Below are 57,671 nucleotides of genomic sequence, written 5' to 3'. Positions count from 1 at the left end.
TGTGAACTTCAGCGGAGCAGGGGAGAACATTGCCTATGGACAGAACTCACCGGAAAAGGTGATGGAGGGCTGGATGAACAGCTCCGGCCACAGGGCCAATATCCTGAACAGCAGCTATACCTCCATCGGCGTAGGACATTACCAGAACGCATCAGGCGTTAATTACTGGACCCAGTTATTTATCCGCTAACATACATATGGATTGGACTGCAGTTACAAAGTAAAATCAGGGCGGCCGCACGGATTATCAATCGGTGCGGCCGCCTTTTGTCATAGGCGTGTTTGTTCCGGTGCCACACAACTTATGAAAAAAATTACTATATAAGTCATAAATATTAAAATAAGGGATGCTATCCGTATGAATCTGGAACTATTTACATACAAAACAGAATGAAGTATCATAAGGTCATCAGAGACAGACAACTATAAACGTTGAAAAAGGAGAAGGAAAATGAAAGCATTTAATTTATGTATCGTGGGAGGCGGGAGTACCTTTACCCTTGGATTCCTCAAGTCATTTGTCAGGCTCAGGGAAGAATTCCCTTTGAAGAAGCTGGTGCTGTTCGATATTGATGCAGAACGCCAGGAACCCATTGGAAAATATGGGGAGATCCTTTTCAGGGAGCGGTTCCCGGAACTGGATTTTTCATATACCACAGACTGCAGGGAAGCGTATGAGGGGATGGACTTTGTGTTCATGCAGATGCGCGCAGGCGGGCTTCCCATGCGCGCCAAGGACGAGCATATACCGCTGAGCATGGGAATCATCGGACAGGAGACATGCGGGGCAGGCGGAATGGCCTACGGACTCAGGTCCTGCGTGGACATGATTAAGGCAGTGCACGATATCCGCAGATATGCGCCTGACGCCTGGATCCTGAATTATTCCAACCCGGCTGCCATTGTGGCGGAAGCGCTCCGAAGGGAATTTCCCGGGGACAGGAGACTTTTAAATATCTGCGACCAGCCGGAGAACGTGGTGCGTTCCTGCAGCCGTCTCCTTAACTGCAGCTGGGAAGATCTGGACCCGGTATACTTCGGACTGAACCATTACGGATGGTTTACCCACATGTATGACAGCCGCACAGGCGAGGACCTGCTTCCTAAAATCAGGGAAATGGTTGCCCGGAACGGTTTCCTTCCCCAGGATGCCGAGCAGAGGGACAAATCCTGGCTGGACACCTATGGGATGGTGCAGACCCTTATGGCGGATTTCCCGGATTTCCTGCCCAATACATACGACCAGTATTACCTGTACCCTGAATATAAGGCCAGCCACCTGGATCCTGATTTCACCCGTGCGGACGAGGTCATGGCAGGAAGGGAGAAGCGCGTATTCGGCGAGTGTGAGGAGGTAATCAGGGAAGGTAAGCTGGGGGACAGGTTTGATGCTATTTCCGATGCCCATGCCGAGATGATGATTAAGGTTGCCGAGGCCATTGCTTACAATAAGAATGACAGACACATTCTGATTGTTGAGAACAACGGAGCCATTGCCAATATGCAGGACGATGCCATGGTGGAGGTGGTGTGCGAACTGGGAGCCAACGGCCCGCGTCCCATGAGGGTGGGAAATATCCCCCAGTTCAACCTGGGACTCCTGGTGAACCAGGTATCCTGTGAGAAGCTGATTGTGGATGCTTATTTTGAGAACTCCTACCAGAAGGCACTGGAGGCATTCACCCTTAACCGTCTGATTAACGATGCCAAGAAGGCGAGGAAGGTGCTGGATGCGCTGATTGAAGCAAACCGGGGGATGTGGCCTGAGTTAAGATGATCCGTAGGATAATTTGGAGGGAAAGGATAGTAAGATTATGGGGAAGAATAAAGTAATGGATTTTTTCTCGGCGCTGGGACGCAGCCTGCTGATGCCCATTGCGGCCCTGGCCGCATGCGGTATTGTACTGGGACTGACTTCCGCGCTTATGAAAGCACAGGTACAGGCGGCGGCCCCGTTTTTACAGCAGGAGCTTCTGTATTTCATCATCTCAACGTTAAATAAGGTTGCGGGTGTTGTATTTACACTGATTCCGGTCCTGTTTGCCATCTCCATCTCCTTCGGGATGGCGAGGGAGGAAAAGGAGATAGCCGCATTTGCAGGTTTTATCGGATACTATACGTTTTTAGTGGCCTCTTCCTGTATGATCCAATCAGGATTCATGAACTTTGGGGCGCTGAAGATATCTACCATCCTGGGGGTGGAAACGCTGGATATGGGCGCGGTGGCGGGTATTGTTACCGGCGTGGTGACTGCCGCGCTGCACAACCGGTACCATAAAATCACGTTCCCAGTGGCTATCTCCTTTTATGGGGGCAAACGTTTTGTGGCGATTGTGGTCATTCTGGCAATGGCTGCCGTGGGCCTGGCGGCGCCCTTTGTCTGGTCACCCGTATCCATGGCCATTGACGGCATGGGCGGGCTGATATCCGCTACCGGGCTGGCAGGGGTATTCGGATACGGCTTCCTGGAGCGCCTGCTGATCCCCACCGGGCTTCACCATGTGCTTAACGGCATTTTCCGTACCACCTCCATCGGCGGTGTCTATGAGGGGGTGGAGGGCTGCCTGAACATTTTTCTGCAGTTTATTGATAAGGTGGATATCTCGCAGCTTAAGCCTTTTACCGTGTTCCTGGGACAGGGCAAGATGCCCATGATGATGTTCGGTCTTCCGGCAGCGGCGCTGGCCATTTACAGGACATCCCCGCCGGAGAAAAAGGCAAAGGTGAAGGCGCTGATGATTGCGGGCGTTGCCGCCAGTATTGTATCCGGCATCACCGAGCCGCTGGAATTTTCCTTTATGTTCATCGCACCTCCCCTGTATCTGTTCCACGCATTGATGGGCGGGCTTTCCTTCATGCTGATGTCCGCGTTTAACGTCATCATTGGAAATACGGGAGGCGGCCTCATTGATTTCCTCATATGGGGCGTGTTCCAGCCAGGCTCGCACTGGTATTGGGTATTGATTACCGGACCGTTTTTCTCAGCGGCATACTATTATGTGTTTAAATGGTATCTTAGCAGAAAACAGCTGTCCATTGACGTGTCCGATGAAGAGCCGGAACAGGAGACCAAGGGGGGCAGCCTTGATGAGAAACAGCATATCCTTGCGTCCAGGATCATTGAAGGACTTGGGGGACGTGAGAACATCGTGGTGGTGAATAACTGTCTGACAAGGCTTCGGGTTGATTTAAAGGATATGGCGCTGGTAAATGATGAGTTATTGAAGAAGACCGGGGCCATGGGATTTGTCCGTCCCAGCGACGTGCACATCCAGGTGATCTATGGACCGAAGGTCGAAGGGATTGCATCCCATGTAAGGGAAGTATTGAAATATTAGGCTGTGTAAAAAGCATTGGCCTGGCCATACGGCAGGTCTTCTATCAAGGTATGAACTTGTTAGAAGACCTGTTTTTATTATGTGGATCAGGAGGTTTTCTGTGTTAGTGATGGCAAAACAGATGTATTTCTGCTAAAATTCAAATATATGGAAAATCATAAGATGGAGGAATGCCATGGAATATCATGATAAATATTTCACAAGGGAAGAAATCATCCGGAAATTCCAAGTGTTTGACGGTGAAAAAACACTTGGGGAGGTGGATGTAAGGGATGTGTTCCACACACAGGTGCCTGCCAAGGGGATTGCCGGCTGCGTCATTGAGCAGAGCGTATTGTCCATGAAACAGAATTCCACACAGGAAGCCGATCTGTCAATCCTACAGGCGGACGGCAGTTATAAGGATACGGAATTAAAGGTCACCGGGGTAGAACCTTCCAATAAACAGGGGGAGAAATACGCGGCAAAGGAGCCCATGTCACTGACAGCCGTCAGCATCGGGGTGATAGAACATGAGAAATTTTTGGAATCCCATTTTTATAATAAGATTGCCCATATGCTGTTCGTGTTCTATGTCTATGACAGGAAAAGCGGACAGAAGGTGGTTCCCTATGCTGAATATGACAGGTTTCCGGTTTTGGGATATAAGTTCCTTGATATTGCAGATGATAAGGATGAATTGGCAAAGTTTGAAAATGACTGGACCCAGGTCCATGATTATCTGCTCAGTATAGAAAACCGGGAGGACCGGTATGATTTATATCCGCTGCTGCATCAGAAAATAAAGAAAGACCTGTTTTACATTGACATTGCCCCAAGATTTAAGCAGCAGCCAAGGCAGACGCCCAGATTCCGGTTTAAGAAATCCTATGTAAATACATTGTTCCAGGGCTTCTACAATCATAAATTAGAAAAGCTCAGTGAGGAATTTAATTCATACAGCGAATTAGACCATAGGCTGCACGCGCTGACTAAACAGTATCGCGGCCGGACCGTGGAAGAACTGATACATATATTTGACATAGAAGTGAAGGACATTCATAAGCTATGTAAACATATAACGGAAACAATTGTCGTGCGTATGCTTGGCGGAACATCCAAAAGAATCAGCAGCATAGAATTATTTGAAAAAATCGGACTGATAGCAAAGACCATTACTGTCACGAAAAAGGGTATGGAAACAGAACAGATGAAACTGTTTACCATGGACCTGGATGAAATAACAAATCCCTCCCTTGAGTATGAAGACACAAGCTATTATGAGTATTTCAGCAATCATCAGATGCTGTGCATCATGTTTGAGGAACCATGCACGGCTGCGCCTCTGAATGATAATGTATTCCTGGGATTCAAGAGACTGGTCTTTGATGATGGGATGATAAACGGGACAATCAGGAATGTATATAAGGACATTTCAGATAAGATCAATAACAACGGTGTGGTGGAAAGCTATGTATACCGGAAGGATGGTAGGCAGCGGATTAATGATACCGGGGTTCCCATGACAGCATTGAATTTTCCCAAACAGGCCCAGTCGTCTGTTTTTGTAAGAGGTACGGGTACGGACAGCAATTCGAAACCGTGGGTATTTAAAGGCCGTGCAGCGGATGGGACAGATACCATACATGCCTATTCCCAGCAGATATGGATAAAAGGAAGATATATAACCGATATGTTAAGGAAAATTGATTTCATATAAGTGCCGGGGACACGTATCGATTTGAATCAATCCGGTCTAATCAATCCAATCTAATCAATCCGGGAATCCTGCCTGGTCTGTGCGGCCAGTTCAATCAGCAGCTGGATGATGGTCAGGATGCCCAGACGGGGATTGATATCAACATGGCGGTATTCTTCATTCTGGTCGTTTGTACAGAGGGCGATTGTGCTGTATGGAATCAGGGGGCTGTCCTCCTCACAGGTAAGCAGGACCGTGGTGGTTCCCCGGTCCCTGGCCCTTTGGAACACGGAGAGGTAGCGTCTGGCATCCCCGTGGGCCGTGATGATGAAGAGCACGGCATCGCTGCTGAGTTCATAGGCAAGCCCGTTCAGCAGGCGCTGCCACTCAATGAGGATACAGGGGTAGTCCAGGGAGGTGAGGACGGTCTGAAGATATTTGGCGGCCAGTGAGCTTAAGTTGGAGCCGTATATATAGATGGGCCGTCCGCTGGTGAGGAGGCCTGCGATCTCTTCCAGCTTTGCAACGTCAATCTGCTCCAGATTATCCCTGAACAGGGCCAGGGTATGATACATCAGGTCATCTGAAGACGGGGTCATATGAAGCTGCTTTAACTCGCCCCGGACCTGGTATTTAAATTCATTATAACCCTTCAGGCCCAGCTTCTGGCAGAAACGGACAATGGTCGCATTGGAGGTATAGAGGCTGGCGCTGAGGTCATTGAGGCTGGTATATATGGAAGCAGGCAGATTGGATTCAAAATATTGGAGGATTTCCTCCTCTGTCCCGGTAAGGTCCAGCTGGTGGGCTTTTTCAAATATGGGAATCATGGTTTCCTCCTTGAGGCTGTTCTCCGGACCGTTTATAACCCAGATAACAGCGTATGATGCTGTTGATTACATAAAATACGGGAAGCCTTGAGGTGAACTCCGCTCCGCGGTTCTCCCGCTGGTCGGTGAAAAAGCGGAAACTGACCGTGGCCAGGCCAGCCACCTCGTTGCTGGTGTATGGGGTAATGGAGAGGACCGGTATATCATTCATGCGGGCAATTTTGCCCAGGCGTACGGTTGGCCCGAAATTCCCCGTGGTGCTGATAAGTATCAGCAGGGATTCGGTATGGACATTCCTTAATATGTGTTCCCCCATTTTGGCGGATTCAATCTTATATACGTTCTGGCGTCCGATGGAGAACAGAAGTTTCTCAAAATAGTCGCTCAGTATGCTGGTGATTCCGCCGGGCGCCCAGAGATAGATGGGACAGCTGCTGTCAAAATAGCGGAAGGTGCGTCCAAGCTGGTCTTCGGATATCAGCTTGGAGGTCCCTTCAATATCAGAACACAGGCTGTCCATCATCATCCAGGTAGTAAAATCCTGGGCCTTATGGGTGTCAGGCCGGGATGGCTCCTTCTTAGCCGCGGCCCTCAGTGCGTACTTCAGTTCTGCGAAGCCGGAATATCCCAGCTTTTTACAGAACCGCAGGATGGTTGCGGAGGAGTAGCACACCTGGGAGGCCAGGGCCTGGATGCTCATGTCCGGCACGTCCTCGCCGTGCTCATAGACGAATTTCAAAATATTCAGCTCATTGTTGCTCAGGCTTTTGATGACGGCATCGTCCAGGTGCAGTGTGACCATAGGAACCTCCTTGTAAACGTTTGTGTCCATTTTATCACGAATCAGCCATAAGCCGCCAGTATTTTGTAAAGGTATTTTGATTTTCATTTAATTTATATGAAACACTTCCACAATCCGCTTTTTTATACTATAATACAATAGTTGAAGATAAATATCATGTACAGGAGACAATACATATGGAAAGAAAAGTAGGTACAGTTTCAAGGGGAATCCGCTGCCCGATCATAAGGGAGGGCGACAATCTGGCAGAAATTGTGGTGAACAGTGTTCTGGAAGCAGCAGAGAGCGAGGGCTTTGAAATCCGTGACAGGGATGTCATCTCCGTGACGGAATCCGTGGTTGCAAGGGCCCAGGGAAATTATGCCCCGATTCAGGCCATATCAGAGGATGTCAGGGCAAAGCTGGGAGGAGGGACCATCGGTGTCATATTCCCAATCCTGTCCAGAAACCGTTTCTCCATCTGCTTAAAGGGAATCGCAGGAGGCGCAAAGAAGGTCGTCCTTATGCTCAGCTATCCCACGGACGAGGTGGGCAACTCACTGGTATCCCTGGACCAGGTAGATGAGGCCGGAATCAATCCATACAGCGACGTGCTTACCCTGGAGCGTTACAGGGAGCTTTTTGGGGAGAACAGGCATGAATTTACCGGAGTGGACTATGTGGATTATTACTGTCAGATCATCAGGGACGCGGGCGCGGAGGCGGAAGTTATTTTTGCCAATAATCCCAAGGAGATCCTTAACCATACCAGCCGGGTCCTGACCTGTGACATACATTCCCGCGCAAGGACCAAGCGTATCCTTAAGGCGGCCGGAGCAGAGGTGGTGTGCGGAATGGACGATATCCTGAACGCGCCGGTCAATGGAAGCGGATGCAATGAGAAGTACGGGCTTCTCGGATCCAACAAGTCTACGGAGGACAGCATCAAGCTCTTCCCAAGGGAATGCACGGACCTGGTCCTGGATATTCAGAAGCAGATGCTTGACAGGACAGGAAAGCATGTTGAAGTCATGGTATACGGCGACGGGGCATTCAAGGATCCGGTAGGAAAGATCTGGGAACTGGCCGACCCATGTGTTGCCGTTGCCAATACAGAAGGGCTGGAGGGAACCCCCAACGAAGTCAAGTTAAAATACCTGGCTGACAATGACTTCAGGGATTTGTCAGGCGAAGCATTGAAGGACGCCATCTCACAGAGAATCAAGGAGAAGAAGTCCAACCTGGTTGGAGACATGTCTTCCCAGGGAACCACCCCAAGACGCCTTACGGACCTCATTGGTTCGCTCTGCGACCTTACCAGCGGCTCCGGGGACAAGGGGACTCCGATCATCCTGGTACAGGGGTATTTTGATAACTATACCAATTAGAAGCGGAGTAAATAGCCGTTTGGACTGTTACGTATGGGCAGCTTCAGCAATCCTGCACCCGCAGGATTGGTGGAGCTGTTTCGGTGTAAGGTATCAGTATGTGTGTAAAATTAAAAAAGAAAGAGGATATCATGGGTAAAAAGAAGTTTGGGATTATGGGAAATGGCTATCTGGCCGGAATTATAGTGGACGGTTATCTGAGCGGCATTTTAGATGAATACGAGTTGGTGGGGGTGATGGGACGCACCCCGGATAAGACTGCCGCCATAGCTGGACGAGGCGGATGTAAGGCATGCGGCACGGTTGAGGAACTGCTGGCCCTGAAACCCGATGTCGTGGCAGAGGCCGCATCCGTACAATGTATAAGGGACAACGCAGAAAAGATATTGTCCTCGGGTGTGGATCTGATTGTGCTTTCCATCGGCGCATTTGCAGATAAGGCATTGTATGATAAGATAAAAGAGACAGCCACGGAGCATGATACAAAAGTACATATTGCTTCCGGGGCAGTGGGCGGGTTTGATGTGCTGCGCACCGTATCCCTGATGGGTCAGGCCAAGTCCGGCATCTGCACCAGGAAGGGACCGGCATCCCTTAAGAATACCCCTCTGTATGATGATGCATTGATGACGGAGGAGGGAGAAAAGCAGGTTTTCAAAGGCAATGCCAAGGAGGCAATCTCCATACTGCCAACCAAGGTGAATGTAGCGGTGGCCGCGTCCCTGGCAACGACCGGACCGGAGGACACCAGCGTGGACATTTTCAGCGTGCCCGGAATGATAGGGGATGACCATAAGATAACTGCAGAGATAGACGGGGTAAAGGCGGTTGTGGACATCTACTCCAGTACCAGCGCCATTGCGGGATGGAGTGTGGTGGCGGTGCTCAGGAACCTTGTGTCGCCAATCGTGTTCTGACAATCTGCAGGCATTGTTTCAGGAAAATAAATAAGAACAGGAGAAGGAATCCATATGTTTAAGAAAATCGTTGCGATTGAGCCGGTGAACCTGGTTCCAAAGGCAGAAGAGGAGCTGCGCCGGTATGCCGGGGAAGTTAAGATTTATGAAGATATCCCTGGGGATGACCAGGAAATCATACAAAGGATTGGGGACGCGGACGGTGTCCTTGTAAGCTATACGTCAAGAATCAGCGCCCATGTGATTGAAAGCTGTCCTTCCATCCGCTACATCGGCATGTGCTGCAGCCTTTACTCGGAGGAAAGCGCCAACGTGGACATTGCATGCGCCAGGGCCAACGGCATCACCGTGCTGGGAATCCGGGATTACGGGGACCGGGGAGTGGTGGAATATGTGGTCAGTGAACTGGTGCGTTTCCTTCACGGCTTTGACCGTCCCATGTTCCGGGAAATGCCCATTGAGATTACGGACCTGAAAGTGGGTATTATCGGTATGGGCGTTTCCGGCGGAATGATTGCGGACGCCATGAAGTTCATGGGCGCCGACCTTTCCTATTACAGCCGTTCCAGGAAAATGGACAGGGAAGCCCAGGGCATGGCATACCGTCCCTTAAAAGAACTTCTGGAATACAGCGAGGTGGTGTTCACATGCCTGAACAAGAACGCCATCCTGCTCCACGAGGAGGAGTTCGGCCACCTTGGCACGGGCAAGATCCTTTTCAACACGTCCATAGGGCCGGCCTTTGACATCCCGGCGCTTAAAGCATGGCTGGACCGGGAAGGCAATTACTTTGTCTGCGACACGGAGGGCGCTTTGGGAGATCCTTCCGGAGAGCTTATAAAGCATCCTCATGTATTCTGCGCCCACATATCGGCAGGAAGGACCAGGCAGGCCTTTGACCTTCTGAGCGCCAAGGTGCTGGATAACATCCGCACGTTCCTGGCTGAATAAATTCAAAACGGCCCTTTTAACGTATCGCAGTTCTCCAGATTATCACATATCTTTTCCAGGCTGGTACAGAACTGTTCCATCTCTTCATCGGACAGGCCCTTCCATATCTGCCTGTCCGCAAAGTCAAGGATCTGATGGACTTTATCTGCTTCCTCCACACCTGCCTCTGTGAGACAGATGAGGAAGGAGCGGCGGCAGCCAGGGTCCCGTTCCCGGACCAGGTACCCGGATTCCTCCAGGCGGTCCAGGGAACGGGACATGGTGGTCACATCCATATGGCAGATATCTGCCAGTTCTTTCTGGGTAACATGGTCCTTGACCAGCAGGGAATCCAGTATCCGGGCATGGCCCTGGCCAAAGGTAAGGCCGATGGAGTTAAAGAACGGCTGGAGAAGGCGTTTACGCGCCTTCTCCGCCCTTACAAGCAGGCGGCGGACCTGATAACGTTCAATCATAGTACAGACTTCCTTTCCATAATGGTTCATTCCAACTCAAACTGTCCGGTATAAAGCTGATAATACCGTCCCTTCTGTTCCAGCAGTTCATCGTGGTTCCCACGCTCAATAATCTCCCCTTTTTCCAATACCATGATAGCCTTGGAGTTGCGCACCGTGGACAGGCGGTGGGCGATGACGAACACGGTACGTCCGTCCATCAGGGCGTCCATTCCTTTTTCAATGAGTTTTTCCGTCCTGGTGTCAATGGAGCTGGTTGCCTCATCCAGAATCAGCACAGGCGGACGGGAGATGGCGGCCCTTGCAATGGCAAGAAGCTGACGCTGGCCCTGGGACAGGTTGGAACCGTCACTGTGGAGCATGGTGTCGTATCCCTGGGGAAGACGGCGGATGAAGGAGTGGGCATTGGCAACCTTGGCCGCGTTCACCACATCCTCATCTGCTGCATCCAGGCGCCCATACCGTATATTGTCGGCAATGGTCCCGGTAAAGAGATGGGTATCCTGTATGACCATGGACAGGGAGCGGCGCAGGTCATCCTTTTTAATGTTCCTGATATCAATGCCGTCATAAGTGATGCTGCCGCTGTTGATTTCATAAAAACGGTTGACCAGGTTGATGATGGTGGTCTTGCCTGCCCCTGTGGAACCCACAAAAGCGATTTTCTGCCCGGGTTTGGCATATAGGCTGATGCCGTTCAGTATGGTTTTTTCAGACGTATACCCGAACACCACCTGATTGAAACGCACATCGCCTTTCAGTGGGATAAGACGGAAGGATGAGGCATTTGGGTCTGCATCCGCTGATACCGCCACCCCGGCCGGCACCTTCCACGCAAAGTCCTTTGTGAATCCGCTGCACTCCTTCATTTCCCCGTTTTCGTCCACCGCCACATTGCAGAGCGTCACGCTGCCTTCGTCCAGTTCCTGTCCTTCGTTCATCATATCGAAGATGCGCTCCGCACCGGAGAGGGCTGCCAGCAGGAAGTTAATCTGCTGCGTGAACTGGTTCATGGGCATGGCGCTCTGGCGCACATACACCAGATAGGATGCAAGGGTTCCAAGGTCCGTAAGCCCTGCCAGTGCAAAAAGACCGCCCACACATGCCGACAGGGCGTAATTGATATAGGACAGGGAAACGATGGTGGGGACCGTCATGCCGGAATAGGTGAGGGCTTTGGTGGCGGCTGCCCGGAAGGCCTCGTTGCGGCGGCAGAACTCCTCATAATCCTGGGCTTCGTGGTTAAATACCTTCTCAACCTTCTGCCCGGCAACCATTTCCTCCACAAATCCATTGATGCTTCCAAGGTATTTCTGCTGCTGTACAAAATATTTCCTGCTCCGTCTGCCGTTGAAACGGATGAACAGTATCATAAGGGCCAGGAAGACCATGACAATCAGCGACAGCTGCCAGCTCAGTATAAGGAGCATGGTCAGGGTGCCGGTGATGGTGATGAAGCTCTGTATCATCATGGCAAAGCTGCTGTTAAGCGCCTCGCTAATCGTATCCACGTCGTTGGTGAACCGGCTCATCAGTTCCCCGTGGGTATGGGCGTCAAAGTAGGTCAGGGGAAGGCGCTGGGTGTGGACAAACAGGTCGGAACGTATCTCGCTTACCACCTGCTGGGAAATGTGGACCATCATCTGGTTGTACGCATAGCAGGACAGCGCCCCGCACAGGTACAGGATTCCCATGAGTATGAGCATTTTCACAAGACCCGGTATATCGCCGGGGATGATATAGTTGTTGATGACTGGTTTTAAAAGGTAGGTTCCCAAAATGCTTGCCGAAGCGCTGACCGTGACCAGGAGCGCAATCATCAGCATATACCATTTATGGCGTCCAAGGTAGCTTAACATCTGCATCAATGTGCGTCTGGTATTTTTCGGTCTGTTATAATTTGCTATTCTTGCCATTACAGATTCGCCCCTTCCTGCTGGGAATAATAGATTTCCTGGTAAATCCTGTTCGTTGCCAAAAGCGTTTCGTGGCTGCCGGACGCATTGATCTTCCCATCTTCCAGGATGATGATCTGGTCCGCGTGAAGCACGGAGGAAATGCGCTGGGCAATGATGATTTTGGTGGTTCCCGGCATGTACTGCGCCAGGCCATCCCTTATCCTGGCCTCCGTGGCCGTGTCCACCGCGCTGGTGGAATCATCCAGTATCATTACCTTTGGCGATTTGAGGATGGCCCTGGCAATGCACAGACGCTGCTTCTGGCCGCCGGACACATTGACGCCGCCCTGGCCAAGCTCCGTATCATATCCCCGTTCCAGCCGGTCAATGAATTCATCCACACAGGCAATGTGGCATGCCGTTTCGATTTCCTCATCTGTCGCGTCCTCCTTGCCCCAGCGCAGGTTATCCTTCACGGTCCCGGAGAACAGGGTATTCTTCTGCAGCACCATTGCAATGGAATCCCTCAGATGCTTTAAGGGGTATTCCTGGACCGGATGGCCGTCAATATAGACCGTGCCGGAGGTTGCCTCATAAAGTCTTGGAATCAGCTGGACCAGCGTGCTTTTAGCCGCCCCGGTCTGTCCGATGATACCCACGGTCTGCCCGGGTTTGATATGGAAGGAAATATCAGACAGCACATACTCGGCCGCATCCTTATTATATTTAAAATACACATGTTCAAACCGTATATCACCCTGCTCCACATTCAGGTCCAGGGCCATGTCTTCCTTAATGTCGATTTCCTCGTCCATGACCTCCGAGATACGCTTCCAGGAAGCCAGCGCCCTGGTGGTCATCAGGAACACATTGGAAAACATCATCAGGGAATTAAGCACCTGAAGCACGTAACTGAGGAATCCTGTCAGTTCGCCCACCTTGACGCCGCCCACGGTCACCAGCCTGCCCCCGAACCAAAGGATGCAGAGGATGGTGGAATACATGACAAACTGCATGGCAGGCATATTGAGGGCTGCCAGGCCAAAGGCGTGTTGTGCGGTGTCCCGCAGGTTGGTATTGACCTGTTCAAATTTCTGTATCTCATAATCCCCGCGGACATAGGACTTCACCACGCGGATGGCCGTGAGGTTTTCCTGGATGATCCGGTTGACCAGGTCAATGGCGCCCTGCATCACTCCGTACAGGGGCCGTACATGGCTGATGATCAGGAACAGCAGGATGCCAAGCACCGGGGCAGCCACGAAGAAGACCAGGGCCAGCTTCGGATTAATATAGAAGGAAGCCACCATGGCCGTCAGCATCATCACCGGGGAACGGAACCCGGGGCGCATGCCTGTTGCAAGGGAGTTCTGTATGGTGGTCACATCGCTGGTAAGCCTTGTGACAAGGGATGAACTCCTGAAATGGTCTGTGTTGGCAAAGGAAAACTGCTGGAGCTTTGCAAACTCCGCCTTGCGGATCTCAGCGCCCACGCCCTGGCCGCACCGGGCCGAGAACATGGCCGAACCCTGCCCCAGAACCAGGGATATCAGGGCAAAAAACACCATCTGCAGCCCCTTCATCAGAATATAGTGCCGGTCGCCGCTGGCAACCCCCACGTCCACAATGGACGCCATCACAAGGGGGATGATAAGCTCAAACACAGTCTCCAGCTCGATGCATAGGACTGCCAGGGCGGCATCCCTTTTGTATGGCCGCAGATACTTTAGAAAATCCTTCATTCCGGATTCCTCCTTGTTGCATTTAATCTTTATGGAACTGAATTGCATGAGCAATAGTTGCATATGCAATTATTGTATGCTCATGTGTTGAAAATGTCAACGTGGTTGTGGTATACTTCTTAATAATGTTGTTTCAACAAATATTAGCAAGGATTCTCGCATCCTCTAAGGTGGTGAAATGAATTGCCAAAAACAAACTTAACGGCAGTGGTGGGCGGAGAGTAATCGGTATCCCCTACTGCCATGAGGTCAACCACGTATCTACGTAGGATGCAGCCGCACTTCGACAATATACCGAGCGTGGATTGAAATGATTCAGACAAGAGGAGAAGCATATGAGGAAAATTTATTCCGGCGCCCTGCTGTTCACAGCCGCCATGATATTCACCATGGGAACGCCGGTTACGGCAATGGCCTACGGACCGGGAAGCAGCGTGTATCACAGGGGCGGCCCTGGAGTGGACTATGATTACGGCACAGGATCCCCCGGCAGCTATGGCTATGGCTGGGGCCCGGGAGGGTATGATTACGGCGTGGGCCCGTCCGGGGTCATGGACTATGGCGGGCCATCGGGCACCCAGGGCAATGCCCAGGTCACCTCGGACAACGTGGTAAGGGCATATCCCGGCTTTAACACCAATGTGCCGGACACGTCCAGCTACGAATTCAACCCGGATTACTGGTGGGACTGGGATGACGATGACTGGGATGACTGGGACGATGACGACGACTGGTGGTATTACAGCGGAGGTCCCGGCGTCCAGTACGGACAGGGCTGGCGTTACAGCCCCAACGGCTGGTGGTTCCAGCTTTACGGAGGCAGCTGGCTGTCCAATGGATGGCAGCTCATACACAGCCGCTGGTACCGCTTTGACCAGAGCGGGTACATGGTCACGGGCTGGTTTACGGATGGGGACGGCAACCGCTACTATCTGAATCCCGTGGATGACGGCACCCTTGGCATGATGCGCACGGGCTGGCAGGTCATTGACGGCAGGTCCTATTATTTCAACACGCAGTCAGACGGCACCATGGGACGGCTGTTTGTGAACGCCACCACCCCTGACGGCTACCAGGTGGGGGCGGACGGGGCGCTGATCCAGTAGGACGCAGCCGCGGCGCTGATCCGGTAAAACGCGGAGGCGGCAGGATTTTGATATGATTAGGAGGGGAAATGGCTTTATTCCGGAAGATTGTTGTAGATGGACATGAATATGAGTGGAAATATACCTTTGACGACTATGACTGGCAGGAGCCGTCCCATCTTGTGTTCCGCTCCGTGGACCGGAAGCTGAAGATAATCCTGTATTTCCGTTCGCCTGGATGGGAAATCGGCAAGTGCCCGTTTAACGCAGGCCTGCCGGCTGTGAAAGACGGCGGACCGGTTATCGTGAATATGAACCAGCCCCGGTTCGTGGCGGAGCTGCTGCGCTATCTGCTGGAATACCGCCTGGGGCCATCATCCCGGGGGATTCTGGTATACAGGGACGGCCTGGATATCCTCCATGAACTGGGGTACCGGTTCGAGTACTCCCTGGGAAGCAGAACCCATGCTGCCCGGACAGAAAACTGAAAGAGAGGGAAACTTTGTGGATACTGATTTCATCAACCTGACAGCGGAGAACCTTGCCCATGAGCATTTATGCTGTATCATCCGCAGTAAAAAGCCCCATCCGGGGATTGAGGCAAAGCGGCAATGGCTTTCGGAACGGCTGAAGGAAGGCCATGTCTTCAGGAAGTTAAATGAAAAGGCAGTGGTTTTTATTGAATATGCCCCTCTTGAAACCGCCTGGGTCCCCATCCTTGGGGACAATTATTACTATCTGTACTGCCTGTGGGTTTCGGGCAGTTACAAGGGAAAGGGCTATGGAAAGGCACTGATGGAATACTGCCTGGCCGATGCGAGGGAGAAAGGGAAATCCGGCGTCTGCATGCTTGGGGCAAAGAAACAGAAATCCTGGCTTTCCGACCAGTCCTTTGCCAGGAAGTGCGGTTTTGAGGTGGCCGATACCACGGATGACGGATATGAGCTTCTTGCCCTTTCCTTTGACGGGACAACGCCAAAGTTCGCACCAAACGTTAAAAAGCAGGAAATCGAAAGCCAGGACCTGACCATTTATTACGATGCCCAATGCCCCTATATCCCCCAGAACATTGAGAGGATAAAACAGTTCTGCAGGATCAATGATGTCCCCGTATCCCTGATTCCGGTGGATACGCTGGAAAAAGCGAAGGCACTGCCCTGTGTATTCAATAATTGGGCCGTGTTTTACAAAGGGGTTTTTGAGACAGTGAACCTGCTGGATGAGGCTTATCTAAAAAGGATCCTGAAAAAACAGGACGCCCAATCATAAAAACAGAGGACCGTCCTCCTGCGGCAAGCAGGGGCGCGGTCCTCTGTCCTTATCGTATGGTATCTTTTGTTAAGACCAGAACAAACTCATTCTCTTTCGTGATATCCTTCATTGGTAAAATGAAAATCCTGCAAGGGGTCCGTCCCATCCGGAGTGTGTGATGGAGTTGTAATGCAATCTGGGAATTTCTTATGCCTGCCTGCCCGCAGTGCGGCGGGGGCGGCTGATTTAATATGTGCCGGAATCACCGGACCCTTACAGTTGTTTTTCATCCGTTCATAATGTTAATGCAGGATCCGGCTTTTTTATTGCAAAAAAAAATTGCCGCTTATTGCCAGTGGTTTTAATATATGATAATATAAAGGTTGTTTTACGGAAAAGAGGATAAGATCATGATACAGTATCTCATTGTATGCCCGCTTGTGTTCGTGGCCGGACTGGTTGATTCCATTGCCGGAGGAGGCGGGCTCATTTCCTTGCCTGCATATCTCATTGCAGGGGTACCTGCCCATATGGCCCTTGGAACCAACAAAATGAGTTCCGCCATGGGAACTGTCGTGTCCACGGCCCGGTTTGCCAGGAACGGCTATCTTCGCGGGAAAATGCTCATGGCCGTATGTTCGGCCGTGGCGGCGCTCATCGGTTCAGCCCTGGGCGCCCATCTGGCCCTGATGGTGCCGGGGGAAGTCATCAAGCACATGATGATAGTGGTATTGCCCATTGTCGCATTCTATGTATTAAGGAATAAGGACATGGGGGAAAATGAAAAGACAGGCACCATCCCACAGGCAAAGGTATTTGCAATCTGTATCGCGGCTGCATTTTTTATAGGCGGCTATGACGGGTTTTACGGACCGGGAACAGGAACCTTCCTGATCCTCATCCTGACCGGGGCGGCGGGACTGGATACCAGAAGCGCGTCCGCCCAGACAAAGGTGATTAACCTGGCGTCCAACATAGCGGCCCTTGTAACCTTCATTGCCACTGGAAATGTTTTTTACCCGCTGGGCCTTACGGCCGGGGTCTGCTCCATCGCAGGCCATTATATCGGAGCGGGCATGGTTGCCCACAATGGGAAAAAGGTGGTGCGTCCGGTTGTCCTTCTGGTACTGGCCGTGCTGTTTGTCAAGATCATCAGCGGAAAATAAAAGGAGTATGCATTATGAAATGGAAAAAATTTACATTAACCACCACCACGGAAGCAGTGGACCTGGTCAGCAGCATGTTCGATGATATTGGGATTGAGGGGATTGAGATAGAGGACAATGTTCCCCTGACCGACAAGGAGACAAAGGGGATGTTCATCGATATCCTTCCGGAGCTTCCGCCTGACGAGGGAATCGCCAAGGTCAGCTTTTATCTGGATGACGATGCGGATGTGGAGGAAATCCTTAAGAATGTGGAAGCGGGGCTGGATGAGCTGAGCCTGTTCACCGACCTGGGCGCCAGGACCATCACCGCTGGCGAGACAGAGGATAAGGACTGGATCAACAACTGGAAGCAGTACTTTAAGCCGTTTACCGTGGACCATATCCTGATCAAGCCGACCTGGGAGCCCATACCGGAGGAACACAAGGACAAGCTTCTGGTGCAGATTGACCCTGGCACTGCCTTCGGGACAGGCATGCATGAGACAACCCAGCTGTGTATCCGACAGCTGGAGAAGCGGGTGGATGAGGACACCCTGGTGCTGGATGTGGGAACCGGAAGCGGCATCCTGGGAATCACGGCCTTAAAACTGGGGGCAAAGGAAGTCTGGGGCACGGATCTGGACGAAAATGCCATCACTGCCGTGGGAGAGAACCTGGAGGCCAACAGCATTTCCACGGACAGGTTCCATGTGATACAGGGCAACATCATCGATGACAGATCCGTCAAGGACTGGGCCGGCTATGACAGGTACGATATAGTGGTGGCCAACATCCTGGCTGATGTAATCATCCTGCTGGTCAACGAGATTCCGGCCCATCTGAAGCAGGGCGGCTATTTCATCACCTCAGGCATCATCAATATGAAGGAAGAGGCGGTTAAGGCTGCATTTGCAAAATGTGAGGAACTGGAACTTGTGGAAGTGACTTATCAGGGCGAATGGGTTTCTGTGACAGCAAGGAAACGCTGATGACACCGAAGCCAGTGCTCCATCCAGGCAGAAAACGTGCTGTCTGGACGGAGCACTAGATATGGATTGGAGGTAAGCCATGCATCATTTTTTTGTGGCCCCGGCCCAGGTCATGGGGGATTGTATACGCATCACAGGTCCTGATGTGAACCATATGAAAAATGCCCTGCGCATGAAACCCGGGGAAGAGGTGCTGATCAGTGACGGCACGGGAACGGATTACCGCTGCGCCCTGTCATCCCTGGACAGCGATTGCGTTGAAGCCCGGATTGTGTCCGTGGACCGGGATGGAAGGGAACTGCCTTCCAGGATCTGGCTCTTCCAGGGGCTGCCCAAATCTGATAAGATGGAGTTGATCATCCAGAAAGCGGTGGAACTGGGGGCGGCGTGCATTGTCCCGGTGTCCACGAAGAATGCGGTTGTGAAGCTGGATGCAAAGAAGGAGGAGGCCAAGCGCAAGCGGTGGCAGGCCATTGCAGAGAGCGCGGCCAAACAGTCAGGGCGCAGCCTGATGCCTGAGGTCATGGGACTGATGACATTGGGACAGGCCTTTGATTATATAGAGAAGGAACAGTTCGCCCTGCGCCTGATTCCATATGAGCACGAAGCCGGGATGGAAGGCAGCAGGCAGGAGCTTTCCCGCGTTGGGCCTGGGCAGGATATTGCGGTATTCATTGGCCCGGAAGGCGGGTTTGACGAGGCGGAGATTAATCTTGCCCTGAAAAAGGGCGTGCGCCCGGTAAGCCTTGGGAAACGGATACTGAGGACAGAGACAGCGGGACTTGCCATGCTGTCCGTGCTCATGATGCGGCTGGAGGGCGGGCTGTAGGGACAGAAGGCCAGTAGTGCAGCTGAAAGGCGGGCTGCATGAACTCAAAAGGCCCGCAGTGCGGCCGGATGACAGGCTATAGGCCCGTAAAAGGGCAGGCAGATAGAATATAGGAGACAGACCATGGAAGTATATTTTGACAATTCCGCCACAACCCGTGTGCTTGACAGCGTCAGGGATGTGGTGGTAAAGGTAATGACAGAGGATTACGGCAATCCTTCTGCCAAGCATAAAAAGGGGATGGAGGCAGAGCAGTATGTGCGCCAGGCCGCATCCAGGATTGCAAAGACCCTGAAGGTTAAGGATAAGGAAATCCTCTTTACCTCCGGCGGCACGGAATCCAACAACATGGCCCTGATAGGGACGGCCATGGCCAACCAGAGGGCTGGAAAACACATTATCAGCACCAGGATTGAGCACGCCTCCGTGTATAACCCTCTGGCATTCCTGGAGCAGCAGGGCTTCGAGGTGACCTATCTGTCCGTGGACGGCCAGGGACACATTTCCTTAGAGGAGCTGGAAGCATCCATACGGCCGGATACCATCCTGGTGTCCGTCATGTATGTGAATAATGAAGTGGGGGCCATAGAGCCGGTAGAAGAGATTGCCTCCCTGGTCCATGGTAAGAACCCGGCCATCCTCCTTCATGTGGATGCCATACAGGCATACGGCAAGCTGGTCATCCACCCAAAGAAACAGGGAATCGACCTGTTAAGCGTCAGCGCCCACAAGTTCCACGGGCCAAAGGGCGTGGGCTTCCTGTTCATTGACGAACGGGTGAAGATACGTCCCCTGCTCTACGGCGGAGGACAGCAGAAGGACCTGCGCTCCGGCACGGAAAATGTCCCGGGGATTGCCGGAATGGGCGCCGCTGCCTGGGAAATGTACACGGACCACCAGAAAAAGGTGGATTATATCACCAGCCTCAAGGATTATATGATAGACAGGATGGAACAGCTGGAGGGGGTAACGGTCAACAGCTTAAAAGGCAGCCAGGGCGCGCCCCAGATTGTCAGCGCCGGCTTTGCAGGCGTCAGGAGCGAGGTGCTGCTTCACGCCCTGGAGGACAAGGGAATCTACGTGTCCTCGGGTTCGGCCTGTTCATCCAACCACCCTGCAATCAGCGGCACCTTAAAGGCCATCGGGGTAAAGAAGGAGCTTCTGGATTCCACCCTCAGGTTCAGTTTTGGGCTGTTTAACACAAAAGAGGAGATTGATTATTGTATGGAGGCGCTGGAAGGACTTCTTCCCGTACTCAGGAAATATCACAGAGGATAAATGACACCGCAACAATGAAAGAAAGAGGTAAAACATGCAGTACCAGTCATTTTTAATTAAGTACGCGGAAATCGGCACCAAGGGAAAGAACCGTTACATGTTCGAGGATGCCCTGATGAAACAGATCCGGTATGCGCTGCGGGATGTGGATGGCCAGTTCGAGGTCACAAAGGAATCCGGCCGCATCTATGTGAAGGCGGATGGGGAATACGATTACGATGATACCGTGGAAGCCCTTGGACGCGTGTTCGGAATCGCGGACATCTGCCCCATGGTGCAGATTGACGACAAGGATTATGAAAACCTGAAACATCATGTAAAGGAATACATGGACCAGGTTTACCCAGACAAGAACCTTACCTTTAAGGTGGACGCCAGGAGAGGGGATAAGCAGTATCCTGTGACCTCAGATCAGATTAACAGGGATTTAGGGGAGGTAATCCTGGAAGCATTCCCACAGATGAAGGTGGATGTCCATCATCCGGACGTGCTGCTGCGGGTGGAGGTGCGCCAGAAAATCAATCTGTTCTCCCAGATGATCCCAGGACCGGGCGGCATGCCCATAGGGACCAACGGAAAGGCCATGCTGCTGCTTTCCGGCGGCATTGACAGCCCGGTGGCAGGGTACATGATTGCCAAGAGGGGCGTGAAGATAGACGCCGTATATTTCCATGCGCCGCCCTACACAAGCGAGCGGGCCAAGCAGAAGGTGGTGGACCTGGCCAATCTGGTTGCGCGCTACGCCGGGCCAATCATGCTGCACGTGGTGAATTTCACGGATATCCAGCTTTATATCTACGATAAATGCCCCCATGAGGAACTGACCATCATCATGCGCCGCTATATGATGCGCATTGCCCAGACCATTGCAGGACAGAACGGGGCCATCGGCCTGATTACAGGCGAGAGCATCGGCCAGGTTGCCTCCCAGACACTGCAGTCCCTGGCAGCCACCAACGAAGTGTGCACCATGCCTGTATTCCGTCCGGTAATCGGATTTGATAAGCAGGAGATTGTGGACGTATCCGAGAAAATCGGCACCTATGAGACATCCATCCAGCCCTTCGAGGACTGCTGTACCATCTTCGTGGCAAAGCATCCTGTGACAAAGCCCAACATCAATGTAATCCACAGCTCGGAACGCCATCTGGAAGAAAAGATTGACGGACTGGTGGAGACGGCGCTTGCTACCACGGAGCAGATCCTCTGCCAGGGCTAGGTCGTGTTTGAAAATTCATTCCCGCCGTCTGCCCTAAGGAATCCACCAGAGGTACCCCCTTAGGACAAAGCACGCCCCACTTCGCGGTATATTTGGCCCCGATTCAGTCAGCGTAGCCCGCTACGCCTCCATCATCGGGACCAAATCTCCCACAAAGTGGGACGCACAGCCGACGGAAAGCAATTTTCAAACACGCTTTAGGGCCTGTCGGAAAGCAATTTTCAAACACGCCCTGGGGTCTGTCGGAAAGCAATTTTCAAACACGCTCTGGGGTCTGTCCGAATCGCGCAAAAAGGGCGGGACATATCCGGCAGCCAAGGATTGCAGGAAATATAAAAAAGAGTCTGCGTCAGCAGACTCTTGCTTCTTTCCTTGTTAAACCATGCGGTGTGGTCCCCGCCGTGGGATGTATGACAAAGATTAGATGATGTAAGGCTTCAGGATGCCCAGAATCTCCTCAACATTGCTTTCTGCATGGATGTTCAGGTCGATGGGCTTGGACAGATCCAGGCTGAAGATGCCCATGATGGACTTTGCATCAATCACGTATCTGCCGGAAACTAAATCAAAATCAACATCAAACTTAGCTAAATCATTTACAAATGACTTAACCTTGTCAATGGAATTTAACGAAATGCGAACTGTTTTCATACGAAGAACCCTCCTTGTGGTGTGTGTGAATTGAATTGCAGTTTAGTATAACTGCTTTGCTTTAATACTACAGACCGCGGGGGTAAAAGTCAATAGTGAGATTGCATGAAAAATTCAGTAAGAAACTGGTAAATTGGTTATGGCAGTACATTGCCCCCGGCAATCGGGGGATGGAGGTCTGGCCATGACCTGATAAATAGGAGGTTTTAACATGCCAAAAGCAGCCCTGCACAACCTGGGATGCAAAGTAAATGCTTATGAGGCAGAGGCCATGCAGCAGCAGCTCAGGGAGCACGGATACGAGATCGTGCCCTTTGATGAAAAGGCGGATGTCTATATCATCAACACATGTTCCGTGACCAATGTTGCGGACAGGAAATCACGCCAGATGCTTCACCGGGCCAAGAAGCTGAACCCGGAATCCGTGGTGGTGGCGGCCGGATGCTACGTGCAGGTGGCTGCGGACACGCTTAAGGAGGACGCGTGTGTGGACGTGATTATCGGCAATAACAAAAAGGGCCAGCTGGTACAGATCCTGGATGAATATATGGAGGGCAGGCTTAAAGAAGATGAAGGGCCAAAATCCGGTATACACGTGCTGGATATCGGGGGCACCGATGAATATGAGCCTCTTCACGTGGACAATATCGAGGACCACACAAGGGCATTCATCAAGGTGCAGGACGGCTGCAACCAGTTCTGCAGCTACTGCATCATCCCCTATGCCAGGGGCCGGGTGAGGAGCCGGAAGCCGGAAGATGTGGAGGCGGAGGTGGAAGGCCTGGTTGCCAGGGGATACAAGGAAGTGGTCCTTACCGGAATCCACCTCAGCTCCTATGGGATGGAACACAGGGAGGGAGGACCGGTACAGGGCGGTAACTGGGACCACGGCCCCCTGCTTGACCTGATAGGAAGAATCCACCGGATACCGGGACTGGAGCGTATCCGCCTGGGATCGTTGGAGCCGCGGATCATCACGGAGGAATTTGCAGAGGCTTTGGCGGGCCTGGCTAAGTTCTGCCCGCATTTCCACCTGTCCCTCCAAAGCGGCTGCGACGCCACATTAAAGAGGATGAACCGCCATTATACCACGGAGGACTATTTAAGGCGCTGCGGCATATTGCGGAAATGGTTTGATCATCCGGCCATTACCACGGACGTGATTGTGGGATTCCCGGGAGAAACCCAGGAGGAGTTTGAAATCACAAGGGAGTTCCTTAAAAAGGTGCATTTTTATGAAATGCATGTATTTAAATACTCCAAGCGGGCCGGAACCAGGGCAGCCCTGATGCCGGACCAGGTGCCGGAGCAGGTGAAGGCGCAGCGCAGCGATGTGCTGCTGGAGCTGGAAGCATCCATGTCGCGGGAATACAGGGAACATTTTGCCGGAAGCCGGGTATCCGTACTCTTCGAAGACGTGGCGGAGGTGGATGGCAGGAAATATATCACAGGCCATACCCCGCAGTATGTGAAGGCGGCCCTTCCTGTTAAGGACGGGGAGGAAAATGTATTATCCGGTCAGATTCTCTGTCTTGACGCAGTCAGATTGCTGACAGGGGAGTTGCTGGAAGTCAGGAAAATGCAGGATTGTTGATGGTATATATTTTTCCAAAAATAGAAACATTTCCCTGGGTTGACGGAAATATTATGCGAAATTTTACAAATACATGACAATAATTAGAAAAAATTAAGAAAATTATCTATTGCCGAATAGGAAAATATAATGTAGAATAGAGAAGAATACTTAAAGGACGTGATGACATGGGCAATATAAGTGAAACTCAATATTTTCAAGCTGTTCAGGACAAGAAGATGGAAGTAAGCGATGTGCTGGAGCAGGTGTATATTGCCTTGACCGAGAAAGGATATAACCCTGTGAATCAGATAGTGGGATATATCATGTCTGGGGACCCGACTTATATTACCAGCCATAAGGGCGCCAGAAGCCTTATCATGAAGGTTGAACGGGATGAGATTCTGGAAGAACTGATGGCTGTGTATATTGATGCCCGTTTGCGGTAGGACGTGTTTGCGGATTCCTTTCCAGACACGCATTAAGGCATGAAGATGCTTTCGTGACAGGCGTACGGTTCAGGGGATGCCGGACGGAGCGCTGTACCCGTGATGCCCAACCAGGACGTGGAACGAATGATGAGACACGTTTTGGTATCAGGAAGAGGCAGGATTGGGACAGGCACGGTCAGGCACACCGTGGCGAAAGATGGGAAGGCCCGTTATGCGGGCCTTCTCGGCAATGTACGGATATGTAAGATAAGACAGGGATGCATCAGTTGGTGGACAGCCAGCTGGTTTTGTTGTGCGTTATTTTATATGATAACGGAGGAAAATGAATATGAGAATCATGGGTCTGGATTTTGGCTCAAAAACAGTCGGGGTGGCGGTGTGCGATCCTTTAGGTATCACTGCGCAGACAGTGGAGACCATCACGCGGAAAGATGAAAATAAACTGAGGCAGACCCTTGCAAGAATAGAGGCAATAATTGGCCAGTATGAGATTGAACGGATTGTTCTTGGATATCCTAAGAATATGAACAATACTCTTGGGGAGCGCGCTGTGAAGACAGAGGAATTCAAGGCATCCCTTGAGAGACGGACAGGTCTTCCTGTGGTGCTCTGGGATGAACGTCTTACAACCGTGGCGGCCAGCAGGGTGCTGATTAAAAGCGGCGTGCGCAGGGAACACAGAAAAGAAAGCGTGGACCAGATTGCGGCGGCCATGATTTTACAGGGATATCTGGACAGCCTGTCCAATGGTTTAGGAGAAAACAATGAAAGATAAGACGGATATGATAACAATGATAACGGATTCCGGAGAATCCGTGGATTTTTATGTGTTAGAAGAAACAAGAATCAATGCAGTAAACTATCTGCTTGTGACAGATGCGCCGGAGGATCAGGACGGAGAGTGTTACATTTTAAAGGATGTATCCGGGCAGCAGGACGCTGAAGCCGTTTATGAGTTTGTGGAAGATGACCGCGAACTGGACGGCCTCATGGGCGTGTTTGAGGAACTGTTAAGCGATGCAGATGTGGAGCTTGAGAAATAGAGATTGGAGGAATCAATTTGAATTTAGAAGAAAAAGACAACATGCCGGAGGTGGCCGCACAGACAGCGGCACCGGAGCAGACAGAAGTATCAGTACAGACCGTGGCGCCGGAGCGTACAGCGGCATCAGTACAGACAGCGGCGCCGGAGCGTGCAGTCGTATCAGAGCAGGCGGGCGCACCGGAGCAGGCAGCAGGACAGGCAGCCGCATCAGAGCAGGCAGCGGCATCAGACCAGGCAGCAGCGCCGGAACAGCAGGCTAAGAAGCCTCAGAACAGAAGGCCGGCACAGAGAAAGAGTGTTTCCAAGGAGCAGGGCGGACGTACTGCGGAGACAGCGGACAAGGATGCTTCGGGTTCCGGCAGAGGCCAGGGACAGAAGGGAAGCCGCAGCGGAAAGAGCGCCCAGGCGTCAAAAACCGCCAAGCAGGCAGGACAGGCAAAGCAGCAGGCAGCGGACGGCAGCGGACAGGCATCAGCCAAAGCAGCCCAGTCCGCATCCAAGTCAGCCCAGACATCGTCCAAGGCATCCCAGCAGAAGACAGCCAAGACGTCCCAGCAGGACAAGGCAGCCAAGACGTCCCGGCAGGACAACCGGTCCGGTCAGGGAACTGCAAAGGCATCCCGGTCCCAGGCCAAGACAGCTGCGGCCAAAGCAGCACCTGCATCCCAGGACCTGAAGGTGCTGGCGCCGGTGAGACAGGCCTCCAGGGACAGCAAGAAGGACGGCAAAGGGAAACTGAAGATCATCCCCTTAGGCGGCCTGGAACAGATAGGAATGAATATCACCGCGTTTGAGTATGAGGACAGCATCATCATCGTGGACTGCGGACTTGCATTCCCGGGAGATGACATGCTGGGCATTGACCTGGTGATTCCGGATGTCAGCTATCTGAAGCAGAACATTGACAAGGTAAAGGGCTTTGTGATTACCCATGGACATGAGGACCATATCGGCGCCCTTCCTTATATCCTGCAGCAGATTAACGTGCCTGTATACGGTACCAAGCTGACCATTGCGCTGATTGAGCACAAGCTGGAGGAGCACCGCCTGATGAAGAACACCAAGCGCAAGGTTGTGAAGCACGGACAGTCCGTGAACCTGGGCTGCTTCAGGGTGGAATTCATCAAGACGAACCACAGCATCCAGGATGCGTCCGCACTGGCAATTTTCTCGCCGGTTGGAATCGTGCTTCACACAGGCGATTTTAAGATAGACTACACGCCGGTATTCGGCGACCCCATCGACCTTCAGCGTTTTGCCGAGCTGGGCAAAAAGGGCGTGCTGGCACTGCTGGCAGACAGTACCAATGCCACAAGGCCGGGATTCACCATGTCTGAGCGCACGGTGGGCAAGACCTTTGACAACATTTTCTCAGAGCATAAGAACCAGCGCATCATTGTTGCAACCTTTGCGTCCAATGTGGACCGGGTGCAGCAGGTGGTGAACACGGCGTATAAGTATGGGCGCAAGGTGGTGGTGGAAGGCCGCAGCATGGTGACGGTCATGGACATTGCCAGCAAGCTGGGGTATATCAATGTACCGGAAGGCACCCTGATTGATATTGAGCATCTGAGGAATTATCCGCCGGAATCCACCGTGCTTATTACCACAGGAAGCCAGGGAGAGTCCATGGCAGCCCTTTCACGCATGGCGTCCGGCATCCATAAGAAGGTTTCCATCACACCCAGGGACGTGGTTGTCTTAAGCTCCACCCCGATTCCCGGTAATGAAAAGGCTGTTTCCAACGTGGTCAATGAACTGTCCATGAAGGGGGCAAAGATCATTAACCAGGACACCCATGTTTCAGGACATGCCTGTCAGGAAGATTTGAAATTAATATATTCCCTGATCCATCCCAAGTTCGCAATACCGGTACACGGCGAATACCGCCACCGCATTGCGCAGAAGGAACTGGCTGAGTTCATGGGCGTTGACAAGGACAATGCAGTGCTGGTCAACTCCGGCGACGTGGTTGCCCTGGACGGGGAAACCTGTGAGGTGATTGACCATGTGACCTGCGGCGGAATCCTGGTGGATGGCCTTGGAGTGGGCGATGTGGGCAATATTGTATTGCGGGATAGACAAAACCTGGCTCAGAATGGTATTATTGTAGTGGTGCTCACATTAGAAAAGCACAGCAACCAGCTTCTTGCAGGGCCGGACATCGTGTCCAGGGGCTTTGTGTACGTAAGGGAATCAGAGGACCTGCTGGAAGAAGCGCATTCCGTGGTGGTTAATGCGGTGGATGACTGCATGGGCCGCCGTGTGAATGACTGGGGAAAGATAAAGAACATCATCAAGGACAGTTTAAGTGACTTTTTATGGAAGCGCATGAAGCGCAACCCCGTAATCCTGCCGATCATCATGGAGGTATAACCAGGCACCGGTGCGGATATCAGCCCGCATATCCCGGCGTGTCAACGCCGGGATGCGCCGGATGTCATGGTCTGCCAGGCAGGGCAAGAGGAATGGATTATGAGCAACAGAACGAGAGAAATCAACAAGATAACAACCACCATAATCAGCATATCGGTGAAACTCATCGTATATGCCCTGATTGTCCTGCTGCTGTATGAGGCGGTGGCAAAGGGATATGCCTTCGGACATGAGATATTTTATGCGGAAGCAGTGGAGGAGGCCCCGGGCCATGACATGGTAGTCCAGATGACGGATGGTGAAAGCGTGTCCGAGGCAGCGGAGTTCCTGGCCCGCAAAGGGCTTATCAAAAGCGAGTTTGCATTTATATTCCAGAGTAAATTCTACGACTATGAAACCATTTACCCGGGTACCTACACCCTGAATACCTCCATGACCTCCAAGGAAATCCTCCAGCAGCTCAACGAAAAGCCGGAGACTGAGGAGGATGTAAAGCCGGCCCAGTCAGGAGCTGGCAAGGCTGCCGCCGCGCCTGCGGCTAAGACCGCTGAGACGGCTGGGGAGACTGTCCCGGAAGGGGAAGCCGGTGTTCCGGCTGCCGCCAGCCAGACAGGGGCTGCAGAAGATACGGGAAGCCAGGAAGCTGCCGGCCGTTCCATGGATCCGGAGGCTGAAAACAGCGATGAGATAGCCAACCAGGAGACCTATGAGGGCGAGGACCAGGAGATGGAAGGCGGATGGTTTGAGGACGTGACTGAGGGACAGGATCCATGATTGTGAAGGACAGGATAAGGGATTATCTGCACTCCCTGGAATCCAGCCAGGGAGTGCTTTTAGACACAATAGAGGAAGAGGCGCTAAAGGCCTATGTCCCCATCATAAAAAGGGAGACAGCGTCCCTGCTGCGCACCATGGTGGCGGCCCTTAAGCCGGCCCAGATACTGGAAATCGGCACGGCGGTTGGGTACTCGGCGCTTCTCATGTGCCAGGCCATGCCCCGGGAATGCCATATAACGACCATTGAAAAGTATGGGAAGAGAATCCCCGTGGCCCGCGGGAATTTTAAGAAGGCGGGTGAAGAAAGCAGGATTACCCTGTTGGAAGGGGATGCGGATGAGCTTCTTAAGGAACTGGAAGGCAGGAACTTTGACCTGGTGTTCATGGATGCGGCCAAGGGGCAGTACCTGCACTGGCTGCCCCTGTTACTGAAGGTCATGCCTGTGGGGGCGGTCCTGATATCGGACAATGTGCTCCAGGACGGCGATATCGTGGAATCCAGGTTTGCCGTCCAGCGCAGGAACAGGACCATCCACAGCAGGATGCGGGAATACCTCCATACCCTGAAACACATGGAGGAACTGGAGACCGCGGTGATTCCCATTGGGGATGGCGTGACAATCAGCACCAGGATAAAATAGTTTTAGTTCTGTGGAGAGAAGAAAATGAGAAAGACCGAATTGTTGATACCGGCGGGAAGCCTGGATGTGCTTAAGACAGCTGTCATTTATGGGGCGGATGCCGTATATATTGGAGGTGAGGCCTTCGGCCTTCGGGCCAAGGCCCATAATTTTTCCAAAGAAGAGATGAAGGAAGGAATTGCCTTTGCCCATACGCGCGGGGTTAAAGTCTATGTCACGGCCAATATCCTGGCCCATAACGTGGACCTGCCGGGGGTGGAGGCTTATTTTGAAGAATTAAAGGAAGTCGGCCCGGACGCCCTGATCATCTCCGATCCAGGCGTGTTTGCCATTGCAAAGAGGGTGCTTCCCAACATGGAAATCCACATCAGCACCCAGGCCAACAATACAAATTACGGGACTTATCTGTTCTGGCACCAGCTTGGGGCCAGACGGGTGGTGACTGCCAGGGAACTTTCCCTGGCGGAAATCAAGGAGATACGGTCCCGGATCCCGGAGGACATGGAGATTGAGAGCTTCATACACGGCGCCATGTGCATTTCCTATTCAGGGAGATGCCTGTTAAGCAATTACTTTGTGGGAAGGGACGCCAACCAGGGCGCCTGCACCCATCCGTGCCGCTGGAAGTATTCCATTGTGGAGGAGACAAGGCCAGGGGAGTATATGCCTGTATATGAAAATGAACGGGGGACCTTCATATTCAATTCCAAGGACCTGTGCATGATCGGACATATCCCGGAGATGATGGACGCGGGTATCGACAGCTTCAAGATAGAGGGCAGGATGAAGACCGCCCTGTACGTTGCCACGGTGGCCCGGACTTACCGGAAGGCCATTGACGATTACAATAAGGACCCTGCCCTCTACGAAGCCAACATGGAGTGGTACAGACAGGAGATAGGCAAATGCACCTACCGGGAGTTTACAACCGGCTTCTATTTTGGCAAACCCACTGAGGATGCACAGATATACGACAATAACACATATGTGAAGAACTATACCTATCTTGGCACCGTGGAACAGGTGGACGGCCGGGGAAGGTGCAGGATTGAACAGAAGAACAAATTCTCTGTGGGCGAAACCATGGAAATCATGAAGCCGGATGGCCGCAATCTCATGGTCCAGGTGGCTGCCATAACGGATGAGGACGGAAATGCACAGGAAAGCGCGCCTCATCCCAAGCAGGTCCTCTGGATTGATTTGGGGCCGGAGGCAGACCTGGCGGTTTATGACATTTTACGCAAAAAAGAGGAAAACTGACCGGACATACATGAAAGTATCTGCTGACAGGAGGTGCCTGGGGATGGTAGACGGAATACTTATTGGGCTTGGAGTGCTGTGCGTTGCCTATTTTATAGTGATAGTGGTGTATGCTGGTATCGGTACGTCCTTTGCCTTTATCTGGCTGTTTTTTGCTGCCCTGCTGCTGTTTCTTGTTTATGGACGCTGGTATTACAGCAGGAACATGGACCGGATTCCAAGATGGGTCCCAGTATCCGTTGTCACCACCTGCGTGGCAGGGGTTGTGGCGCTGGCCGTGCTCTGCGTGCTCGTGTTCCTGGGCGCTGCTTCATCGGATAAGAAAAACCTGGATTACGTGATTGTGCTGGGTGCGAGGGTAAAGGAACATACGGTGAGTAATTCATTAAAAAAACGGCTGGATAAGGCGATTGAATACGCGGAGGAGAATCCTGACACCATTCTGGTGCTTTCCGGGGGACGCGGTCCAGGTGAGGATGTGAGCGAGGCGGAAGTGATGCGCCAGTACCTGGAATACAACGGGATAAGGCCGGAACAGCTTCTCATAGAGGACCGTTCGGTGAGCACGGTGGAGAATATTGCTTACAGCAAGGTCGTGATTGAGGAACACCGGAACCGGGATAAGAAGGAACTGGTTCCCCTGACCCGCAGGACCACCTCGGTACCCTATGCCATTGCGCCGGATAAACCGCTGGAAATCGGTGTCCTTACCAGTAATTTCCATATATACAGGGCCAGGCTGACCGCTGAAAAGTGGGGGATTGAAAATGTCTATGGAATTTCAGCTGACTCGGACCCTGTGCTGTTTATCCATCTTTGTGTCAGGGAGTGTGCGTCCATTGTCAAAGACAGGCTCATGGGAAATATGTAGGATGTGAATAAGCTGGGACAACCAAGGCAGACTATGAAGTAGTATGATATAGAAATGGAGAGAGTGAATCTATGGCAGATGAAAGGAAACTGGAAGCAGTCAAAGGGCTGGCCGCCTACCGTGTGGCCGGGGAGAAGTTTGTGGAGGAAATGGATTCCAGCGCAATGGTGCTGGAACATATTAAGAGCGGTGCAAGGCTGTTCCTTATGTCGAATGATGACGATAACAAGGTGTTCTGTATCGGCTTCCGCACGCCCCCTGAGGACAGTACCGGACTTCCGCATATTCTGGAACACAGTGTGCTGGAGGGGTCTGAGAAGTTCCCGGTCAAGGACCCGTTCGTGGAGCTGGTGAAAGGCTCTCTGAATACGTTCTTAAACGCCATGACCTATCCGGATAAGACCGTGTATCCGGTGGCCAGCTGCAATGAAAAGGATTTCCAGAACCTGATGGACGTGTACCTGGACGGGGTGCTGCACCCTGCCATCTACAGGGAACCCAAGATTTTCCAGCAGGAGGGCTGGCACTATGAGATGCAGTCCCCTGAGGATGACCTGACCATTAACGGCGTTGTGTATAATGAGATGAAGGGCGCATTTTCCTCTCCTGAGAGCGTGCTGGACCGGTTCACCAGGAACGTGCTGTTCCCGGACACCATCTATGCCAATGAGTCTGGCGGGGACCCGGCTGTGATACCCAACCTGACCTATGGGCAGTTCATTGAATTCCACAGGAACTACTATCATCCGGCCAACAGCTATATCTATCTGTACGGGGACATGGACATGGCGCAGAAGCTTACATGGCTGGATGAGGAATATCTGGGCAGGTATGACAGGAAGGACTGTCATGCGGACTCCTCCATTCCCATGCAGAAGGCATTTGACGGTCCGGTGGAACGGGAGATTACCTATTCCGTCACAGAGGAGGAGGGGACGGCCGACAGGACCTATCTGTCCGTGAACACGGTGGTTGGCACGGATTTGGATCCGGAACTGTATGTGGCTTTCCAGATACTGGAATATACCCTGATTAATGCTCCGGGCGCGCCCCTTAAGCAGGCATTGATTGATGCGGGAATCGGACAGGATATCCTGGGCGGGTATGACAGCGGGATCCTCCAGCCCTACTTTTCCGTCATAGCCAAGAATGCCAACCCGGAGCAGAAGGGGGAATTCCTGGCGGTTGTCAAGGGCACCCTGCGCAGGCTTGCCGACCAGGGGATTGATAAGAGGAGCCTTTTAGCCGGACTGAATTACTATGAGTTCCGTTACAGGGAAGCGGACTATGGTTCCGCCCCCAAGGGACTTATGTACGGCCTGTGGTCCATGGACAGCTGGCTCTATGACGGGGACCCCATGCTGCACCTGGAATACCAGAAGACCTTTGACTTCCTTAAGAAGGCGGCAGGGGAAGGGTATTTTGAGCAGCTGATCCTCAAATACCTGTTGGATAACCCACATGAGGCTGTCATCATGGTAAGCCCCAGGATAAACCAGACAGCCGAGGAGGACAGGAAGCTGGCAGAGAGGCTGGCAGCCCATAAAGCCTCCCTTGGCAGGGAAGAGATAGAAGAACTTGTGGCCCGGACCAAAGCGCTGAAGGCATACCAGGAGGAAACCTCCTCCCAGGAAGACCTGGAGAAAATCCCCATGCTCACACGGGAGGATATTGACCGGGAGGGCGCAAAGCTCTCCTATGAGCTTAAGATGGAGGATGGGGTAAGGGTAATCCACAGCAGTATGTTTACTTCCGGCATCGGCTATCTGAAGGTGCTTTTTGATACGGACCGTGTGCCGGTGGAAGACCTTTCCTATGTGGGCCTCCTCAAGTCCGTCCTGGGATATGTGGATACGGAGCACTACAGCTACAGTGATTTGTCCAGCGAGATATATTTAAACAGCGGAGGGGTGAACTTTGCAGTAAGTTCATATCCGGATATGGCTAATCCGGGCCGGTTTACCGGAGCCTTTGTTGCCAGCGCCAAGGTACTGTATGAAAAACTGGATTTTGCATTTTCCATCCTGACCGAAATCCTTACGCGTTCCAATCTGGATAATGAGAAGCGTTTGGGGGAGATCCTGGACGAGACACGTTCCAGGGCCAGGATGAAGATGGAGGATTCCTCCCATGCGGCCGCGGTGGGCAGGGCGTCCTCCTACTACTCGGCAACCTCGGCATTCAACGATATCATAGGCGGAATCGGATATTATCAGTTTTTGGAGTATGTAAGCCGCAGGTACAGTGAGGAGCCGCAGTACAGGAAGGAATTGATAGGAAAGCTGAAGAGCACGGCCCGGCAGCTGTTTACAAAGGATAATATCCTTGTGGCGTATACGGCGGATGAGGAGGGCTATGGACGCCTTCCTGTGGAGCTTCAGACATTTAAGGCAGGCCTTTTGGAAGGCAGCGGGAAAAAGTACGCATTTACCTTTGAAGCCGGCAACCGCAATGAAGGATATAAAACAGCTTCCCAGGTCAATTATGTGGCAAGGTGCGGTTCCTTTGCAGGTAAGGACGTCAATGGACGCAGCCTGGAGTACACCGGGGCGCTGAGGGTGTTGAAGGTCATCATGAACTATGAGTATCTCTGGATGAACCTGCGCGTAAAAGGCGGCGCATATGGATGTATGAGCAGCTTTGGCAGGTCGGGGGAAGGGTACATGGTATCCTACCGCGACCCGAACATGGCGAAAACCAATGAAATATACGAAGGCATACCGGATTATCTGAGAAGCTTCACCATCGATGAGCGGGATATGACCAAATATGTAATCGGCACCATCAGTGATGTGGACACACCCCTTACCCCATCCCTGAAGGGCAGCAGGAACCTTTCCGCCTATCTCTCCGGCGTGACCGATGAGATGATACAGCGGGAGAGGGAGGAAATCCTGGACGTGACCCAGGAGGATATAAGGAACCTGGCAGACATCGTGCAGGCCGTGCTGGATACAGGGGCGCTGTGCGTGATCGGCAATGATGAACAGATTAAGGCGGACCGGGCAATGTTTGGGGAAATCAAGAACCTGTACCACTGATAAGGAGATATGAATGGAAGAGAATACACAGAAGAAATCAGGCTTTGTGACACTGATCGGGCGGCCTAATGTGGGGAAATCCACCCTGATGAACCATCTGATCGGACAGAAGATTGCAATTACGTCCGACAAGCCCCAGACCACCAGGAACCGGATACAGACCGTTTACACGGATGACAGGGGACAGATCATATTCCTGGACACACCAGGTATCCACAAAGCCAAGAACAAGCTGGGCGAATATATGGTCAATGTGGCGGAACACACGCTGCGGGATGTGGATGTCATCCTGTGGCTGGTGGAACCAAGCACCTTTATCGGGGCAGGGGAACGCCATATTGCGGAGCAGCTGAATAAGGTGAAGACACCGATCATCCTGGTCATCAATAAGATTGACACGGTTAAGAACCAGGATGAAATCCTTACCTTCATGGCGGCATACAAGGACATATGTGATTTTGCCGAGATAGTACCCCTGTCAGCCCTGAAGGAGAAGAACACGGACCTGCTTACCGAACTGATTTTCAAGTATCTTCCCTATGGTCCCCAGTTTTATGACGAGGATACGGTGACCGACCAGCCCATGCGCCAGATTGCGGCTGAGTTGATCCGGGAAAAGGCGCTGCGCCTTCTGAATGATGAGATTCCCCACGGGATTGCGGTGACCATTGAGAGGATGAAGGAGCGCCCGGACGGCATCATGGACATTGACGCCAGCATTGTGTGTGAGAGGGATTCACACAAAGGCATCATCATCGGCAAGGGCGGGAGCATGTTAAAGCGGATTGGTACGGAAGCCAGGAAGGACATCGAGCGCATGATGGAAATCCAGGTGAACTTAAAGCTGTGGGTCAAGGTCAGGAAGGAATGGCGGGACAGCGAACTTTATATGAAGAACTATGGTTACGATGGCAAGGATGTGTAAGAAAACGTTGTATTTACAACGGATATATGGCGAATGCCACAAGATAAAACGAAGATAAGGTCTGATGGATAGCAGAGGGGAGGGGATTCTGAAATGAGAGAGACAGTAACACTGACCGGGATGGTCCTCATTTCAGCTCCTTCCGGGGATTATGACAGGAGGCTGGTGCTGCTCACAAGGGAGCGGGGACGTATTACCGCGTTTGCCCATGGCGCCAGAAAACCAGGCAATCCCCTGATGGCATCCAGCAGGCCTTTTTCCTTTGGGACCTTCACCCTGTATGAGGGGAGGAGCGCCTATAACCTTCAGTCGTCGCAGATTGCCAATTATTTTGACGGGCTGTCCCTGGATATGGAGTGCACGTGCTACGGCTCCTATTTTTTGGAGGTGGCGGATTATTTTTCACAGGAAAATATGGACGGCACCGAACTTTTAAAGCTGCTTTACCAGTCCCTTCGCGCCCTTTTGAACCCATCCATCCCTAACCGTCTGGCAAGGCGGGTGTTTGAGCTTAAATCCATGGTCATTAACGGGGAGTATACGGAGGAACCACCAAGGCCGGTTTCGGAATCCTGCAGCTATGCCTGGGAATATGTGGTGTGTTCCCAGGTGGAATCCCTTTATAAATTCATCTTAAAGGATGATGTGATGAGGGAGTTTGAATCAGTGGTGGAGGCCAGCAGGCGCTATTATGTGCGCCATGAGTTCAAATCCCTTGAGATTTTGGATGTGCTCACCGGATAAAATACATTCTAAGGCTTGAAATTATAGGATGTAGAGGATATAATATCCGGGTAGGCCCATGACGGACGCCAATGGGTACTGGTTTCTGCCGGCGGGTCTGCGGATTAATCACACGAAAGGATTGAGTATGAAAAAAATCAAGGCAATGGCGCTGGCCCTCATGACGGCCGCGGTCCTGGCCACGGGCTGTGCCGGAATCGGCGCACCGGGGAAGGGGACGCCTGTGGAGAACAGCGTGATGATAGAAAAGGACGGCAATGTCCAGTGGGCATCCGTGGAAACCTATGACAAGGGGGATTATACGGAGGAGGAGCTGAAGGCATTTGTGCAACAGCGCATCAGCGATTTCAACAGTTCCCTTGGCAAGGCGGCAAAGTCCGAGAACACCGAGGGCGCTGAGAAGCTGCCTGCAGCCCTTGTATCAGCCAAAATCGGGGATGGTAAGGCATTTACCGTAACTGAATATGATACGGCTTCACGCATCATAGAGTTTGCCAGGGAAATCGGGGATTATAATGTGACCTTCACAGCGCTGGAGGCAGGAAGGGTAGCGGTTCTGGGCCAGGGCCTGGAGGACGTGGCATTTAAGGATGTCAAGGGCAATGCGGTGGATGCATCCCAGGCAGTGTCGGACGGCCAGCAGGTGCTGGTAAAGGCAGAAGGCCCTGGTGTCATCAAGACGGAAAAGAAAATCCTTTACGTCAGTGACGGGTGCAGCCTGAGGGATTCCAACACGGTTGAGACGCCGGAGGAAGGCACCAGCTATATCATCTTAGATTAATATAGAATGAATGAAGATAAAAGAGAGGATACGGATATGGAAAAGACAATGGAAAAGATTGTGGCGCTTGCTAAGAACAGGGGATTTGTTTATCCCGGCTCTGAGATTTACGGCGGCCTTGCCAATACCTGGGACTACGGCAACCTTGGCGTAGAGCTGAAGAACAATGTAAAGAAGGCATGGTGGCAGAAGTTCGTAATGGAAAGCCCATACAATGTGGGTGTTGACTGCGCAATCCTGATGAATCCCCAGACCTGGGTGGCCAGCGGACATCTGGGCGGTTTCTCTGATCCCCTGATGGACTGCAAACAGTGTAAGGAGAGGTTCCGTGCAGATAAGCTGATTGAGGATTTTAACGATGAACACGGTATTAAGATAGAAGGCTCCGTGGACGCATGGTCCCAGGAGCAGATGAAGCAGTACATTGACGACAACAATATCTGCTGTCCAAGCTGCGGCGCCCATGATTTTACGGAAATCCGCCAGTTCAACCTGATGTTCAAGACCTTCCAGGGCGTTACCGAGGATGCCAAGAACACGGTTTATCTCCGTCCGGAGACAGCACAGGGCATTTTTGTCAACTTTAAGAATGTACAGAGGACTTCCAGAAAGAAGGTTCCCTTTGGCATTGCACAGATCGGCAAGTCATTCCGTAACGAAATCACGCCAGGTAACTTTACCTTCCGTACAAGGGAATTTGAGCAGATGGAGCTGGAATTCTTCTGCAAGCCTGATACGGATCTGGAGTGGTTCGCATATTGGAAGCAGTATTGCATCGACTGGTTAAAAGCTCTTGGAATCAAGGAAGACGAGATGCGTGCAAGAGACCATGAGAAGGAAGAACTGTCCTTCTACAGCAAGGCAACCACGGACCTGGAGTTCCTGTTCCCATTCGGCTGGGGCGAACTGTGGGGAATCGCCGACAGGACGGATTATGACCTGACACAGCACCAGAACGTATCAGGACAGGATATGTCCTATTTTGATGACGAGGCAAAGGAAAAGTACATCCCGTATGTAATCGAGCCGTCCCTGGGCGCTGACCGTGTGACCCTGGCATTCCTCTGCGCTGCATATGACGAGGAAGAGATTGGCGAGGGGGATGTGAGGACCGTGCTTCATTTCCATCCGGCCCTGGCGCCTGTGAAGGTAGGCGTGCTTCCGCTGTCCAAGAAACTGAACGAGGGGGCCGAGAAGGTTTACACCGAGCTTTCCAGGTACTTTAACTGTGAGTTTGACGACAGGGGCAATATCGGTAAGAGATACAGGAGACAGGATGAAATCGGCACCCCGTTCTGTATCACCTATGACTTTGACTCCGAGGAAGACCACGCAGTGACGGTACGCGACAGGGATACCATGGAGCAGGTAAGGATTCCGATTAGCGAACTGAAGGATTACTTCGCTGATAAGTTCATGTTTTAGGGGAAATTGAGTATTTACATTCGATAGAGCTGTAATTTGCATGTTTGTATTTTGCATAATCATAAGATGGGATAATAACGGAGAGCTGCACACCTTAAGGACTGGCCTGGATGTGCGGCTTTCCCTGTATTATGGAGGTTTGTTGAGGAGGCGGGGGATGGAGAGCGGCAGAGGATGGGATGTGGTGTTGGAAGGCGGCTTGTGCGAAGGCGGATTATGTGAAGAGGGATTAACTGCAGGCGGTTTGTGCGGGGGAGGATTAGATGCCGGAGGCACGTATGTGGAAGGATTATGTGAAGAAGCATCATCTGCCGGACTCCTGCACATGAGGGGCGCCTATGGAGGCTGTTTCCTGGCTGTCCTTCTGTGTTCCTTACTGCTCTCAGCGTGTAGCCCGATATCAGACGTTTCAAGCCGCCAGGTGGCCATTGGGCATACGGATGTTACTGATGATGGACGTGTTGATGCTGCTGGTGATGGACATACCGATAATACCGCCGCCGGCCAGTCCGGTGACACGGCCAGTATGCCGTCTGCCCAACCAGGAGCGCTGGAACTATCCGAATATGTGACATTCACGGACTGGGATGGGAAGATACAGACAATATCCGGTTCAGCGTCAACCGCCAGCATAACCATATGCAATGGAACAGATTATGCAAAACTTTCGCGGCTCACCGGACTGAGGGACCTGAGGCTGGCTTTTCACTCGTTTTCCCCGGATGACCTGGAACCGCTGAAAACCCTGACCCGGCTGGAAGTACTGAATGTAAGCTATGAGGGCCTGACGGACATAAGCGCCTTGTCAGGGCTTGGGAATCTGCGGGACCTCTGCCTGATTGGCAATCAGATTAAAGATATCTCACCCCTTTCTGGTTTGCATAAATTGGAAGAACTTCGCCTGCAGTCCAATGATATTGAGGACCTGTCACCTCTCGCGGACCTTAGGAAGCTGAGCCTTCTATGCCTGGACTGTAATCCGGTTAGGGATATTACCCCCTTGTCCGGCCTTGGTACGCACACCTACCTTACGCTAAGCGGTACAAACCTGGCCTGGGATGACTGGGAACCTGTGAAGCATGTGGTGGATGTAAGCGGACGTCCCCCCGTGGAAAACGCGGGTGCTGTTTCCTGTCCGCAAAACTGGGTTAAAAGGATTCAGGGCGCATATCCGGACGGGACCATCCTGACCCTGGATTATGACGATTATGATGGCGATGGCGCATATGAGGCATTTGCCTTTGTGGCAGACGGAAAGGAAACGGCATCCCGTGTCTTTGAAGGATATATGGGGGCGCTGGTGTTTGTCACGGAGGAATCCATGGAAGAAGTGAAACGGGAAACAAGAGGCCAGTATGTCAGTGGATATTATCGATTTGAGGATATTAAAGTCATCAGTCTGACGGATCTGGACGCATTTACCTCATCCACATCCTATCTCTGGACCGTAAGGGACGGCTCGCCGCGTCCCATGAATCTATCCGGTCTGGGAATGGGGTTCCATATGGATGAGATGGGCAATGTGTGCCTGCTTAGAAGCGCATATGACGGTTCGGTGTCATATATGGAGATGGGGGACGGACGCAGTGAGCCGTTTGTAAGCGGGCACAGCTACAAGCCGTATTATTTCTTTTATGAGAATGGGGATTTTGCGGAGTATGGCGCCATACAGGTTACAATGGATGAATTCCTTGCCTGCCAGGGGGCAAAGGAGGTTCTGGGGGAAGCGGAGACAGATGGGTTCCAGGTGGACGGGATACTGTACCGGGTCAATGGACTGATTCACCTCAACCTGCGCCGGGACCATGAGGATGAGAACGGGTATGACAGCAGGTATCAGACCTTCCGGATGTGCCCCGGGAAAATGACGCTGATTGATTCAGATATGGGGACTTACAGGGAATCCCTGACGGATTACGGCCAGGAGGAGAAGACGGTAAAGGTTGTGTATCCATCGGGACTGCCTGCATATGACAGGTAGGAGGGGAATCAGGAGCGCCTGCCCACAGGTTCCCCCATCCGCACTTTTGTCTCTATGTCAAGCGCCGTATTCCTCAGTATATCGCTGTCGGTACGGATTGCGCCTGGTTCAAACAGCAGGATGACAGTGGAGCCGCCGAAGGCAAAGTATCCCTTCTCCTGTCCGCGGAAAACATCCAGGCTGGTGTAGGCCTTATGGTGGTTCATGATTTTGCCGACCATCATGGCGCCCACCTCCATCATCAGCACGGTGCCGAAGTTTTGGGACTTAATCAGGGAGTATTCACGTGTATTTTCCTTATAGATGGGGCGGCTGGCGGCAGCGGAAGGATTCACTGTGTGGAGTACGCCGGGAATCCTGCGGTAGGAGGAGCGCTTTCCGTCGTCAATATAAGCATAGCGGTGATAGTCTGACACGGTGAGACGGAACACCAGGGCGGTGCCGCCTGTGTAGCGGGAAGCCAGCTTACGGTCCTTTAACAGCTGGTCCAGGGTATAGTCCGTGTGCTTGATGGAAAAATGCCGGCTCCGGCTGATGGTATATGCGCTTACCAGCCCGTCGCAAGGGCTGCAGAGCACATCCGGATCCATATCAAAGGGCCTGGCGCCTTCCTTCAGGGAACGTGTGAAAAAAGCATTGAAGGAACGGTAGGAGCCTCCGGGCGGAATCTCACATCCCCTTACGGAAATACCGCAGGAACGTATGAATGGCCCAATCAGGGCGGATGACAGGGGAGAGTCCAGCAGACGGCCCCCGATTCTGGATATGGCTGGATGGACCAGCGGCTTTAAAAGCAAACGCCCGGGGAGACTGCCGTAGAGAAGACGCAGATATCTGTCCTGTAATGTGTCGCTGCCATGGATGCGTCCGGTTCTGTCAGCGTATTTCATTCAATCACACCTTTCTTTCCTTAAAAAAAGTATATCTTAATCAGTGCCAGTGCCACGATGGATATCAGGAATGTGAGCATTTTCCAGCCTGGCTTTTTAAGCTGGAAGTTGATGATGAACAGCAGTCCCACCGTGAGGATGCAGATGTGCAGCTCAGACAGGAAACGGTGCCCAAGCAAGGGACGCAGGGTGCAGAATAAGGGCAGGATAATGGAAATGGATGTAATCGGAAGCCCCTGGTAGTACTTGCGGGCCTCGTCCGTCTCATCCTGGCGCCGTTCCTCCATCACATTGAAAAATGCAAGGCGGATGACACCTGCCGTCAGATAAAAGACCAGGATGCAGATTCCGGCAATCCCCCTCATTCCCATGGAATAGCACAGAATCATGGGAAATGCGCCAAAACAGACAACATCACACAGGGAGTCAATCTGAATGCCGAAACGCTTCTCATCCTCAGTGCGGTCTGCCTTTGTCCGGGCCACTTTGCCGTCGAACATGTCGCACAGTCCTGAGAATGCCAGGCAGAACAAGGCATATCTGGCAAAACCGTTAAATGTAAGCATCATGCCCAGGGCAGCGGATGCCAGCCCAAGGTATGTCAAAATCACAGTGTAACTGTAAAAACCAATCATATTTTAACCCCAATCGTTACTGCTTTTTCGCCCGTCTGTTCATGGGCAATAGTATTATTATATCAGAAATTGCCGAGGAAACAAGGATAAACGGGAGAGTTATTAATAAAATTTATAATAGTTTTATAAACGATTATAAGTAATTGTGATATACTGTCAATAGCGGGTGACAGTATGTCTTTCTATGTACAGCGTCATACCGCAAGTTAATGAAGGAGGATGGGACTTATGAAATTAAAGACCCGTCTTGCAGTAGCATTTCTGACTATTACCATTGTACCCATGATGCTGTTTTGTCTGATGGCCATGGTGCTTAGCAATTATCAGGCCAAATCCTTTATCAAGGAATATGAGCTGACGGAGCCGGTGGATTTCTTCTCCGGCAATTCCATGCAGATATTCAACCGGCTTACAAAGCGTTCCCAGGAGGATATCCGCAAGTCACTGGATAAGAATCCAGGGAAGTACAGCGATAAGGACTACCTGGATTCCATTAATGCGGAACTGAAAAGCCACTATGCATTCCTGATGGTCCTGAAAGGGGATGCAATCATCTATTGTGGGGATGATAATATCAAGGAGGATGAGGCGCTTTGTGCCCAGCTCCCTCATTTTGGCGCCATGAAGGGCGATTTGGAAGGCGGTATCTACCTGGACGGCGAAAGCCAGCACCTGATTAAGCAGATGGATTTTACGTTTCCGGATGGGGAAGCCGGCACCGCATTCATCATTTCCAACGTGGACGACCTGGTTCCGGAAGTAAAGTCAATGCTCCGCGAGATGCTGATACTTGGGGCCATGATACTGATGATAGCGGGTATCGCCCTTACACTCTGGGTTTACCGTTCTATCTTAAGCCCGCTTAACAAACTGCAGGAGGCCACCAAGAAGATACGGGACGGCAACCTGGACTTTACCCTGGATGTGGATGCGGACGATGAGATAGGGCAGCTGTGCCAGGATTTTGAAGAGATGCGCATCAGGCTCAGGGAGAATGCGGATGAGAAGATACAGGATGATAAGGAGAACAAGGAGCTGATCAGCAACATATCCCATGACCTGAAGACACCCATAACGGCCATCAAGGGTTACGTGGAGGGAATCATGGACGGCGTTGCCTCTTCACCGGAAAGACTGGACAAATATATCCGTACCATTTACAATAAGGCTAATGACATGGACAGACTGATTGATGAGCTTACCTTTTACTCCAAGATTGATACCAACAAGATTCCATATGCATTTACCAAAATCAATGTGGCCCAGTATTTCAGGGACTGCGTCGAGGAAGTGGGAGTGGATATGGAGGCCAGGGGGATTGAGCTGGGCTACTTCAACTACGTGGATGAGGATATCGTGGTGATTGCTGACGCGGAACAGATGAAGCGGGTCATCAACAACATCATCAGCAATTCGGTCAAATATCTGGATAAGAAAAAGGGTATTATCAATATCCGGATAAAGGATGTGGGTGATTTCATCCAGGTGGAGATTGAGGACAACGGGAAGGGCATTGCGGCAAAAGACCTTCCTAATATATTTGACCGGTTTTACCGCACGGATTCTTCCCGGAATTCATCCCAGGGCGGAAGCGGTATCGGACTGTCCATCGTGCGCAAGATCATAGAGGACCACGGAGGCCGTATATGGGCTACCAGCAAGGAAGGGATTGGAACTGAGATCCACTTTGTCCTAAGAAAATATCAGGAGGTTATACAGGATGAGCAAGATACTGATAGTGGAAGATGAGGAGAGCATAGCAGAGCTGGAGAAGGATTATCTGGAACTGTCCGGTTTTGAAGTAGAGATTGAGAATGACGGGACAGAGGGCCTTGATAAGGCTTTAAAGGAAGACTATGACCTGCTGATCCTGGACCTGATGCTTCCCGGAACAGATGGATTTGAAATCTGCAAGAAAGTAAGGGAGGTTAAGAACACCCCCATCATCATGGTTTCGGCTAAAAAAGAGGATATCGATAAAATCCGCGGCTTAGGGCTTGGGGCGGACGATTACATCACCAAACCATTCAGCCCCAGCGAGATGGTGGCCAGGGTAAAGGCCCACATGGCCCGATATGAGCGGCTGATCGGCAGCGGCCAGCCTTCCAATGAAATCATCGAGATCCGTGGACTGAAGATTGATAAGACTGCACGCCGCGTATGGATTAATGGGGAGGAGAAGACCTTTACCACTAAGGAATTTGACCTGCTCACCTTCCTGGCCCAGAACCCGAACCATGTGTTTACCAAGGAGGAACTGTTCAGTAAGATCTGGGATATGGAGTCCATTGGTGATATTGCTACTGTAACGGTGCATATCAAGAAGATACGGGAGAAGATTGAATTTAACACGGCCAAGCCCCAATATATTGAGACTATCTGGGGGGTTGGGTACCGGTTTAAGGTGTGATGTTGACATTACATGAATTTTGATGTGAAATAATTTTATCTAGGAAGTTATATGTGTCCATGTGGTCACAAAGCGAAATCCCGTGTATGCCAGTACACGGGATTTCAATTATGCAAAACACCTGATTCCGTTCCATACTGAAACCAGTCTAAAAAATCTAAAATAATATCAAAAATTCAAAACATCCTCACATAAAAAATCCAACAGGACAAAAATTTCAAAAAAACCATAAGAAAACAGATATACGGTTTTCCAGGAATTTAGTATGATTATCCCATCAAATGAAACATGACAACATGCAGCATGCAGGTTCATGTCTGCGTATGAAAGGGAGGTTATGCGTAATGAAGAAAAGATGGATAAGCATAGTAATGGCGGCTGCAATGCTGGCAGGCACATTGGCAGGATGTGCGCCAAAACCCGTGGAGGCAACACCGGCCCCAACCAAGGCCACGGAGGCTTCCGGGGATACAACGGAGGCCGGAACCCAGGCTGCTCCGGATACGGAGGACCTGCCTGTGCTGAAGGTGGCGGTCATGCCCTTCTTAAACAGTATCCCGATCAAGTATATGATAGACCAGGGGCTGGATACCAAGAATGGTTTTAAGATTGAGACAGTTTACTTTGCCAACGGCGGGGCCATGAACGAGGCCCTGGCAGCCGACCAGTGGGAGGTGGGGACCCTGAGCGCGGCCGCGGTCAATTCCCTGGCCATCTACGGGGCATACTGTATTGCTGATATCGGCCATTCAGAGGGCGGGCTTTATACACTGTGCAAACCGGATTCACCCATTGCAAAGGTCAAGGGCAATAACCCATCCTACCCGGATGTATACGGTGATGCCGAAACACTTAAAGGCGCGGTCATTGCCACCAATACAGGAACCATTTCCCATCTGAACGTGATTAAATGGCTCGAGAAGCTGGGACTTACCACTGAGGATGTGGAGATTGTACATATGGATTTCCCGTCCGCATACCAGGCTCTCATGACAGGCAACTGCGATGTGGCTGCCCTGAATCCGCCCACTTCCTATCAGGCAGAGGGTGAGGGGATGGTCATTACCTCCAGCCTGACCAACCTGGGAGTGCCCCAGTTTGATTCCATCATTGTCAGCAATAAGGCATTTACGGACAAGAGGGATGTGCTTGTGAATTATGTGAAAGCATTTTTTGAGGCCACCGACGCACTGCAGGCCGACCCGGACATGGCGGCCCAGCTGCTTCTTGACTGGTACACGGAGAATGGGTCGGAATCTTCCCTGGAAGCCTGTAAAACAGAAATTGAGACACGTCCATTTGTGACCTCTGAGGAGGCAAAGACCATAACAATCGGCGATTCTGTCCAGATAACAGGAGAATTCTGGGTATCCCAGGAACTGCTGGAGGAATCCAGGTTCCCGGATATTGCAAAACATGTGGACGATACCATTGTTAAGGAAGCTCTGGGTTACTGATTATAAGACCATACGGATCATAAGGGCGCTTGAAACAGCGCCCTCAATTATTGAAAGGTGGGTTAGACGTGACAGAATTAGAGAAGAAACAGCTGCATGACAGACGTAAGTTTGCCGCAATCTCCGTATGTTCCCTGGTGATGTTTTTCGGGATCTGGTATCTGGCGACCGCTGTCCTGCATCTGATGCCGGATTACAGCCTTCCAAGTCCTGTACAGGTGCTGGAAGCATTTATATATAAATTGAACCACAAGGCGCCGGACAGCGGCACCCTGTTCCAGCATATCCTGGCCAGCCTTAAGGTGGCGCTGAGCGGGTATGTGCTGGGCGCGGTGATTGGGATCCCGCTGGGTATCTGCATGGCATGGTTCAAGCGGATTGATTTATTCGTTACGCCTCTGTTTGACCTGGTGCGCCCGGTGCCCACCATTGCCTGGATTCCACTGATGATCCTATGGTTTGGCATTGGCCTGGGGGCAAAGGCCGCCATTATCTTTGTGTCTGCATTCATCCCGTGTGTTATTAACTCTTATGCCGGAATCAAGCAGACCAAGCCGGTGCATCTGTGGGTGGCCCAGACCTTTGGCGCATCCCGTACCAAGATGCTGTTTACCGTGGCAATCCCAACTGCCATGCCCCTGATTTTCACCGGGCTCAGGATATCCCTGCAGGCTGCCTGGACCACACTGTGCGCGGCTGAGATGCTGGCAGCCAACAAGGGACTGGGCTATATGATACAGCTGAACCGTTCCCTTGCAAGGGCCGACCTGATTATCGTGGGCATGCTGACCATCGGCTTTATCGGCACCATCTTTGCCGTGGTACTGACGAAAATGGAGGACCACATGGTGAAGGGAGGAAAGAAGTCATGAGGAAAATGAGTGTTTCTGAAAAAGCGGAAAAATCGGTTTACGCCGCCCTGGCAATCGCCTCCTTTTTCCTGGCCTGGGCTTTCATCACTACCTTTACCGCTGCAGGGGAGACGACCCCTGGTCCGGTTCAGGTCATCCGCCTGCTGTTCACGTCCTTTTTTGAGCCGATTGGCCGTTATACGATCTACGGGCATCTGTATTACAGCCTGAGGCGGGTGCTGGTGGGATATACGGTGGCAGCGGTAAGCGGCATTGTGGTGGGTTTATCCATGGGAACCTCCCGTTATGCGGAAGCAATCATCAAGCCATTGTTTGAGTTGATACGTCCCATACCCCCCATTGCCTGGATTCCCCTGGTCATCCTGTGGTTCGGGGTCGGTGAACTGCCCAAATACGCCATCATCTTTATCGGTTCCTTTACGAACATTACCCTGAATGCATATACCGGGGCCCAGCGCGTGGACCCCACCCTGATCGGCTGTGCCAGGATGCTGGGAACCAGCGACAGGGATATTTTCCTGAGGGTCATCCTTCCCTCCAGCCTTCCCCAGATATTCGCAGGCATGCAGGTGGCGCTGTCCACTGCGTGGATGGCGGTGCTGGCAGCGGAGATGGTGGGCGCCCAGGAAGGCTGCGGCTGGATCATCCTCAGGGGCAGCGATACCATCAACATTCCCCTGGTCCTTGTGGGAATGGTTGTGATCGGGGTGGTGGGCCTGGTACTGGCCACCCTTATGCGGGCGGCGGAAAGGAGGCTTTGTTCATGGAACAGAATGGACGTCTAGGACATAGTGTAATCAGCCTGGACCGCGTGACGAAGCGGTTTGAATCTGCGGGGCGTGTGAAGGAAGTGGTGGATAATGTAAGCCTGGAAGTGAAGGAAAATGAATTCGTGGTGCTGTTCGGGCCGGGACAGTGCGGCAAGACCACCATGATTAACCTGATTGCCGGCCTGGAGCTGGTGACGGAGGGCACGGTGACCGTGGACGGTAAAAAGGTGGAAGGGCCTGGCGCGGACCGTGGCGTGGTATATCAGACCACGGCGCTGTTTCCCTTCTGCACCGTCATGGGCAATGTGGAGTTCGGTCCAAAATCGCGGGGGATTGACAAGAAGACCAGGCGGGAGCGGGCCCAGTATTTCATTGACCTGGTAGGACTTCAGGGCTTTGAAAATAGTTTTCCCAACCAGCTCTCAGGGGGGATGCGCCAGCGTGTGGGGATTGCCAGGGCTTACTGTAACGATCCCAAGGTAATGCTCATGGATGAGCCTTTCGGACATCTGGATGCCCAGACGCGCTATATGATGGAGGAGGAACTGGAAAAAATCTGGCAGAAGGAAAAACGCACGGTTGTCTTTGTTACCAACAACATCGAGGAGGCGGTCTATCTGGCTGACCGGATCATCCTGCTGACCAACTGCCCCACCACCATTAAAAAGGAATATGCGGTGGACCTGCCCAGGCCCAGAAGCTACGTGGACCCGGAGTTCCTGCGTCTGAGAAAGGAAATCCTGGATAATACGGACGAGACATTGTAGAAGGGAGCGCGTCATGAGTGAGGATAAGGTAAAGGTCAAGGTAAAGAACCTGACGAAAAAATTCGGGGACCTTCTGGTGCTGGACGACATTTCCTTTGAGGTAAAGGAAGGGGAGTTCCTCTGTATCGTGGGGCCGACGGGCTGCGGCAAGACCACATTCTTAAACAGCCTGACCAAACTGTACGATATCACGGCAGGTGAAATCCTGGTAAACGGGGAGCCTGTGGATCTGAAGAGACATAATATCGCATACATTTTCCAGGAGTATTCCACATTTCCCTGGCTTAAGGTGGAGGAAAATGTAAAATACGGCCTTCGCATCAAGGGGCTGCCTGAGGATGAGGTGCAGAGGCGGGCCGATGAGGTGATAGCCATGGTCGGGCTGGAGGAATTCCGCGGCTATTACCCGGACCAGCTGTCAGCCAGCATGCTGCAGCGTGTGGTGATTGCAAGGGCGTTTGCAGTGCAGCCCGAGCTGCTGATCATGGATGAGCCTTACGGGCAGCTGGACATTTCCCTGCGGTTCCGCCTGGAGGATGAACTGATACGCCTTTGGCGGGAAACAGGGACCACGGTCATCTTCATCACCCACAATATAGAAGAGGCGGTCTATTTAAGCCAGCGGATCCTTGTGCTGACCAATAAGCCGACCAAAATCAAAAAAGAGATTGCCAATACCCTGCCCTGGCCCCGGGATGTGACGGACAGGGATTTTGTGGAAATACGCAATCATGTGACGGAATTAATTAAATGGTGGTAAAGGAGGGAAAGGGAAATGGCGGACAGACGGCCCAATATCATCCTGTTTATGTGTGACCAGCTGCGTTTTGACGCCCTGGGCTGCTATGGGAACAACCAGATACATACGCCCCATATTGACAGCCTTGCACTGAACGGCAGCACATTTGATAATCATTTTGTCCAGAACCCGGTGTGCTCCCCCTCCAGATGCACGGTGCTCACGGGCAGGTATCCGAAAAACCACGGGACCAGGGACAACGGCATCCCCCTGAGGGATTCGGAGATTACCCTGGCTGAGACACTGAGGGACAACGGCTACCGCACGGCGGCCATCGGGAAGATGCATATCACCACCCAGTTTGTGCCCAAGGAGGATGAACAGGAGGACTGGCCTGAGGACAATTATGGGTTTGATATCATCCACACGACCTGTGACTGTAAGACAGGCGAATACCTGGACTGGCTGAAGGCGGCAAGTCCTGAGGATTATGAGGAAGTGAAAATGCAGGGGGAGCGCAAGGCAAAAGAGGACAGGGCGTCGGCTGCGGATAAGGATACCGGCGGGCCGCCCCAGGTTTATCCCAGCGGCATCAATCCATCCTATCATCAGTCCCACTGGATTGCGGACCGGATGATTGACCTGATTGAGGAATCCGGGCCGGACCAGCCGTTTTTCGCCTATTGTTCCTTTGTGGATCCCCATCATCCCTTTGACCCTCCAAAGCCTTACGGGGAGATGTATGACCCGGATGCCCTTGAGGTTCCGGTACGGATGGAAGGGGAGCTTCTTGACAAACCGCCCCATTTCAGGAAGGCTTTGACCGCAAGGGGATTTTCCAATGAAAAATATGACTACCGGAAGCTGAAAGACCATCAGTGGGGCCAGATAAAGGCGGCTTACTACGGCATGATAACCCTGATTGACGACAACATCGGCAGGATTCTTGATGCGCTCAGGAAAAATGGCGTGGAAAAGGATACCCTGATCCTGTTCACCAATGACCATGGGGAGCTTTTGGGGGACCACGGACTGCTGTTTAAGGGGCCGTTCCACTATGACTGTATCATCAAAGCGCCTATGATCATCAAGTGGCCGGGGGTGGTTCCACAGGGATCCCGCTACAGCCAGGTCACGGAACATGTGGACATCATGCCCACCCTTTTGGAGTACGCAGGGGTGCGGCCTCCCTACGGTGTCCAGGGCTGTTCCATGGCGCCCATCCTGAGGGGGGACAAGGGGGCGGGTAAGGAATATGCCATGACGGAATTTAACTGTTATGACTGGGGGCTTAGCGTGAAGACCCTGACCGGACGCAATTACAAGCTGACCTATTATGCGGGGGAGGAATACGGGGAGCTTTATGACCGGAACCTGGACCCGGAAGAGTTTAAGAATCTGTGGGATGATGAGGCTTATGGGGCTGTAAAGGCTTATATGATGAAAAAACTCATGGACCGCATCATTGAAACAGAAGACCCGCTTCCCCTGCGGATTGGAAAATACTGACGGATTACCTCCGGCGCCTTTGTCCGCGGACTGTTCCCGGAAAAAGGCGCTGGGGTTGTTTTTGCATTTTTATATATGCTATACTAAAAGCTGATCAGAAAATCAGAAAGGGGATATGTGAGCCGTGAAAAGCAGCATCTGGTCCTGGCGGGTGGATAAGAACAGCATGAAAATACGTCTGCTTTTCACTTTGTTTGCAGCGGTGTTCATCCTGACCATCATCGTGTCGGCCATTGGTTATAAAACATTTGAACGGACCCTGGTTTCGGAGATTGGACACAACCGGGCCGATGTACTGCGCCAGGTAGGGGAACGTGTCCGCCAGGTAAAGGAGAACGCCTATACCCTTTCCAACCTTTATTATTATGACAGCACCCTGTACGGCTATCTGGAGAGGATGGATGCAGGGGAACAGGAGGAACTGGCGCCGGAGTTTGAGGCGTACATGGAACGGCTGACCTCCCAGTACCAGAATTCTTTTTATGAGAGCGGACGGCAGTTCCAGGTGACCCTGGCCCTGGAACATGGCGGGGGATACTGTATGGTGCATACCCCGGAGCACGTGGACTGCAGTTACATGAGTCCCAAGACAAAAATATGGTACAAGAAAATGCTTTTTGCGTATGGGGATATGATTGATATCGCATGCTTTAAGGATAAGGAGAACCAGACCGATTACTTTTGTGTGGCCCGCTCCATCAATGACAAGGAAGGCAATCCCCTGGCCTACCTGATGATCAACATGGAGGAGTCCCAGATTTACGGCATGTACCAGTCGCTGACAGAGGGGAACCGGAATACGGTATATGTGGTGGATGAGGGAGGAACCATCATATCCTCAAGCAACCGCAAGCTCAATGGATTTGAGTTCTTCCATATGAAGAACCTGGAACGTCTGTTTGGCGGTGCGCCCTATATATTTACAAGGATGCAGGGGGAGAATATTCTTTTTACCCATTATTATGACCAGGCTTCCGGGTTCACGGTCCTGGAGGAGATACCGCTGTCCGTGCTGATGGAGCCTATCCGCCAGGTGCGGCTGGTAATCCTGACCATGGCCCTTCTGGCCGTGGGGGCGGCGGGGGTTTATGCATGCCATTTTGTGGATAAGACCACCCGCCCCATCTCCCAGCTGTGTGAGTTCATGCTGCAGGTGGAAGGTGAGAACCTGGATCAGGAATGCAGCGTCCACGGGTATACGGAGATTAACATACTGAGCAACCGGCTCAATGCCATGCTCAACAGGATGAGGGGTCTGATGGAGGGAATCAGGCAGAAGGAGAAGCAGAAGCGGAGGATGGAGCTGAGTTTCCTCCAGGCCCAGATCAACCCGCATTTCATGTATAATACCCTGTTTTCCATCAAGTGCATGGTGGACATGGAAAAGAATGAGGAGGCGTCCAGGATGCTGGTTTCCTTTATCCAGCTTCTGCGCAGCACCCTGTCCAACCCCAATGAGTTCGTGATGATACGGGAGGAATTCCAGGTGCTGCGCCAGTATGTGGAAATCCAGAAATTCCGATATGATGACGGTTTCCAGGTAATATTTGAATGTGATGAAGGGGTGGAGGAAAAAAAGATACCCAAGCTTCTCATCCAGCCCCTCTTGGAAAATGCCATCTTCCACGGGGTGGAATTCAAAAAAGGGGAAGGACTGATCATCATCACGGCCAGGGCCTTGGACGGCGGCGTCGCGGTGACGGTGGAGGACAACGGCATGGGGATTGCTCCCGAAACCATTGAGAAGATCAACAGGGGGGAACGGATGGGTGAAAAGGCCCATGTGGGCATTGTGAATGTCAAGGAACGGATTCAGCTGAATTTTGGCGGGAACTATGGAATGAAGATAGAAAGCGTCCAGTGGGAGGGTACGAAAATCATCCTGAACCTCCCGGCAATTGATTAAGATATGTAAAGGAGATGCCATGATAAAGGTACTGGTTGCGGATGACGAAGTGCCGATCCGGCAGTGGCTGGAATTCTGCATTAACAAGATGGAAGGATACCAGGTTGTGGGTGCGGCTGCCAATGGGGCGGAAGGATATTCCATATTCAGGAAGACTGTGCCGGATATCATTATTACGGACATACGGATGCCTGTTATGGATGGTATGGAAATGCTTAAGCTGATACGGAGCATCAACCCGGCTGTTTATGTGGCAGTGCTCACCAGCCATGAGGATTTCGGGTACGCCAGACAGGCAATCAAGCTGGGTGCTTCTGAATACATATTAAAAACAGAGATTACGGAGGAGAGCCTGCGTCAGGCGCTGGAAAATGGAAGGAAGGCGGTCGTGGGAGAGCCGGGCGGCGGGCTGAAAAAGCATTATGAGGAGATCTCCAACCGGAACCATTATCTGCGCTCGCTGGTCTTGAGCACACACGCGGTCCAGGTAAGCGGTTCCATGCTGCAGGAATATGATGTCACGCTGGAAAAGAGGGAGTTCGCTGCGCTGGATATCATGACGGAGGAGGAAGGGCCGCTGCGGATTGATCTGCCCGGTGACGGCCCGCTGGAGCATATGATAAAAGTGCCTCTGGAGCTGAACCATACCATCCTTCTTGGGAACCTGCGGCGCAGTCCTTCTGCGTCCGGATTGCGCCGGATGGAGGACCTGCATCTTTATTGCCAGCTGATCTTAAAGCAGGTTTCCTGCCACATTGGGTGCAGTGACATATATGACGACCTGGGCAGGCTGGGGGATGCCATGAGGCAGGCCCATGACCGGGTCAAGCTTTGTTTTTATCATCCAAGGGAGAAGATATTTTCCGTGCAGCCAACGGGAAGATACCGTCTGCCAGGCGGGGAAAAATACAAAATCCGGTTCAGCAAGGAACTTGTAAACCAGAATTATTCCAGGGCAGGGGAAATCCGGGACGAGATGATGGCCGAGGCGCGCTCAGAGGAGGTCACGGACATTGAATACCTGAAGAAGCTGTATTCATTTTTCCTGACCTCCCTGTACCATATTACCAAGGATGACGTGGATAAGGTGGAGGAACAGCTGTCATGCCTGAACCGTGACATGGCTGCAGCAATGTCCTTAGATGAGCTGGACGCTGTGATGGAACAGGGATTTGACTGGTGCGGCATCCATGGTGTGAGGAATGAAGCGTATTCGGCGCCCATACGGAACGCGGTCCGCTATATGGAGGAGCATTTTGCAGAATCCCTGGCCCTGCCGGACGTGGCCGCCCATGTGGGCCTAAGCTCCGAGTATCTGAGCCGCCTGTTCAAGGAGGAGACAGGGGTGAAGTTCGTGGTATACCTGAATAATCTGAAGCTGAAACATGCGCTGCACCTGCTGGAGACAACCAACCTGAAGGTATATGAGGTCGCGGAGCAGGTGGGGTATTCCAACCTGAGCTATTTTTCGACGGTGTTCAAAAAGAACTTTGGGCAGAATCCATTTGACTATAAGAATAACTGTAAAAACAGCATGGGGTAAAGTATGGACGGATGAAAGCGGCGGATGGGGACAGTGCCGGATGCAGGCAATGCTTGATGGGGACAGTGCCGGATGCAGGCAATGCTTGATGGGGACAGTGCCTGATGCAGACGATGCCTGATGGGGACAGTGCCTGATGCAGACGATGCCTGATGCAGACTGTGCCTGATGTGCGGGTGAAAACTTGTAAGCGCTTACATAAAACAGATGGGAATGCGGATATGAAAAACAGGCAGCATATCAGGCCGGATGTATAAAAATGCGTACATCCCGGGATGCATATTCGTATATGCGAATCGATAACGGATATGTGAAAATGACAGAAAATGAAAGTATTTACACCGTTTTTTACTTGAAATTTAACAAATTTTCGCGGAAAAACTCTTTACTCAAGAAATGTTTGTGATATAATGGACGAGGTGGACGGACAAGAGAGAAGCATTTGTTCCGTCCGGAAAGAATAAGGCAGATATAAGAGTAGAAAGCCAGTCTACAAGAACATGAGGAGGAAATTAACTTATGGCAAAATGGGTTTATAAGTTCCATGAAGGCAGCGCAGCAATGAGAAACCTTCTTGGCGGCAAGGGCTGCAACTTAGCAGAGATGACCAACCTGGGAATGCCTATTCCACAGGGATTTACAGTTACTACAGAGGCTTGTACCGAGTACTATAACTGCGGCAAGCAGATTTCCGATGAAATCCAGGAGCAGATTTTTGAGGCAATTACATGGATGGAAGGTATTAACGGCAAGAAGTTCGGTGATACAGAAGATCCGTTGCTGGTTTCCGTACGTTCCGGCGCACGTGCATCCATGCCAGGCATGATGGACACCATCCTGAACCTGGGATTAAATGACGTTGCAGTTGAGGGCTTTGCCAAGAAGACAGGCAATCCAAGATTTGCCTATGATTCCTACCGCAGGTTCATCCAGATGTATTCCGACGTTGTCATGGAAGTTCCCAAGTCCTATTTTGAGAAGATCATCGATGAGATGAAAGAAGCAAAGGGCGTACATTTTGATACAGACCTGACAGCCGATGATTTAAAAGAGCTGGCAGAGAAGTTCAAGGCTGTTTACAAGGAAGCCATGAACGGCGAGGAGTTCCCACAGGATCCAAAAGAACAGCTTATGGGCGCTGTTAAGGCTGTATTCCGTTCATGGGACAACCCACGTGCAATCGTATACCGCCGTATGAACGATATCCCCGGCGACTGGGGTACTGCTGTTAACGTCCAGACCATGGTATTCGGTAACAAGGGCGAGACATCCGGCACAGGCGTTGCATTTACACGTAACCCATCCACAGGTGAGAAGGGTATCTACGGTGAGTACCTGATTAATGCACAGGGCGAGGACGTTGTTGCAGGTGTACGTACACCTCAGCCAATCTCCAAGCTGGCAGAAGACCTTCCGGAGTGCTATGAGGAATTCATGAACCTGGCCATGAAGCTGGAGAATCATTTCCGCGACATGCAGGACATGGAGTTCACCATTGAGGAAGGCAAGCTGTATTTCTTACAGACACGTAATGGCAAGAGGACTGCCCCGGCAGCCATCCAGATTGCCTGCGATTTAGTAGACGAGGGAATGATTACTCCTGAAGAGGCAGTATGCAGGATTGAAGCCAAGTCCTTAGACCAGTTACTGCATCCTACTTTTGTACCGGAAGCATTGAAGGCCGGCGAAGTAATCGGAAGCGCACTTCCTGCATCTCCTGGCGCTGCAGCCGGTAAGGTATACTTTACTGCTGATGAAGCCAAGGACGCCGGCAAGGGCGGCAGAGGCGAGAGGGTCATCCTGGTGCGTCTGGAGACATCCCCTGAGGATATCGAAGGCATGCACGCTGCACAGGGTATCCTGACTGTCCGCGGCGGTATGACCAGCCATGCAGCAGTAGTTGCACGTGGCATGGGAACCTGCTGTGTATCTGGCTGCGGTGAAATCAAGATTAATGAAGAAGCTAAGGTATTTGAACTTGGCGGACATACATTCCATGAGGGAGATTACATTTCCCTGGATGGTTCTACCGGAAAGATTTACAAGGGCGACATCGCTACACAGGAAGCAACTGTAAGCGGCAACTTCGAGCGTATCATGGAGTGGGCTGATCAGTTCAGGACCCTGAGCGTGCGCACCAATGCAGATACTCCTGCAGATACACTGAACGCTGTTAAGCTTGGCGCTGAGGGCATCGGCCTTTGCCGTACCGAGCATATGTTCTTTGACGCGGAGAGGATTCCTAAGATCCGCAAGATGATTCTGTCTGAGACAGTTGAGCAGAGGGAAGAAGCATTAAATGAACTGATTCCTTTCCAGAAGGGTGACTTCAAGGCCATGTTCAAGGCCCTGGAAGGCAGACCTATGACCGTGCGTTACCTGGATCCGCCTCTGCATGAGTTCGTTCCTACGGACCCGGAGGATATCAAGGCCCTGGCTGACGATATGGGAATGACGGTAGAGGAAGTAAATGCCAAGTGTGCAGAGCTTCATGAGTTCAACCCAATGATGGGTCACCGCGGATGCCGTCTGGCTGTTACTTATCCTGAGATTGCCAAGATGCAGACAAGGGCTGTCATGGAGGCTGCCATCGAGGTTAAGGAAGAGTGCGGATATGATATTGTTCCGGAAATCATGATTCCTCTTGTCGGCGAGAAGAAAGAGCTTAAGTTTGTTAAGGACATCGTAGTTGAGATTGCTGAGCTGGTTAAGAAGGAAAAGAATTCCGATATCCAGTATCACATCGGCACCATGATTGAGATTCCAAGAGCAGCCCTGACCGCTGATAAGGTGGCTGAAGAGGCAGAGTTCTTCTCATTCGGAACCAATGACCTGACACAGATGACCTTCGGCTTCTCACGTGATGACGCGGGCAAGTTCTTAGATTCCTACTACAAGGCTAAGATTTACGAGTCTGACCCATTTGCAAGACTGGATCAGGAAGGTGTTGGACAGCTGGTTAAGATGGCTGTTGAGAAGGGACGCGCTACAAGACCGAACCTTAAGTGCGGTATCTGCGGCGAGCACGGCGGAGATCCGTCATCCGTAGAGTTCTGCCATAAGGTTGGACTGAACTACGTATCCTGCTCACCGTTCCGTGTTCCGATTGCACGTCTGGCAGCAGCTCAGGCAGCTCTGAACAATGTAGGAAAATAATAGATTCTAAAAAATATGTTTACTTCACTACGCTGGTTGTAAAAAAGGAGGACGTAAGAGAGTACATGTCTTATCACCCTGTATACACGAAGGCGAACCGATTTAAAGATATTATATGTAAAATCTATATATAACACTCGAAAGGGGTTGTGAGGCTATCAGCATAGTCCGCGGCCCCTTTTGCTGTTAGGAATACTCTATTCAGGATTAAATCTCAGAGCATTGGCTTTGATAGGTTTAATCCTTTTTTGTTGCAGAGAGGTAGAACACGTATAAGAAGAAAAATCGGTAGAGGAGGTAAATGTATCATGGAAGAAATGAACAAAATACAATTTAAAAGTGAAGTGCACAAACGGTTTTATTTACAGTATTTTCCCAAATACAGGCATAAGGATTCATACCACGCGGCGCTGGTCTACCGTCTTGGAATCGCTGAGGATACGAGAGAAAATGTAAACCGTATTTATGATTTTAAAACCGGACTTGTAAAAACCGAATGCCTTCATGAGGGCTGGCAGACATCCAGCAGCGTGAAGGTAATCCGCATGGCGTTTAATTTGTACAATAACGGAACGCCCAGCGTCCTTGATTACGAGGATGCGGAGGATCAGTTGGCAGAGTGCAGATTGTATACAGTAGAAGATTTATTCTGTTGTGGTTACGCTTCTTATTTTTGGCAGACGATTAAAATTAGGTA

At 51.7% G+C, this 57,671-nt stretch carries 51 protein-coding genes and 1 pseudogene (2 of these 52 only partly in view); 43 read left to right on the top strand and 9 right to left on the bottom strand.

Translation table 11 applies throughout. The annotated features are described in order from the left end of the window. From LK536_RS43885 to LK536_RS43870, 4 genes are all read left to right on the top strand, one after another. A protein-coding gene (locus LK536_RS43885; RefSeq protein ID WP_227796074.1) for a CAP domain-containing protein crosses the window boundary here: on the top strand, positions 1–190 show its 3' end. Its footprint begins 536 nt before the window's first position; 190 of the gene's 726 nt are visible here — the last part of the coding sequence; its start codon lies off the left edge, out of view; the stop codon is at positions 188–190. Between the two features lie 261 nt (positions 191–451). After that, positions 452–1,777 (top strand): 6-phospho-alpha-glucosidase, encoded by a 1,326-nt coding sequence (locus LK536_RS43880; RefSeq protein ID WP_120056989.1) that lies wholly within the window; start codon positions 452–454, stop codon positions 1,775–1,777. A 34-nt stretch (positions 1,778–1,811) separates the two neighbouring features. After that, a complete protein-coding gene (locus LK536_RS43875; protein WP_227796169.1) occupies positions 1,812–3,338 on the top strand; it encodes a PTS transporter subunit EIIC in 1,527 nt (508 codons plus the stop codon). Between the two features lie 175 nt (positions 3,339–3,513). Then, complete coding sequence (locus LK536_RS43870; RefSeq protein WP_227796075.1) at positions 3,514–5,037, top strand: MutH/Sau3AI family endonuclease; 1,524 nt, start codon at positions 3,514–3,516, stop codon at positions 5,035–5,037. Between the two features lie 50 nt (positions 5,038–5,087). On the opposite strand, the gene LK536_RS43865 is transcribed toward LK536_RS43870, so the two are convergent. Together LK536_RS43865 and LK536_RS43860 are read right to left on the bottom strand one after the other, a co-directional pair. Further along, entirely contained in the window at positions 5,088–5,846 is a 759-nt protein-coding gene (locus LK536_RS43865; RefSeq protein WP_040379937.1) for a MurR/RpiR family transcriptional regulator, read from the bottom strand. Beyond that, entirely contained in the window at positions 5,830–6,648 is an 819-nt protein-coding gene (locus tag LK536_RS43860) for a MurR/RpiR family transcriptional regulator (RefSeq protein ID WP_227796076.1), read from the bottom strand. The genes LK536_RS43865 and LK536_RS43860 overlap by 17 nt, the downstream gene beginning before the upstream one ends. A gap of 176 nt (positions 6,649–6,824) precedes the next feature. Between LK536_RS43860 and LK536_RS43855 the strand changes: the two genes are divergently transcribed. The 3 genes from LK536_RS43855 to LK536_RS43845 all read left to right on the top strand — a co-directional run bounded on the left by LK536_RS43855 (position 6,825) and on the right by LK536_RS43845 (position 9,883). After that, entirely contained in the window at positions 6,825–8,015 is a 1,191-nt protein-coding gene (locus tag LK536_RS43855) for a coenzyme F420-0:L-glutamate ligase (protein ID WP_227796077.1), read from the top strand. A 131-nt stretch (positions 8,016–8,146) separates the two neighbouring features. Next, positions 8,147–8,932, top strand: a complete 786-nt coding sequence (locus LK536_RS43850; protein WP_025486281.1) for an aspartate dehydrogenase domain-containing protein — start codon at positions 8,147–8,149, stop codon at positions 8,930–8,932. Positions 8,933–8,986: 54 nt separating this feature from the next. Then, on the top strand, positions 8,987–9,883 hold the full coding sequence (locus LK536_RS43845) for a D-isomer specific 2-hydroxyacid dehydrogenase family protein (RefSeq protein WP_227796078.1): 897 nt from the start codon (positions 8,987–8,989) through the stop codon (positions 9,881–9,883). Between the two features lie 2 nt (positions 9,884–9,885). Here LK536_RS43845 and LK536_RS43840 read toward each other — a convergent pair whose 3' ends face one another. Genes LK536_RS43840 through LK536_RS43830 form a run of 3 tightly spaced genes read right to left on the bottom strand, consistent with a single transcriptional unit; the run spans position 9,886 to position 13,978 of the window. Continuing rightward, a complete protein-coding gene (locus tag LK536_RS43840) occupies positions 9,886–10,338 on the bottom strand; it encodes a MarR family winged helix-turn-helix transcriptional regulator (protein ID WP_025486283.1) in 453 nt (150 codons plus the stop codon). 26 nt (positions 10,339–10,364) lie between these two features. Continuing rightward, positions 10,365–12,254 (bottom strand): ABC transporter ATP-binding protein, encoded by a 1,890-nt coding sequence (locus LK536_RS43835; RefSeq protein ID WP_025486284.1) that lies wholly within the window; start codon positions 12,252–12,254, stop codon positions 10,365–10,367. Beyond that, positions 12,254–13,978, bottom strand: coding sequence for an ABC transporter ATP-binding protein (locus LK536_RS43830; RefSeq protein ID WP_130789765.1), 1,725 nt, complete (start codon positions 13,976–13,978; stop codon positions 12,254–12,256). The genes LK536_RS43835 and LK536_RS43830 overlap by 1 nt, the downstream gene beginning before the upstream one ends. Before the next feature lie 335 nt (positions 13,979–14,313). Here LK536_RS43830 and LK536_RS43825 point away from each other — a divergent pair, with 335 nt between their 5' ends. The 9 genes and pseudogenes from LK536_RS43825 to LK536_RS43785 form a co-directional block, all read left to right on the top strand. Beyond that, positions 14,314–15,084, top strand: coding sequence for a hypothetical protein (locus LK536_RS43825; protein ID WP_025486285.1), 771 nt, complete (start codon positions 14,314–14,316; stop codon positions 15,082–15,084). Positions 15,085–15,152: 68 nt separating this feature from the next. Continuing rightward, positions 15,153–15,551: a hypothetical protein gene (locus LK536_RS43820; protein ID WP_025486286.1), complete on the top strand. Its 399-nt coding sequence runs from the start codon at positions 15,153–15,155 to the stop codon at positions 15,549–15,551. Between the two features lie 16 nt (positions 15,552–15,567). Beyond that, a complete protein-coding gene (locus tag LK536_RS43815) occupies positions 15,568–16,332 on the top strand; it encodes a GNAT family N-acetyltransferase (protein WP_227796079.1) in 765 nt (254 codons plus the stop codon). Between the two features lie 392 nt (positions 16,333–16,724). Beyond that, positions 16,725–17,480, top strand: a complete 756-nt coding sequence (locus LK536_RS43810) for a sulfite exporter TauE/SafE family protein (RefSeq protein WP_008718517.1) — start codon at positions 16,725–16,727, stop codon at positions 17,478–17,480. Between the two features lie 14 nt (positions 17,481–17,494). Next, complete coding sequence (gene prmA / locus LK536_RS43805; protein ID WP_227796080.1) at positions 17,495–18,451, top strand: 50S ribosomal protein L11 methyltransferase; 957 nt, start codon at positions 17,495–17,497, stop codon at positions 18,449–18,451. Positions 18,452–18,530: 79 nt separating this feature from the next. Further along, a complete protein-coding gene (locus LK536_RS43800; protein ID WP_008718513.1) occupies positions 18,531–19,280 on the top strand; it encodes a 16S rRNA (uracil(1498)-N(3))-methyltransferase in 750 nt (249 codons plus the stop codon). A 123-nt stretch (positions 19,281–19,403) separates the two neighbouring features. Further along, a complete protein-coding gene (locus LK536_RS43795) occupies positions 19,404–20,558 on the top strand; it encodes a cysteine desulfurase family protein (protein ID WP_130789767.1) in 1,155 nt (384 codons plus the stop codon). A gap of 34 nt (positions 20,559–20,592) precedes the next feature. Continuing rightward, on the top strand, positions 20,593–21,777 hold the full coding sequence (gene thiI / locus LK536_RS43790) for a tRNA uracil 4-sulfurtransferase ThiI (protein WP_008718508.1): 1,185 nt from the start codon (positions 20,593–20,595) through the stop codon (positions 21,775–21,777). 40 nt (positions 21,778–21,817) lie between these two features. After that, positions 21,818–21,934, top strand: a pseudogene (locus tag LK536_RS43785) (DUF6783 domain-containing protein); the annotation flags it as partial. Here the strand turns inward: LK536_RS43785 and LK536_RS43780 are convergent. Both LK536_RS43780 and LK536_RS43775 read right to left on the bottom strand, forming a co-directional pair. Next, positions 21,881–22,006, bottom strand: coding sequence for a DUF6783 domain-containing protein (locus LK536_RS43780; protein WP_420315228.1), 126 nt, complete (start codon positions 22,004–22,006; stop codon positions 21,881–21,883). The pseudogene LK536_RS43785 and the gene LK536_RS43780 sit on opposite strands and share 54 nt — an antisense overlap. Before the next feature lie 191 nt (positions 22,007–22,197). Further along, positions 22,198–22,428 (bottom strand): HPr family phosphocarrier protein, encoded by a 231-nt coding sequence (locus LK536_RS43775; RefSeq protein WP_008718507.1) that lies wholly within the window; start codon positions 22,426–22,428, stop codon positions 22,198–22,200. 211 nt (positions 22,429–22,639) lie between these two features. On the opposite strand from LK536_RS43775, the gene mtaB reads away from it, so the two are divergent. The 15 genes from mtaB to LK536_RS43700 all read left to right on the top strand — a co-directional run bounded on the left by mtaB (position 22,640) and on the right by LK536_RS43700 (position 40,320). Then, on the top strand, positions 22,640–24,022 hold the full coding sequence (gene mtaB, locus LK536_RS43770) for a tRNA (N(6)-L-threonylcarbamoyladenosine(37)-C(2))-methylthiotransferase MtaB (RefSeq protein ID WP_227796081.1): 1,383 nt from the start codon (positions 22,640–22,642) through the stop codon (positions 24,020–24,022). A gap of 167 nt (positions 24,023–24,189) precedes the next feature. Further along, entirely contained in the window at positions 24,190–24,450 is a 261-nt protein-coding gene (locus LK536_RS43765) for an IreB family regulatory phosphoprotein (RefSeq protein WP_008718501.1), read from the top strand. A 331-nt stretch (positions 24,451–24,781) separates the two neighbouring features. Next, positions 24,782–25,228: a Holliday junction resolvase RuvX gene (ruvX, locus tag LK536_RS43760; protein WP_227796082.1), complete on the top strand. Its 447-nt coding sequence runs from the start codon at positions 24,782–24,784 to the stop codon at positions 25,226–25,228. Continuing rightward, on the top strand, positions 25,218–25,496 hold the full coding sequence (locus tag LK536_RS43755) for a DUF1292 domain-containing protein (RefSeq protein WP_025486293.1): 279 nt from the start codon (positions 25,218–25,220) through the stop codon (positions 25,494–25,496). The genes ruvX and LK536_RS43755 overlap by 11 nt, the downstream gene beginning before the upstream one ends. Before the next feature lie 776 nt (positions 25,497–26,272). After that, positions 26,273–27,874 (top strand): ribonuclease J, encoded by a 1,602-nt coding sequence (locus tag LK536_RS43750; protein WP_474912864.1) that lies wholly within the window; start codon positions 26,273–26,275, stop codon positions 27,872–27,874. Between the two features lie 99 nt (positions 27,875–27,973). Beyond that, on the top strand, positions 27,974–28,648 hold the full coding sequence (locus LK536_RS43745) for an endolytic transglycosylase MltG (protein WP_025486295.1): 675 nt from the start codon (positions 27,974–27,976) through the stop codon (positions 28,646–28,648). Continuing rightward, entirely contained in the window at positions 28,645–29,292 is a 648-nt protein-coding gene (locus LK536_RS43740; protein WP_227796084.1) for an O-methyltransferase, read from the top strand. The genes LK536_RS43745 and LK536_RS43740 overlap by 4 nt, the downstream gene beginning before the upstream one ends. A 24-nt stretch (positions 29,293–29,316) precedes the next feature. Next, entirely contained in the window at positions 29,317–30,552 is a 1,236-nt protein-coding gene (locus tag LK536_RS43735; RefSeq protein ID WP_008718491.1) for a peptidase U32 family protein, read from the top strand. A gap of 43 nt (positions 30,553–30,595) precedes the next feature. Beyond that, complete coding sequence (locus LK536_RS43730) at positions 30,596–31,423, top strand: YdcF family protein (RefSeq protein WP_227796085.1); 828 nt, start codon at positions 30,596–30,598, stop codon at positions 31,421–31,423. 71 nt (positions 31,424–31,494) lie between these two features. Then, positions 31,495–34,464, top strand: a complete 2,970-nt coding sequence (locus tag LK536_RS43725) for an insulinase family protein (RefSeq protein WP_227796086.1) — start codon at positions 31,495–31,497, stop codon at positions 34,462–34,464. A gap of 13 nt (positions 34,465–34,477) precedes the next feature. Continuing rightward, positions 34,478–35,389, top strand: coding sequence for a GTPase Era (era, locus tag LK536_RS43720; protein ID WP_008718484.1), 912 nt, complete (start codon positions 34,478–34,480; stop codon positions 35,387–35,389). Positions 35,390–35,482: 93 nt separating this feature from the next. Continuing rightward, positions 35,483–36,133 (top strand): DNA repair protein RecO, encoded by a 651-nt coding sequence (gene recO, locus LK536_RS43715; protein WP_008718482.1) that lies wholly within the window; start codon positions 35,483–35,485, stop codon positions 36,131–36,133. Between the two features lie 127 nt (positions 36,134–36,260). After that, entirely contained in the window at positions 36,261–36,914 is a 654-nt protein-coding gene (locus LK536_RS43710) for a hypothetical protein (protein WP_227796087.1), read from the top strand. 36 nt (positions 36,915–36,950) lie between these two features. Beyond that, on the top strand, positions 36,951–38,339 hold the full coding sequence (locus LK536_RS43705) for a glycine--tRNA ligase (protein WP_227796088.1): 1,389 nt from the start codon (positions 36,951–36,953) through the stop codon (positions 38,337–38,339). Between the two features lie 157 nt (positions 38,340–38,496). Beyond that, entirely contained in the window at positions 38,497–40,320 is a 1,824-nt protein-coding gene (locus tag LK536_RS43700) for a leucine-rich repeat domain-containing protein (protein WP_227796089.1), read from the top strand. An 8-nt stretch (positions 40,321–40,328) separates the two neighbouring features. On the opposite strand, the gene LK536_RS43695 is transcribed toward LK536_RS43700, so the two are convergent. Both LK536_RS43695 and LK536_RS43690 read right to left on the bottom strand, forming a co-directional pair. Next, entirely contained in the window at positions 40,329–41,210 is an 882-nt protein-coding gene (locus LK536_RS43695; RefSeq protein WP_227796090.1) for a phosphatidylserine decarboxylase, read from the bottom strand. Between the two features lie 20 nt (positions 41,211–41,230). Next, entirely contained in the window at positions 41,231–41,821 is a 591-nt protein-coding gene (locus LK536_RS43690) for a CDP-alcohol phosphatidyltransferase family protein (RefSeq protein ID WP_506092157.1), read from the bottom strand. Positions 41,822–42,073: 252 nt separating this feature from the next. On the opposite strand from LK536_RS43690, the gene LK536_RS43685 reads away from it, so the two are divergent. The 12 genes from LK536_RS43685 to LK536_RS43630 all read left to right on the top strand — a co-directional run. Beyond that, positions 42,074–43,594, top strand: a complete 1,521-nt coding sequence (locus tag LK536_RS43685; protein ID WP_008718469.1) for a sensor histidine kinase — start codon at positions 42,074–42,076, stop codon at positions 43,592–43,594. Then, positions 43,566–44,255 carry a response regulator transcription factor gene (locus LK536_RS43680; RefSeq protein WP_008718465.1) on the top strand — a complete coding sequence of 230 codons (690 nt, stop codon included), beginning with the start codon at positions 43,566–43,568 and terminating at the stop codon, positions 44,253–44,255. The genes LK536_RS43685 and LK536_RS43680 overlap by 29 nt, the downstream gene beginning before the upstream one ends. Positions 44,256–44,599: 344 nt before the next feature. Next, positions 44,600–45,712, top strand: coding sequence for an ABC transporter substrate-binding protein (locus LK536_RS43675; RefSeq protein ID WP_025486308.1), 1,113 nt, complete (start codon positions 44,600–44,602; stop codon positions 45,710–45,712). A gap of 68 nt (positions 45,713–45,780) precedes the next feature. Next, complete coding sequence (locus tag LK536_RS43670) at positions 45,781–46,584, top strand: ABC transporter permease (protein WP_227796091.1); 804 nt, start codon at positions 45,781–45,783, stop codon at positions 46,582–46,584. Beyond that, the gene (locus LK536_RS43665; RefSeq protein WP_008718460.1) at positions 46,581–47,369 is read left to right on the top strand and encodes an ABC transporter permease; all 789 of its coding nucleotides are present in this window, start codon (positions 46,581–46,583) and stop codon (positions 47,367–47,369) included. The genes LK536_RS43670 and LK536_RS43665 overlap by 4 nt, the downstream gene beginning before the upstream one ends. Then, positions 47,348–48,121: an ABC transporter ATP-binding protein gene (locus LK536_RS43660; RefSeq protein ID WP_025486309.1), complete on the top strand. Its 774-nt coding sequence runs from the start codon at positions 47,348–47,350 to the stop codon at positions 48,119–48,121. Before LK536_RS43665 ends, LK536_RS43660 begins: the two co-directional genes overlap by 22 nt. Positions 48,122–48,134: 13 nt before the next feature. Next, positions 48,135–48,881 carry an ABC transporter ATP-binding protein gene (locus LK536_RS43655; RefSeq protein WP_025486310.1) on the top strand — a complete coding sequence of 249 codons (747 nt, stop codon included), beginning with the start codon at positions 48,135–48,137 and terminating at the stop codon, positions 48,879–48,881. A 15-nt stretch (positions 48,882–48,896) separates the two neighbouring features. Continuing rightward, positions 48,897–50,369, top strand: a complete 1,473-nt coding sequence (locus tag LK536_RS43650; protein WP_227796092.1) for a sulfatase family protein — start codon at positions 48,897–48,899, stop codon at positions 50,367–50,369. 124 nt (positions 50,370–50,493) lie between these two features. Further along, positions 50,494–52,275 (top strand): cache domain-containing sensor histidine kinase, encoded by a 1,782-nt coding sequence (locus LK536_RS43645; protein WP_025486312.1) that lies wholly within the window; start codon positions 50,494–50,496, stop codon positions 52,273–52,275. A gap of 19 nt (positions 52,276–52,294) precedes the next feature. Beyond that, positions 52,295–53,818 (top strand): response regulator transcription factor, encoded by a 1,524-nt coding sequence (locus LK536_RS43640; RefSeq protein ID WP_227796093.1) that lies wholly within the window; start codon positions 52,295–52,297, stop codon positions 53,816–53,818. A 519-nt stretch (positions 53,819–54,337) separates the two neighbouring features. Beyond that, positions 54,338–56,974: a pyruvate, phosphate dikinase gene (ppdK, locus tag LK536_RS43635; RefSeq protein WP_227796094.1), complete on the top strand. Its 2,637-nt coding sequence runs from the start codon at positions 54,338–54,340 to the stop codon at positions 56,972–56,974. A 308-nt stretch (positions 56,975–57,282) separates the two neighbouring features. Next, positions 57,283–57,671: the 5' portion of a DUF6075 family protein gene (locus LK536_RS43630; RefSeq protein WP_227796095.1), read on the top strand. Its footprint extends 25 nt past the window's final position; 389 of the gene's 414 nt are visible here — the first part of the coding sequence; its start codon is at positions 57,283–57,285; its stop codon lies beyond the right edge, outside the window.

The organism is Clostridium pacaense (genome assembly GCF_020709765.2).
Lineage (GTDB): Bacteria > Bacillota > Clostridia > Lachnospirales > Lachnospiraceae > Enterocloster > Enterocloster hominis.
Note: the sequence above shows the minus strand (reverse complement) of the source record. Positions and strands in the feature narration are given on the sequence as shown.

Excerpts from the sequence above, each read along its gene's own strand:
- LK536_RS43880 (WP_120056989.1), top strand. The coding sequence starts at position 452 with ATGAAAGCATTTAATTTATGTATCGTGGGAGGCGGGAGTACCTTTACC.
- LK536_RS43870 (WP_227796075.1), top strand. The coding sequence starts at position 3,514 with ATGGAATATCATGATAAATATTTCACAAGGGAAGAAATCATCCGGAAA.
- LK536_RS43865 (WP_040379937.1), bottom strand. The coding sequence starts at position 5,846 with ATGATTCCCATATTTGAAAAAGCCCACCAGCTGGACCTTACCGGGACA.
- LK536_RS43860 (WP_227796076.1), bottom strand. The coding sequence starts at position 6,648 with ATGGTCACACTGCACCTGGACGATGCCGTCATCAAAAGCCTGAGCAAC.
- LK536_RS43855 (WP_227796077.1), top strand. The coding sequence starts at position 6,825 with ATGGAAAGAAAAGTAGGTACAGTTTCAAGGGGAATCCGCTGCCCGATC.
- LK536_RS43850 (WP_025486281.1), top strand. The coding sequence starts at position 8,147 with ATGGGTAAAAAGAAGTTTGGGATTATGGGAAATGGCTATCTGGCCGGA.
- LK536_RS43845 (WP_227796078.1), top strand. The coding sequence starts at position 8,987 with ATGTTTAAGAAAATCGTTGCGATTGAGCCGGTGAACCTGGTTCCAAAG.
- LK536_RS43840 (WP_025486283.1), bottom strand. The coding sequence starts at position 10,338 with ATGATTGAACGTTATCAGGTCCGCCGCCTGCTTGTAAGGGCGGAGAAG.
- LK536_RS43835 (WP_025486284.1), bottom strand. The coding sequence starts at position 12,254 with ATGGCAAGAATAGCAAATTATAACAGACCGAAAAATACCAGACGCACA.
- LK536_RS43830 (WP_130789765.1), bottom strand. The coding sequence starts at position 13,978 with ATGAAGGATTTTCTAAAGTATCTGCGGCCATACAAAAGGGATGCCGCC.
- LK536_RS43825 (WP_025486285.1), top strand. The coding sequence starts at position 14,314 with ATGAGGAAAATTTATTCCGGCGCCCTGCTGTTCACAGCCGCCATGATA.
- LK536_RS43820 (WP_025486286.1), top strand. The coding sequence starts at position 15,153 with ATGGCTTTATTCCGGAAGATTGTTGTAGATGGACATGAATATGAGTGG.
- LK536_RS43810 (WP_008718517.1), top strand. The coding sequence starts at position 16,725 with ATGATACAGTATCTCATTGTATGCCCGCTTGTGTTCGTGGCCGGACTG.
- prmA (WP_227796080.1), top strand. The coding sequence starts at position 17,495 with ATGAAATGGAAAAAATTTACATTAACCACCACCACGGAAGCAGTGGAC.
- LK536_RS43800 (WP_008718513.1), top strand. The coding sequence starts at position 18,531 with ATGCATCATTTTTTTGTGGCCCCGGCCCAGGTCATGGGGGATTGTATA.
- LK536_RS43795 (WP_130789767.1), top strand. The coding sequence starts at position 19,404 with ATGGAAGTATATTTTGACAATTCCGCCACAACCCGTGTGCTTGACAGC.
- thiI (WP_008718508.1), top strand. The coding sequence starts at position 20,593 with ATGCAGTACCAGTCATTTTTAATTAAGTACGCGGAAATCGGCACCAAG.
- LK536_RS43775 (WP_008718507.1), bottom strand. The coding sequence starts at position 22,428 with ATGAAAACAGTTCGCATTTCGTTAAATTCCATTGACAAGGTTAAGTCA.
- mtaB (WP_227796081.1), top strand. The coding sequence starts at position 22,640 with ATGCCAAAAGCAGCCCTGCACAACCTGGGATGCAAAGTAAATGCTTAT.
- LK536_RS43765 (WP_008718501.1), top strand. The coding sequence starts at position 24,190 with ATGGGCAATATAAGTGAAACTCAATATTTTCAAGCTGTTCAGGACAAG.
- ruvX (WP_227796082.1), top strand. The coding sequence starts at position 24,782 with ATGAGAATCATGGGTCTGGATTTTGGCTCAAAAACAGTCGGGGTGGCG.
- LK536_RS43755 (WP_025486293.1), top strand. The coding sequence starts at position 25,218 with ATGAAAGATAAGACGGATATGATAACAATGATAACGGATTCCGGAGAA.
- LK536_RS43750 (WP_474912864.1), top strand. The coding sequence starts at position 26,273 with ATGAATATCACCGCGTTTGAGTATGAGGACAGCATCATCATCGTGGAC.
- LK536_RS43745 (WP_025486295.1), top strand. The coding sequence starts at position 27,974 with ATGAGCAACAGAACGAGAGAAATCAACAAGATAACAACCACCATAATC.
- LK536_RS43740 (WP_227796084.1), top strand. The coding sequence starts at position 28,645 with ATGATTGTGAAGGACAGGATAAGGGATTATCTGCACTCCCTGGAATCC.
- LK536_RS43735 (WP_008718491.1), top strand. The coding sequence starts at position 29,317 with ATGAGAAAGACCGAATTGTTGATACCGGCGGGAAGCCTGGATGTGCTT.
- LK536_RS43730 (WP_227796085.1), top strand. The coding sequence starts at position 30,596 with ATGGTAGACGGAATACTTATTGGGCTTGGAGTGCTGTGCGTTGCCTAT.
- LK536_RS43725 (WP_227796086.1), top strand. The coding sequence starts at position 31,495 with ATGGCAGATGAAAGGAAACTGGAAGCAGTCAAAGGGCTGGCCGCCTAC.
- era (WP_008718484.1), top strand. The coding sequence starts at position 34,478 with ATGGAAGAGAATACACAGAAGAAATCAGGCTTTGTGACACTGATCGGG.
- recO (WP_008718482.1), top strand. The coding sequence starts at position 35,483 with ATGAGAGAGACAGTAACACTGACCGGGATGGTCCTCATTTCAGCTCCT.
- LK536_RS43710 (WP_227796087.1), top strand. The coding sequence starts at position 36,261 with ATGAAAAAAATCAAGGCAATGGCGCTGGCCCTCATGACGGCCGCGGTC.
- LK536_RS43705 (WP_227796088.1), top strand. The coding sequence starts at position 36,951 with ATGGAAAAGACAATGGAAAAGATTGTGGCGCTTGCTAAGAACAGGGGA.
- LK536_RS43700 (WP_227796089.1), top strand. The coding sequence starts at position 38,497 with ATGGAGAGCGGCAGAGGATGGGATGTGGTGTTGGAAGGCGGCTTGTGC.
- LK536_RS43695 (WP_227796090.1), bottom strand. The coding sequence starts at position 41,210 with ATGAAATACGCTGACAGAACCGGACGCATCCATGGCAGCGACACATTA.
- LK536_RS43685 (WP_008718469.1), top strand. The coding sequence starts at position 42,074 with ATGAAATTAAAGACCCGTCTTGCAGTAGCATTTCTGACTATTACCATT.
- LK536_RS43680 (WP_008718465.1), top strand. The coding sequence starts at position 43,566 with ATGAGCAAGATACTGATAGTGGAAGATGAGGAGAGCATAGCAGAGCTG.
- LK536_RS43675 (WP_025486308.1), top strand. The coding sequence starts at position 44,600 with ATGAAGAAAAGATGGATAAGCATAGTAATGGCGGCTGCAATGCTGGCA.
- LK536_RS43665 (WP_008718460.1), top strand. The coding sequence starts at position 46,581 with ATGAGGAAAATGAGTGTTTCTGAAAAAGCGGAAAAATCGGTTTACGCC.
- LK536_RS43660 (WP_025486309.1), top strand. The coding sequence starts at position 47,348 with ATGGAACAGAATGGACGTCTAGGACATAGTGTAATCAGCCTGGACCGC.
- LK536_RS43655 (WP_025486310.1), top strand. The coding sequence starts at position 48,135 with ATGAGTGAGGATAAGGTAAAGGTCAAGGTAAAGAACCTGACGAAAAAA.
- LK536_RS43650 (WP_227796092.1), top strand. The coding sequence starts at position 48,897 with ATGGCGGACAGACGGCCCAATATCATCCTGTTTATGTGTGACCAGCTG.
- LK536_RS43640 (WP_227796093.1), top strand. The coding sequence starts at position 52,295 with ATGATAAAGGTACTGGTTGCGGATGACGAAGTGCCGATCCGGCAGTGG.
- ppdK (WP_227796094.1), top strand. The coding sequence starts at position 54,338 with ATGGCAAAATGGGTTTATAAGTTCCATGAAGGCAGCGCAGCAATGAGA.